The organism is Nocardia coubleae NBRC 108252 (genome assembly GCF_001612805.1).
Taxonomy (GTDB): domain Bacteria; phylum Actinomycetota; class Actinomycetes; order Mycobacteriales; family Mycobacteriaceae; genus Nocardia; species Nocardia coubleae.
On sequence record NZ_BDBD01000011.1, the window covers coordinates 342,076 to 396,510 of the forward strand.

General features: G+C 68.9%; 63 protein-coding genes (2 of these 63 cut by a window edge). 37 read left to right on the top strand and 26 right to left on the bottom strand.

Annotated elements, in window-relative coordinates:
- Positions 1–678: the 3' portion of an alpha/beta fold hydrolase gene (locus NCO8_RS10460; RefSeq protein ID WP_067638511.1), read on the top strand. 192 nt of this gene lie to the left of the window's left edge; the window shows 678 of its 870 coding nt (coding positions 193–870); its start codon lies off the left edge, out of view; the stop codon is at positions 676–678.
- Between the two features lie 13 nt (positions 679–691).
- Here NCO8_RS10460 and NCO8_RS10465 read toward each other — a convergent pair whose 3' ends face one another.
- Entirely contained in the window at positions 692–1,255 is a 564-nt protein-coding gene (locus tag NCO8_RS10465; RefSeq protein WP_067638513.1) for a hemerythrin domain-containing protein, read from the bottom strand.
- 174 nt (positions 1,256–1,429) lie between these two features.
- On the opposite strand from NCO8_RS10465, the gene NCO8_RS10470 reads away from it, so the two are divergent.
- From NCO8_RS10470 to NCO8_RS10480, 3 genes are read left to right on the top strand one after another with little or no spacing between them, the layout of a single operon-like run.
- Positions 1,430–2,095, top strand: a complete 666-nt coding sequence (locus NCO8_RS10470; RefSeq protein WP_067638515.1) for a hypothetical protein — start codon at positions 1,430–1,432, stop codon at positions 2,093–2,095.
- Position 2,096: 1 nt separating this feature from the next.
- Positions 2,097–3,071 (top strand): RNA-binding protein, encoded by a 975-nt coding sequence (locus tag NCO8_RS10475; protein WP_067638517.1) that lies wholly within the window; start codon positions 2,097–2,099, stop codon positions 3,069–3,071.
- 10 nt (positions 3,072–3,081) lie between these two features.
- The gene (locus NCO8_RS10480) at positions 3,082–3,663 is read left to right on the top strand and encodes a GNAT family N-acetyltransferase (RefSeq protein WP_084456889.1); all 582 of its coding nucleotides are present in this window, start codon (positions 3,082–3,084) and stop codon (positions 3,661–3,663) included.
- Positions 3,664–3,735: 72 nt separating this feature from the next.
- Here the strand turns inward: NCO8_RS10480 and NCO8_RS10485 are convergent, their stop codons facing one another.
- Positions 3,736–4,350 carry a transglutaminase-like domain-containing protein gene (locus NCO8_RS10485; RefSeq protein WP_067638518.1) on the bottom strand — a complete coding sequence of 205 codons (615 nt, stop codon included), beginning with the start codon at positions 4,348–4,350 and terminating at the stop codon, positions 3,736–3,738.
- A 71-nt stretch (positions 4,351–4,421) separates the two neighbouring features.
- On the bottom strand, positions 4,422–5,441 hold the full coding sequence (locus NCO8_RS10490; protein WP_067638520.1) for an aldo/keto reductase: 1,020 nt from the start codon (positions 5,439–5,441) through the stop codon (positions 4,422–4,424).
- 108 nt (positions 5,442–5,549) lie between these two features.
- On the opposite strand from NCO8_RS10490, the gene NCO8_RS10495 reads away from it, so the two are divergent.
- Entirely contained in the window at positions 5,550–6,134 is a 585-nt protein-coding gene (locus tag NCO8_RS10495) for a TetR/AcrR family transcriptional regulator (RefSeq protein WP_067638522.1), read from the top strand.
- Positions 6,135–6,216: 82 nt separating this feature from the next.
- Here NCO8_RS10495 and NCO8_RS10500 read toward each other — a convergent pair whose 3' ends face one another.
- Positions 6,217–6,948: an SCO6745 family protein gene (locus tag NCO8_RS10500; RefSeq protein WP_067638524.1), complete on the bottom strand. Its 732-nt coding sequence runs from the start codon at positions 6,946–6,948 to the stop codon at positions 6,217–6,219.
- Between the two features lie 141 nt (positions 6,949–7,089).
- On the opposite strand from NCO8_RS10500, the gene NCO8_RS10505 reads away from it, so the two are divergent.
- From NCO8_RS10505 to NCO8_RS10525, 5 genes are all read left to right on the top strand, one after another.
- The gene (locus tag NCO8_RS10505; protein WP_084456892.1) at positions 7,090–7,668 is read left to right on the top strand and encodes a dihydrofolate reductase family protein; all 579 of its coding nucleotides are present in this window, start codon (positions 7,090–7,092) and stop codon (positions 7,666–7,668) included.
- Between the two features lie 220 nt (positions 7,669–7,888).
- Positions 7,889–8,149 (top strand): hypothetical protein, encoded by a 261-nt coding sequence (locus NCO8_RS10510; protein ID WP_067639974.1) that lies wholly within the window; start codon positions 7,889–7,891, stop codon positions 8,147–8,149.
- Entirely contained in the window at positions 8,146–8,820 is a 675-nt protein-coding gene (locus NCO8_RS10515) for a HemK2/MTQ2 family protein methyltransferase (RefSeq protein ID WP_067489829.1), read from the top strand. The genes NCO8_RS10510 and NCO8_RS10515 overlap by 4 nt, the downstream gene beginning before the upstream one ends.
- Before the next feature lie 10 nt (positions 8,821–8,830).
- Complete coding sequence (locus NCO8_RS10520; RefSeq protein WP_067638528.1) at positions 8,831–9,016, top strand: CDGSH iron-sulfur domain-containing protein; 186 nt, start codon at positions 8,831–8,833, stop codon at positions 9,014–9,016.
- Positions 9,016–10,023 carry an iron-containing redox enzyme family protein gene (locus tag NCO8_RS10525; protein ID WP_067638530.1) on the top strand — a complete coding sequence of 336 codons (1,008 nt, stop codon included), beginning with the start codon at positions 9,016–9,018 and terminating at the stop codon, positions 10,021–10,023. Before NCO8_RS10520 ends, NCO8_RS10525 begins: the two co-directional genes overlap by 1 nt.
- Here NCO8_RS10525 and NCO8_RS10530 read toward each other — a convergent pair.
- The 6 genes from NCO8_RS10530 to NCO8_RS31240 all read right to left on the bottom strand — a co-directional run bounded on the left by NCO8_RS10530 (position 9,989) and on the right by NCO8_RS31240 (position 13,502).
- Complete coding sequence (locus tag NCO8_RS10530; RefSeq protein ID WP_067638532.1) at positions 9,989–10,426, bottom strand: ATP-binding protein; 438 nt, start codon at positions 10,424–10,426, stop codon at positions 9,989–9,991. The genes NCO8_RS10525 and NCO8_RS10530 overlap by 35 nt on opposite strands.
- A 74-nt stretch (positions 10,427–10,500) precedes the next feature.
- Positions 10,501–10,917 (bottom strand): STAS domain-containing protein, encoded by a 417-nt coding sequence (locus NCO8_RS10535; RefSeq protein ID WP_084456895.1) that lies wholly within the window; start codon positions 10,915–10,917, stop codon positions 10,501–10,503.
- Between the two features lie 136 nt (positions 10,918–11,053).
- Positions 11,054–11,890 (bottom strand): RNA polymerase sigma factor SigF, encoded by an 837-nt coding sequence (locus NCO8_RS10540; protein ID WP_067489813.1) that lies wholly within the window; start codon positions 11,888–11,890, stop codon positions 11,054–11,056.
- A 92-nt stretch (positions 11,891–11,982) separates the two neighbouring features.
- Positions 11,983–12,420, bottom strand: coding sequence for a hypothetical protein (locus NCO8_RS10545; protein ID WP_067489810.1), 438 nt, complete (start codon positions 12,418–12,420; stop codon positions 11,983–11,985).
- 54 nt (positions 12,421–12,474) lie between these two features.
- Entirely contained in the window at positions 12,475–13,173 is a 699-nt protein-coding gene (locus NCO8_RS10550; RefSeq protein WP_067638536.1) for a PAS and ANTAR domain-containing protein, read from the bottom strand.
- 74 nt (positions 13,174–13,247) lie between these two features.
- Positions 13,248–13,502 carry a hypothetical protein gene (locus NCO8_RS31240; protein WP_157104865.1) on the bottom strand — a complete coding sequence of 85 codons (255 nt, stop codon included), beginning with the start codon at positions 13,500–13,502 and terminating at the stop codon, positions 13,248–13,250.
- 107 nt (positions 13,503–13,609) lie between these two features.
- Between NCO8_RS31240 and NCO8_RS10555 the strand changes: the two genes are divergently transcribed.
- Positions 13,610–15,073, top strand: coding sequence for an aminotransferase class I/II-fold pyridoxal phosphate-dependent enzyme (locus NCO8_RS10555; protein WP_067638538.1), 1,464 nt, complete (start codon positions 13,610–13,612; stop codon positions 15,071–15,073).
- Between the two features lie 25 nt (positions 15,074–15,098).
- On the top strand, positions 15,099–15,716 hold the full coding sequence (locus tag NCO8_RS10560) for a flavodoxin family protein (protein ID WP_067489804.1): 618 nt from the start codon (positions 15,099–15,101) through the stop codon (positions 15,714–15,716).
- Positions 15,717–15,739: 23 nt separating this feature from the next.
- Here NCO8_RS10560 and NCO8_RS10565 read toward each other — a convergent pair whose 3' ends face one another.
- Positions 15,740–16,579: a glucose 1-dehydrogenase gene (locus NCO8_RS10565; RefSeq protein WP_067638540.1), complete on the bottom strand. Its 840-nt coding sequence runs from the start codon at positions 16,577–16,579 to the stop codon at positions 15,740–15,742.
- 69 nt (positions 16,580–16,648) lie between these two features.
- Positions 16,649–16,951, bottom strand: coding sequence for a hypothetical protein (locus NCO8_RS10570; protein ID WP_067638542.1), 303 nt, complete (start codon positions 16,949–16,951; stop codon positions 16,649–16,651).
- 155 nt (positions 16,952–17,106) lie between these two features.
- Between NCO8_RS10570 and NCO8_RS10575 the strand changes: the two genes are divergently transcribed.
- Complete coding sequence (locus NCO8_RS10575; protein WP_067638544.1) at positions 17,107–19,257, top strand: catalase; 2,151 nt, start codon at positions 17,107–17,109, stop codon at positions 19,255–19,257.
- Positions 19,258–19,300: 43 nt separating this feature from the next.
- On the opposite strand, the gene NCO8_RS10580 is transcribed toward NCO8_RS10575, so the two are convergent.
- Entirely contained in the window at positions 19,301–19,648 is a 348-nt protein-coding gene (locus NCO8_RS10580; RefSeq protein WP_067638546.1) for a DUF6766 family protein, read from the bottom strand.
- Between the two features lie 118 nt (positions 19,649–19,766).
- Here NCO8_RS10580 and NCO8_RS10585 point away from each other — a divergent pair, with 118 nt between their 5' ends.
- Positions 19,767–20,384, top strand: coding sequence for a LysE family translocator (locus NCO8_RS10585; RefSeq protein ID WP_067638548.1), 618 nt, complete (start codon positions 19,767–19,769; stop codon positions 20,382–20,384).
- Between the two features lie 9 nt (positions 20,385–20,393).
- On the opposite strand, the gene NCO8_RS10590 is transcribed toward NCO8_RS10585, so the two are convergent.
- Genes NCO8_RS10590 through NCO8_RS10605 form a run of 4 tightly spaced genes read right to left on the bottom strand, consistent with a single transcriptional unit; the run spans position 20,394 to position 24,839 of the window.
- Positions 20,394–20,927 (bottom strand): DUF4334 domain-containing protein, encoded by a 534-nt coding sequence (locus NCO8_RS10590; RefSeq protein ID WP_067638550.1) that lies wholly within the window; start codon positions 20,925–20,927, stop codon positions 20,394–20,396.
- Between the two features lie 11 nt (positions 20,928–20,938).
- Positions 20,939–22,603 carry a GMC oxidoreductase gene (locus NCO8_RS10595; RefSeq protein ID WP_067638552.1) on the bottom strand — a complete coding sequence of 555 codons (1,665 nt, stop codon included), beginning with the start codon at positions 22,601–22,603 and terminating at the stop codon, positions 20,939–20,941.
- On the bottom strand, positions 22,600–24,048 hold the full coding sequence (locus tag NCO8_RS10600) for a flavin-containing monooxygenase (protein ID WP_067638554.1): 1,449 nt from the start codon (positions 24,046–24,048) through the stop codon (positions 22,600–22,602). The genes NCO8_RS10595 and NCO8_RS10600 overlap by 4 nt, the downstream gene beginning before the upstream one ends.
- Complete coding sequence (locus NCO8_RS10605; protein WP_067638556.1) at positions 24,045–24,839, bottom strand: alpha/beta fold hydrolase; 795 nt, start codon at positions 24,837–24,839, stop codon at positions 24,045–24,047. Before NCO8_RS10605 ends, NCO8_RS10600 begins: the two co-directional genes overlap by 4 nt.
- A gap of 152 nt (positions 24,840–24,991) precedes the next feature.
- Between NCO8_RS10605 and NCO8_RS10610 the strand changes: the two genes are divergently transcribed.
- A complete protein-coding gene (locus NCO8_RS10610; protein ID WP_067489773.1) occupies positions 24,992–25,657 on the top strand; it encodes a TetR/AcrR family transcriptional regulator in 666 nt (221 codons plus the stop codon).
- On the opposite strand, the gene NCO8_RS10615 is transcribed toward NCO8_RS10610, so the two are convergent.
- From NCO8_RS10615 to NCO8_RS10625, 3 genes are read right to left on the bottom strand one after another with little or no spacing between them, the layout of a single operon-like run.
- Positions 25,646–26,299 (bottom strand): TetR/AcrR family transcriptional regulator, encoded by a 654-nt coding sequence (locus NCO8_RS10615; protein WP_067638558.1) that lies wholly within the window; start codon positions 26,297–26,299, stop codon positions 25,646–25,648. The two genes, NCO8_RS10610 and NCO8_RS10615, sit on opposite strands and share 12 nt — an antisense overlap.
- A 31-nt stretch (positions 26,300–26,330) precedes the next feature.
- Positions 26,331–27,419 carry an NAD(P)-dependent alcohol dehydrogenase gene (locus NCO8_RS10620; protein WP_067638560.1) on the bottom strand — a complete coding sequence of 363 codons (1,089 nt, stop codon included), beginning with the start codon at positions 27,417–27,419 and terminating at the stop codon, positions 26,331–26,333.
- Positions 27,419–27,886, bottom strand: a complete 468-nt coding sequence (locus tag NCO8_RS10625; RefSeq protein ID WP_067489764.1) for a DUF4334 domain-containing protein — start codon at positions 27,884–27,886, stop codon at positions 27,419–27,421. Before NCO8_RS10625 ends, NCO8_RS10620 begins: the two co-directional genes overlap by 1 nt.
- Before the next feature lie 93 nt (positions 27,887–27,979).
- Between NCO8_RS10625 and NCO8_RS10630 the strand changes: the two genes are divergently transcribed.
- Positions 27,980–28,531 (top strand): TetR family transcriptional regulator, encoded by a 552-nt coding sequence (locus NCO8_RS10630; protein ID WP_067489761.1) that lies wholly within the window; start codon positions 27,980–27,982, stop codon positions 28,529–28,531.
- Here NCO8_RS10630 and NCO8_RS10635 read toward each other — a convergent pair.
- Positions 28,528–29,169 carry a TetR family transcriptional regulator gene (locus tag NCO8_RS10635; RefSeq protein WP_067638562.1) on the bottom strand — a complete coding sequence of 214 codons (642 nt, stop codon included), beginning with the start codon at positions 29,167–29,169 and terminating at the stop codon, positions 28,528–28,530. The two genes, NCO8_RS10630 and NCO8_RS10635, sit on opposite strands and share 4 nt — an antisense overlap.
- Before the next feature lie 163 nt (positions 29,170–29,332).
- On the opposite strand from NCO8_RS10635, the gene NCO8_RS10640 reads away from it, so the two are divergent.
- Entirely contained in the window at positions 29,333–30,265 is a 933-nt protein-coding gene (locus NCO8_RS10640; RefSeq protein WP_245655306.1) for an oxygenase MpaB family protein, read from the top strand.
- On the opposite strand, the gene car is transcribed toward NCO8_RS10640, so the two are convergent.
- Both car and NCO8_RS10650 read right to left on the bottom strand, forming a co-directional pair.
- Positions 30,226–33,648, bottom strand: a complete 3,423-nt coding sequence (gene car / locus NCO8_RS10645) for a carboxylic acid reductase (protein ID WP_067638565.1) — start codon at positions 33,646–33,648, stop codon at positions 30,226–30,228. The two genes, NCO8_RS10640 and car, sit on opposite strands and share 40 nt — an antisense overlap.
- Complete coding sequence (locus NCO8_RS10650) at positions 33,645–35,177, bottom strand: carboxylesterase/lipase family protein (protein ID WP_067638567.1); 1,533 nt, start codon at positions 35,175–35,177, stop codon at positions 33,645–33,647. Before NCO8_RS10650 ends, car begins: the two co-directional genes overlap by 4 nt.
- A gap of 86 nt (positions 35,178–35,263) precedes the next feature.
- On the opposite strand from NCO8_RS10650, the gene NCO8_RS10655 reads away from it, so the two are divergent.
- Positions 35,264–36,013 carry a uracil-DNA glycosylase gene (locus NCO8_RS10655; RefSeq protein WP_067639978.1) on the top strand — a complete coding sequence of 250 codons (750 nt, stop codon included), beginning with the start codon at positions 35,264–35,266 and terminating at the stop codon, positions 36,011–36,013.
- A gap of 5 nt (positions 36,014–36,018) precedes the next feature.
- Here NCO8_RS10655 and NCO8_RS10660 read toward each other — a convergent pair whose 3' ends face one another.
- Positions 36,019–36,588 (bottom strand): TetR/AcrR family transcriptional regulator, encoded by a 570-nt coding sequence (locus NCO8_RS10660; protein WP_084456903.1) that lies wholly within the window; start codon positions 36,586–36,588, stop codon positions 36,019–36,021.
- Positions 36,589–36,683: 95 nt separating this feature from the next.
- Between NCO8_RS10660 and NCO8_RS10665 the strand changes: the two genes are divergently transcribed.
- The 5 genes from NCO8_RS10665 (at position 36,684) to NCO8_RS10685 (ending at position 40,132) form a co-directional block, all read left to right on the top strand.
- Positions 36,684–37,115 (top strand): tautomerase family protein, encoded by a 432-nt coding sequence (locus NCO8_RS10665; protein ID WP_067638569.1) that lies wholly within the window; start codon positions 36,684–36,686, stop codon positions 37,113–37,115.
- A 118-nt stretch (positions 37,116–37,233) separates the two neighbouring features.
- Positions 37,234–38,274, top strand: coding sequence for an Rv2629 family ribosome hibernation factor (locus tag NCO8_RS10670; protein WP_067638571.1), 1,041 nt, complete (start codon positions 37,234–37,236; stop codon positions 38,272–38,274).
- 18 nt (positions 38,275–38,292) lie between these two features.
- The gene (locus NCO8_RS10675) at positions 38,293–38,472 is read left to right on the top strand and encodes a hypothetical protein (RefSeq protein ID WP_067489744.1); all 180 of its coding nucleotides are present in this window, start codon (positions 38,293–38,295) and stop codon (positions 38,470–38,472) included.
- Positions 38,469–38,963, top strand: coding sequence for an SRPBCC family protein (locus NCO8_RS10680; protein WP_067638573.1), 495 nt, complete (start codon positions 38,469–38,471; stop codon positions 38,961–38,963). The genes NCO8_RS10675 and NCO8_RS10680 overlap by 4 nt, the downstream gene beginning before the upstream one ends.
- Positions 38,963–40,132, top strand: coding sequence for a zinc-dependent alcohol dehydrogenase (locus tag NCO8_RS10685; RefSeq protein WP_067638574.1), 1,170 nt, complete (start codon positions 38,963–38,965; stop codon positions 40,130–40,132). Before NCO8_RS10680 ends, NCO8_RS10685 begins: the two co-directional genes overlap by 1 nt.
- Positions 40,133–40,135: 3 nt before the next feature.
- Here the strand turns inward: NCO8_RS10685 and NCO8_RS10690 are convergent, their stop codons facing one another.
- Positions 40,136–41,218 carry an NAD-dependent epimerase/dehydratase family protein gene (locus NCO8_RS10690; protein ID WP_067638577.1) on the bottom strand — a complete coding sequence of 361 codons (1,083 nt, stop codon included), beginning with the start codon at positions 41,216–41,218 and terminating at the stop codon, positions 40,136–40,138.
- 137 nt (positions 41,219–41,355) lie between these two features.
- Between NCO8_RS10690 and rfaE2 the strand changes: the two genes are divergently transcribed.
- Positions 41,356–42,840 carry a D-glycero-beta-D-manno-heptose 1-phosphate adenylyltransferase gene (rfaE2, locus tag NCO8_RS10695; protein WP_067638579.1) on the top strand — a complete coding sequence of 495 codons (1,485 nt, stop codon included), beginning with the start codon at positions 41,356–41,358 and terminating at the stop codon, positions 42,838–42,840.
- Between the two features lie 45 nt (positions 42,841–42,885).
- On the opposite strand, the gene NCO8_RS10700 is transcribed toward rfaE2, so the two are convergent.
- Positions 42,886–44,046 (bottom strand): glycosyltransferase family 9 protein, encoded by a 1,161-nt coding sequence (locus NCO8_RS10700; RefSeq protein WP_084456906.1) that lies wholly within the window; start codon positions 44,044–44,046, stop codon positions 42,886–42,888.
- 202 nt (positions 44,047–44,248) lie between these two features.
- Here NCO8_RS10700 and NCO8_RS10705 point away from each other — a divergent pair, with 202 nt between their 5' ends.
- The 13 genes from NCO8_RS10705 to NCO8_RS10765 all read left to right on the top strand — a co-directional run.
- Positions 44,249–45,457, top strand: a complete 1,209-nt coding sequence (locus NCO8_RS10705) for a glycosyltransferase (protein WP_067638581.1) — start codon at positions 44,249–44,251, stop codon at positions 45,455–45,457.
- A 19-nt stretch (positions 45,458–45,476) separates the two neighbouring features.
- Positions 45,477–46,184, top strand: coding sequence for an SDR family oxidoreductase (locus tag NCO8_RS10710; protein WP_376739924.1), 708 nt, complete (start codon positions 45,477–45,479; stop codon positions 46,182–46,184).
- Entirely contained in the window at positions 46,181–47,158 is a 978-nt protein-coding gene (locus tag NCO8_RS10715) for a glycosyltransferase (protein WP_067639980.1), read from the top strand. Before NCO8_RS10710 ends, NCO8_RS10715 begins: the two co-directional genes overlap by 4 nt.
- The gene (locus NCO8_RS10720) at positions 47,155–48,171 is read left to right on the top strand and encodes a glycosyltransferase family 9 protein (protein WP_067638585.1); all 1,017 of its coding nucleotides are present in this window, start codon (positions 47,155–47,157) and stop codon (positions 48,169–48,171) included. Before NCO8_RS10715 ends, NCO8_RS10720 begins: the two co-directional genes overlap by 4 nt.
- A 77-nt stretch (positions 48,172–48,248) precedes the next feature.
- Positions 48,249–48,782, top strand: coding sequence for a D-glycero-alpha-D-manno-heptose-1,7-bisphosphate 7-phosphatase (locus NCO8_RS10725; protein ID WP_067638587.1), 534 nt, complete (start codon positions 48,249–48,251; stop codon positions 48,780–48,782).
- A complete protein-coding gene (locus tag NCO8_RS10730; RefSeq protein WP_067489721.1) occupies positions 48,779–49,390 on the top strand; it encodes a D-sedoheptulose-7-phosphate isomerase in 612 nt (203 codons plus the stop codon). The genes NCO8_RS10725 and NCO8_RS10730 overlap by 4 nt, the downstream gene beginning before the upstream one ends.
- Positions 49,387–50,352: a PfkB family carbohydrate kinase gene (locus tag NCO8_RS10735; protein ID WP_067638589.1), complete on the top strand. Its 966-nt coding sequence runs from the start codon at positions 49,387–49,389 to the stop codon at positions 50,350–50,352. Before NCO8_RS10730 ends, NCO8_RS10735 begins: the two co-directional genes overlap by 4 nt.
- A 109-nt stretch (positions 50,353–50,461) precedes the next feature.
- Positions 50,462–50,923, top strand: coding sequence for a DUF4383 domain-containing protein (locus NCO8_RS10740; RefSeq protein ID WP_067638591.1), 462 nt, complete (start codon positions 50,462–50,464; stop codon positions 50,921–50,923).
- Positions 50,920–51,633 (top strand): phosphodiesterase, encoded by a 714-nt coding sequence (locus NCO8_RS10745; RefSeq protein WP_067638593.1) that lies wholly within the window; start codon positions 50,920–50,922, stop codon positions 51,631–51,633. Before NCO8_RS10740 ends, NCO8_RS10745 begins: the two co-directional genes overlap by 4 nt.
- A gap of 38 nt (positions 51,634–51,671) precedes the next feature.
- Positions 51,672–53,003 (top strand): aldehyde dehydrogenase family protein, encoded by a 1,332-nt coding sequence (locus NCO8_RS10750; protein ID WP_067638595.1) that lies wholly within the window; start codon positions 51,672–51,674, stop codon positions 53,001–53,003.
- Positions 52,985–53,539 (top strand): type 1 glutamine amidotransferase domain-containing protein, encoded by a 555-nt coding sequence (locus tag NCO8_RS10755; RefSeq protein ID WP_067638597.1) that lies wholly within the window; start codon positions 52,985–52,987, stop codon positions 53,537–53,539. The genes NCO8_RS10750 and NCO8_RS10755 overlap by 19 nt, the downstream gene beginning before the upstream one ends.
- 74 nt (positions 53,540–53,613) lie before the next feature.
- Positions 53,614–54,366, top strand: a complete 753-nt coding sequence (locus NCO8_RS10760) for a GAF and ANTAR domain-containing protein (protein ID WP_067638599.1) — start codon at positions 53,614–53,616, stop codon at positions 54,364–54,366.
- Positions 54,363–54,435, top strand: partial view of a GAF and ANTAR domain-containing protein gene (locus tag NCO8_RS10765; RefSeq protein WP_067638601.1) — the 5' portion only. It continues 707 nt past the right edge of the window; the window shows 73 of its 780 coding nt (coding positions 1–73); it begins with the start codon at positions 54,363–54,365; the stop codon falls past the right edge of the window. Before NCO8_RS10760 ends, NCO8_RS10765 begins: the two co-directional genes overlap by 4 nt.

The following is a 54,435-nucleotide window of genomic DNA, read 5'->3' on the forward strand; positions in this document are numbered from 1 at the left end:
AGCGTCCGTTCCGACGGTGAGGTCGACAATGTCCCCGCCGTGCACGCCGAGGACGTCCATGCCGTCATCGAGGCTCTCGGCGCGGGCCCGGTCGAGCTCTTCGCCAGCAGTGGCGGCGCGATCGTCGCGTTGGCGCTGGTGACCGCGCATCCCGAGGACGTGACCACTTTGGTCGCGCACGAACCGCCGCTGCTGACCGTTCTTCCCGATGCCGCGGCTGCCGCGCGTGCGGCCGACGGCTATCGCGCCGCGTATGCGGCCAAGGGATTCGGTGCGGGCATGGCGACCTTCATCGCGATGACCTCCTGGGAGGGCGAATTCACCGACGACTATTTCGCCGCACCCGCAGCCGATCCCGCGATGTTCGGCCTGCCGGTCGAGGACGACGGTGCCCGCGACCATCCGCTGCTGTCTGAGCGCTCCCGCCCGGTCCTGGCCTACCAGCCGGATATCGCCGCACTCACCGCGGCACCGACCCGCATCGTCGTCGGCTACGGCGAGGAATCTCGTGGCACGGTCACCGAACGCACCTCGTCGGCGCTGGCCGACCGACTCGGTGTGCAACCGGTTGTCTTCCCCAGCCATCACGGTGGTTTCGCCGGTCCCGAGTCCGGTTATCCGGGCCAGCCGGAGGCTTTCGCCCGTATTCTCCGGGACGTCGTCGAGCCGCTCGGCTGAGCGACGACCTCACTCACCGCATCGGGCCGATACCCAACGACCCCTTCGACCAGGTCGCCGACTGTTCCTCCACCGCCTCCACATATCCTTCGGGATCCTTGTCGACGGGGCGCACGCCCGCGTAGTGGCGCGCCTCGTACGCGGCGAATTCGACGGCGAGCCGGTGACGTTCGCCGAGGCCGGCGAGGCGGCGGAAATCGGTGAGTCCCTCGCGTTCCTCCTCGGCCATGTGGTCGCCGTTCGCGGTGTTCGCGGCCGCCACGGCGGCGAACCACTCAGGCGATCCGACCTTGTGACGTGCCACCTCTCCTACCGCATCGCGGATGTCGTTGTGGTCACCGATCGCGTCGAGCGTTTCGTCCTCCACCCGGCGGGTGCGGCGAGCGGAAATTCCGACGCGAAGCAGTTCCGGGTAGAAGATCTCCTCCTCGGCCTGGGCATGTAGTTCGAGAAAGGCCGCGAGCCGTTCCCAGATCGCCGCGAGAACATCGACGTTCTTCGGGTCTATCTGCTCGAGAATCGCGAACAACCGCCGTTGTTCACGATGGTCGTCGAGGATCAATTCGGTGATATCCACGCATTCCTCCTGGCTCGAATCAGGCAGTCATCGCAGGTCACTGGGCTATCGAACGCGGAGGCGGTCACTGACCGCCGCTGTCGCCAACAATAGCCAGGTTGCCTGCGTTCGGTGTCGGATAGCGTGGCAGCGACCGTCCGGCGCGGACGTGCGCGATTTCTGGAGAGCTGTGCTGTGGTGTCCTTTTCCTTGCTCGTGGTCGCGGGTATCGAATTGCTGTGTGTCGGGCTGCTGTGGATGCGTGCTGCGCGACGGCTACGCGTGCTCGTGCTGGGCGCGGTCGGCCTCGGAATCGCTTACGATTCAGCCGTTTTCGGGCTCGGTGCGCTGATCGGTGAAGGAGCGGTGCTGCACGGGCTGAGTATCGGCCGGTTCATCGGTCACGCGCTGCTCACGCCGCTGCTGGTGTTGTGGGCCGTCGACCGGGTGGATGCCGGGCTGTGGTGGCGACGTGCCGCGTTTGTTCTCACCGGATTGCTGGTGGTGTGGGGTGTATTCGGTGAGTTGGCCCATGTGCGGCTCGTGCCACGAACATTCGCCGACACCCTGCGCTACGGCTCGCAACATCCGGCGATACCGATCCCCGCGCTCGCGGTCTCCGCCGTGCTGTTCGCCGCGACGGTGTCGTTGTGGCGCAACGAGCGGTTGCGTTTCCCCTTGATCGGCATCGTCTTGCTGGTCGTGGCTTCCGGCGCGGCCACGGCATGTCCCCCGCTGGGCAACGTCGGTGAGGCGATCATGATCGCGGCACTGACCGGAGCCGAGTTGGTCCTGGTGGGCAGGGCGGCTGCCGACAGCCGGGCCACCGGCGGGTCCGCGCCGATTCGAGCTGGGCGGTGACGTGCTCTACACCTACCGGGTCAGCAAGTACGACCCCGACGATCGAGACGAGCACGGCCGCTATCTCGGCGCCGAGGACACCGACAGCGACCACGGCGCGGTCGAATCCGCCTACCTGCGGGCAGTGGCCGCCTTCGCCGACGATGCAGGCGTCGACCGGCTGGCGATCCGGGAACCGCAGATCGCCGCTGTCGATGCCCCTGGTCTGGCCGGGCTCTTTCCACCCGACCTCGCCGGATTCCATGACGGAGCGGAGATACCGATAGCAGTCGGCCTGGAGTTGGTTCGCGCGATGCTTCGCGACAACGGCGCCTGGTGCCGCTTGGAAGTAGAAGACGTGTTCACGGTCCACGTCGGGTGGGACCAGTACGTATATATCGGAGCCGATCACGCGTGTGAACGGGCGTTGTCACGCACTCACGCACTCGGGTTGTTCGCCGAGCGGCTCTCGGCGTCCCCCTACGATGCGGTTCTCGACGACGAACCAGGCGAGCAGCGACCGGCCGACGACATTTTCTGGACCCAGCTTCGTCGGCACCTCGCTACGCATAAGGCTGTCATCCTCGAAGAGGGATACGTGGTCGGCGCGTCCCGTTGGCACCGCCTCACCGATGACACGATCGATGCGGTGCGCGCCGACCTCACCCCGCGTTCTCGACTCACCGTCTGGCCGGACCTGTCCGGCAATGTCGAGGAAGTTCTCGCCCGCCTCCCTGTCGAAGGTCTGATCGAACTGATCTGGGAGGACGAACACGGACGAATCAGCAGCACGATCGCGGACGACACCGAGTTCGACGAGCTCGCAGCCATGGTCGCCCGTGCACGGGCGGCGACCGCACTGTCCGTGGACATGGACGAGCGGTGCCCCTTGTTCACCGCCGTCCTGCCCGACAGCGACGGCGTCCTGCGCGCACGGTGGCGAACCGACGCCACACCCGGCGATTGCGGGGAAGGCGACTGTCAGGACGACGCCTAGGCTCGTCAGCATGGCGGCGGAACGCGCTGACGAGCCGAAATTCCTCGGACGAGAGCACTACCGCGCAGGCCGAGGTGGGTGGACCGTCGGAACCGCCGAACCGCGATCACCCGAAGCGGCTGCAGTGCTTCGCCTGTTTCTGGCCGAAATGATCACGCGGTACTACCGGCGTCCCACCGACGACGCGGAGATCGACAGGCACCTCGCGCAGGGTCACGACAGCGACGACCTGCGACCACCGACCGGATTGCTGCTACTCGCACGCCGACGTGGTGAGCCCGTCGGTTGTGTCGGTCTGCGGCGGCTCGATACCCGCACGATGGAACTCACGCGAATGTTCGTGCGGCCGGACGCGCGCGGAGAGGGCGGTGCCGCGGTGCTGCTCGACGCCGCCGAGGACACCGCTCGCCGTCTCGGCGCGCACAGGATCCGGCTCAACACTCGTAGAGATCTGGTCGAGGCCCGCAGGCTGTATGCCCGGCGCGGATACGCCGAAATCGCGGCATATGGCGACGATCCCCTGGCGGACCACTGGTTCGAGAAGCGCATCCGAATAGATCCGCCAGGGCTGACGAACACCGACATTGTCTGAGAGCGACCCGGGACGGTGGCGGCTTTCTTGCACTGGATGCATCGATGCACACAGTGCGAGCCGCCACCGGGGTCAGCGAATGAGCTGGTCCTCCAAGGAGGTCGGCAGGGTGACGTCGAGGATCGACTCCTGCTTCGCCTCGCCGAGGGTTTTCACCACGGATGCCGCGGGACTGACGAACACCTGCGGGTAGTCAATCTCGCCGAGGGCGGGATCGACGGCCCAGGCCAGTCGTTCCTCGGTGAGGGAGAACTCGGCGGTGATGCCCTCCTTGTTGCCCCGTGGGTCCTGACGGTGCCAACCACCCTCGAGGTAGACGGCGACCAGGCCGTGGAGAACGTGGCCGTCGTCGTCCGCGAGTTTCTGGTAGCACAGCCCGGTGGGGATGCCCGCGCTGCGCAGGAGGGCGGTGAGGAGGTGGGATTTCGCGTAGCAGAGGCCGACTCGTTCACGGGCGACCTCTCCGGCGGTCAGGGTGACCCGGGGGTCCTGGACGTCGTAGGAGTGGTCGACTTCGTCGCGGACCCAGTCGAAGGCCGCGCGGGCGAAGTCCACGTCGTCGGGGGCGGTTCGTCGCAGGTCACGCGCGATGGCGGTCACCGCGTCGTCGTCGAGTTGGATGACGGAGTCGCCCTCGAGGTACGCCTGCGGGTTCTGCGCCTCAGGAACCCAGGATTGTTGTGTCACAGCGGAAATCTACTGCCCGCCGCTGTCTGTCGGCACCTCCATTTCGCGGCCGGGCGATGGCGAGCGGGTAGTCATCGACGCCGCAGAGTGGCGTCGATGATCGACGGTGGCGTGTCGTACTTCTCCTCGGCCGCGAGATCGACCCCCGGAGCAACGATTTCGTCGATCTCGTCGAGGACTTCGGCCGACAGGACGGTATCGGCGGCAGCGAGCTGCGAATGCAGATGCTCCATGGTTCGCGGGCCGATGATCGCGCTGGTCACGGCACGGTGGGCGGTGACGAATCCGAGCGCCAGTTGAATCATCGTCAACCCGGCCTCGTCGGCGACCTTCGCCAGCCGCTCGACAGCCTCGAGTTTGGCCCGGTTGGCGGGCACATCGAGATCGAAACGATGGGGCATGAATCCGGAACGGCTGGTGGTGATCTCGCGGCCCGCCCGGATGGCGCCCGACAACCAGCCCGAGGCCAGCGGGCTCCAGGCGAGCACACCGAGGCCGTACTCCTCGGTCACCGGAAGCACATGGGATTCGATGCCACGTTGCAGGATCGAATAGCAGGGTTGTTCGGTGACGTAGCGGCTCAGGTGATGCTCGCGGGCCGACCATTGCGCCTGCACGATGCGGTAGGCGGGGAAGGTCGAGGAACCGAAATAGCGGATCTTCCCGGCCCGCTGCAGGTCGGTGAGCGCCGAGAGCGTCTCCTCGTCACTGGTGTTCGGATCCCAGCGGTGGATCTGATAGAGGTCGACGTGATCGACGTCGAGGCGGCGCAGGCTGTCTTCCAGCGCGGTCACCAGCCAGCGACGTGAGCTTCCGCGCCGGTTGGGGTCCTCGCCCATCGGCAGGTAGGCCTTGGTCGCGATGACCAGGTCGTCGCGGCGACCGGCGATGGCCTTACCGACCATTTCCTCGGATTGGCCGTCGCTGTAGGCGTCGGCGGTGTCGATCAGATTGATCCCGGCCTCGATAGCGGCATCGACGATCGCGGTGGCCTCGTCCTGGCCGGTATTGCCGATCCGGCCGAAGTTCATTGCGCCGAGCGCCAGGGTGCTGACCTGCACGCCGGTGCGGCCCAAGGTGCGGTACTGCATGGGTTTTCCTCTCCCGGAGGTATCCTGCAAGAAACGGAACGTTGTTCCGATAACCAACATACGGAACACTGTTCCGTTTTTCAAGCGATCCGATGGAGGGAACGCCACGTGGCAGGCAGGGACACCGGTACGGCGAAGACTCCGCGCAAGCGCGCCGATGCCGAGCGGAACGAAAGAACCCTCCTCGACGCGGCCGCCGCGACTTTCGTCGCCTCCGGAGTCGATGCCCCCGTGCGCGAGATCGCCGCGGCGGCCGGGGTCGGCGTCGGCACGATCTATCGGCACTTCCCGACCCGAGCCGACCTCATCGTCGCGGTCTATCGACACCAGGTCGAGGCCTGCGCACAGGCCGCACCGCAACTGCTGGCCAGCACCGAACCCTATGAGGCGCTGACCAGGTGGATCGACCTGTTCACCGACTTCCTGGTCACCAAGCACGGTCTCGCCGCGGCATTGCAGTCCGACGACCCGACCTTCCAGGCCCTGCACGCCAATTTCCTCGAACGGCTGCTGCCCGCGTGCGGCGAGTTGCTCGATGCCGCCGCGGCGGCCGGTGAGATCCGCACCGACATCGATCCCTACCTGTTGCTGCGTGGCATCGGCAATGTGTGCATCGGTGCGGAAAGCGACCAGCGCTATGACGCGCGGCGCGTCGTCGAACTCCTCGTCGCCGGATTACGCCTGCACCGGTGAACCCCGATTACGGGCGGCCGCCAGACACGACAAATCCCGTGTGGGTCGCCGGATTCGGCGCCCCACACGGGATTCGACAAAACTAGCGCGACAACGCGACTCGGTGCGCCTCGCCCATCAGGGTGGCCAGCTCGGCACTCTCGGCCTCGGTGAGGACCGCGAAGAACGGGGAAACCAGTTCGTCGGTGAGTTTCTCGGCCGCCGCCCAGCGCTGCCGCATGTCGTCGGTGATCGGTTCGAAGGGTTCGGACCAGCCGAGCCGCTGCGCGTGGGTGGGACCGTCGGCGATCGGGGAACCGGCGATGAGGACGGCTTGCAGCGGGGTGAGGCCCTGGGCGAGGACGGCGACCAGGTGCAGGCCGCCCCGCAGTTCACGCAGGACGTGGGTGAGCTGCAGGACCGCCGCTCGACCGTCGTCGGGCAGTGGCATGGCCCGCCAGCCCGCGAACAGGGGAACGGCGGTGGGCTCGGCCGCGTCGGCAACCTTGCCGAGCAGCTCGGCGAGGCGTTCGGATCGGTCGAAGCCGGCGAGCCTGCGGCGGCCGAATTCGTGGCAGGCGGCGAGATAGCCGGTGGCCGCTTCGGCGGCGGGCAGGGGAACGGATTTCCATGCGGCACGGATACATTCGGGTTCGAAGAAGCCGAACGCGCCGACCACGACATCGGCGTCGACCTCCCCGAGCACCCCGCCGCGGCCACGTGTGTAGGGGCCGTGGAATCCGGGCACCCCGACGTCGGTCCCGAACTGCCGCGCCTCGCGCGACATCATGAACGCCCCACCGAGTTCGAGGACCTGTTGTTTGACTGCCGACATGATCTGACACCTTCCGCTGTTTCTGCGATCGCAGCAGACTTTAGTTGACAATAGTCAGCGAGGGAAGGGGTTTCGCGCGATGAGTTCGGCGTCCGGCTGCCGTCTGCACTGATAAAGCCGACGCGACCCGAGGAGCCCACCGTGAGCGCCACCTACACCTTCGACGTCTTCTCCACCCTGGACGGCTTCGCCTCCACCAGCGGCGACTGGGGCGGATACTGGGGCAAACAGGGCCCCGAACTGCTCGATCACCGCCTCGACCTCTACCGCGACGAGCAGCGGATGATCTTCGGCGCCAACACCTATCGCGAATTCACCGAACTGGTGGCCGGGGCCTCGGAAAACCCGGAGATCTTCGACCCGTGGGTCGTCCGGATGATGAACATGCCGCTGACCGTGGTGTCGAGCACGCTGCGCGAACCTCTCGACTGGCACGACGCGCACGTCGTCGCGGGCGACGCGGTGGACGTCGTCGCCCGGCTCAAAGCCGAATCCGACATCCCACTGCGTTCGCACGGCAGCCTCTCGCTGAACCGGACGCTGATGGCAGCGGGCTTGGTCGATCGGGTGCAGGTGACGGTGTTCCCGGTGATCACCGGCAAGACCGGGCAGCAACCCATCTTCCAGGACGCCGCCGACTTCGACCTCGAACTGCTCGAGAGCCGCACCCTCGACGGCAACACCCAGGAACTCGTCTACGCCCCGACGCTGCACCCCTGAGCGGCTCACAACACAGCTTCCGGCGCCGTCGACGAGCATTATCGTCCGGTCACGAGTTGGCCAGAATTGCGGTGCGAAACGGGCGCGCGCTTCATGATCGACATCATCACCGCGTAGTTCGGCAGGGTGTGAGCAGGCCCTCACTGGTTGCTGATTGGTTCCCTGTCGACGGGGCATTCCGCCCTCAGGACTGTGTTGTCCCTGCGAAAGGATGCGCTCGATGAACCAGCCAGACCGCGATTTCCCCGATGAATCACGCACGATCAGGCCGCACGCGGGCGAATCTATCGAGGACACGAGGAACTGGCCCGGCCTGATCTTGATCGGGGTCGGGTTGGCGTTGCTCGGCATCACCCTCACCGCCGCAGGCTACGGCTTCGGCGGTTGGGCGGTCATCGGCGGCGTGGCCTGCGTGGCGTGCCTGCTCGCGGGAACTGCGCTGGTCGTGGCCGAGCACCGGCGGGTGAAGGCGCAGAAATGATGATTCTCCGGGCGCCGGGTGTGTACCGACCCCAGGCCGATACATGGATGCTTGCCGATGCGCTGCGCGCGGTCCCCCACCTGCGCAACGGTCGGGTTCTCGAACTGTGCGCCGGCACCGGCGTCGTCACGCTGGCCGCGGCGAAAGCGGGGGCCGCGAGTGTGACGGCCGTCGACCTGTCGCGACGGGCGCTGGCCTCCACTTGGCTGAACTGCCGTTTGCGTGGTGTGGCCGTGCAGTTGCTGCACGGTGACTTCTCCGCCGCGGCGCGGTTGCCGCGCTTCGACGTGGTGCTGGCGAACCCGCCGTACGTGCCCGCCGAACGCGAGGTGGGACGCGGCCGGGCGCTGGCCTGGGACGCGGGCCCCACCGGACGCAGCGTGCTCGACCGGTTGTGTGCGACCCTGCCCGATCTGCTCACCGACAACGGGGTCGGGCTGATCGTGCACTCGGCGATCAGCGACCCCGATCGCAGCCTGGACCAGTTGCGGGCGGGCGGTGCCGAGGCGCAGGTGGTAGCGGTGGACAAGGTGCCGTTCGGACCGGTGCTGCGGTCGCGGGCGCGGCGGTTGGCGGCACGTGGGCTGATCACGAAGGACCAGCGTGACGAGGAATTGGTGGTGATCCGTGTCGAACGAAACTGCTGCCCCGCCGTCGGGGAACCCGCCTGATCGCAGGCGGGTGGTCCTCACCGACGGGCCGGCCCTGATCGAAGGCCCCGTCGACCTGGTGACCCGTGAGGGAACGGTGCTGCACTGTGACCGTTTCCAGGTCGCGCTGTGCCTGTGCAAGCGCTCGGCCACCTACCCGCTGTGCGATACCAGCCACCGGCGCCGACGCCGGCGTACCAACGAAAGCAGCACCTGATGACCAGCACTGTCACCCTCGGGCGCGCCCTGCCTGTCCCCCGGGGCGAACTGTCGGCCGCCCTGATCGAAACCCTCACGCGCGCACCGGGTTCGGCTGTTCCGGCCGACCCCGGCACCGATCCCTACGGTGAGGACGCCGCACTGGCGTTGCACACGTGCTACGAACTGCACTACCAGGGCTTCGCCGGGGTAGACGAGGACTGGGAGTGGGATCCGGGGCTGTTGGGCCTGCGCCGAGGTCTCGAACAGCGCTTCCTCGCCGCCATGCGGGCCGATGTGCCCGGCGGTGACGACGTGGACGCCGAGCTCGACCGGTTGCTCGAGCCGTCGGCGCCCGGCGGGATCGCGGCCTACCTCGCCGAACAGGGCACTCCCGGGCAGTTGCGGGAGTACTTCGTGCACCGCTCGATCTACCACCACATCGAGGCCGACCCCTACGCCTGGGTGATCCCCCGCCTGCGTGGGCAGGCGAAAGCCGCGCTGGTCGCTGTCGAATTCGACGAATACGGCAGCGGCCACGGCGACCGTGTGCACGCGCGCCTCTACGCGGATCTGCTCGCGGGCGCCGGTCTGGAGCCCGGCTATCTGCACTATCTCGACGAGGTGCCCGCTCCCATGCTGGTGCTGGTGAACATGATGTCGCTGTTCGGTCTGCACCGTGGTCTGCGTGCCGCGTCGGTCGGCCATTTCGCGGCCAACGAGATCACCTCCTCACCGGCGTCGGCTCGCCTGGCGGAGCTGGCCCGCACCCTGCTCCCCCACCCCGCCTGTATCGGCTTCTACACCGAGCACGTCGAAGCCGATGCCGTGCACGAACAGGTGATGCGGCGCGACGTCATCGCCGAATTGCTGCGCACCGAACCTGATTCGGCCGCGAGCATCGTTTTCGGGATCCAGGCCACCGACCTGCTCGAGGACCGGTTCGCCGATCAGGTGCTCGAGTGCTGGCGCGCCGGGCGCAGTTCACTGCTCAGTGAACTGCAGGCACCCGCCGTACCCGGGTGAAGGTGATCGTCACCGGGAAGCCGTCGAGCTCACCGCGATCACGGTCCGAACCGGTGCTCAGATGATCGGTGATGCTGTGTAGCACGTTCCAGCCGAAGGCGTTCTCGTCGACCGGGTCGGGCTCGACGCACAGTGCCTGCACGGCGATCCGCAGGCGGAAACCGTCGGCATTGACATCGCAGTGCAGGCGGGTGCCGGGTACGGCGGCGAGGATCAGGCTGGTCGCCGCCTCGTCGACCGCGACCCGGATATCGGCGATTTCGTCGGGCGTGAACCCGGCCAGGTGGGCGGCCGTTTCGGCGACCGCCCGCACCATGACCAGTTGTCCGAGGTCGGCGTCGATCCGCAGGTGGGTCGAGGTCGCGTGGGCCGAATCCGCGACGGTCCGCTCGCTCGAAGCCACGACGTAGCCTCCTCACCGATATCGGGTGGTTCCGGGTGGGTCGATCCCACTGCGCCTACCCGCCGGTCGGCCGGTCAAACATCTACGGGGTGTTCGGAGGCGTCGTCGACGCAGCTGTAGTGACGAAACAGCGGGCGCACGCCCGCCAGCTCCAAGGCGCGTTCCACCTCCAGGCTGCCGATGAGTAACCGCAGCTCGACCCCGTGCTGCCACGCGTTGGCTTTGGCGGGCCCGAGCAATGCGGCCAGCCGGATACTGAGGAAATCGGTGCCACGCAGGTCGAGCACCACCACTTGGGCGCCCGAGCGCACCGCACGGTCGAGCAGAGCACAGAATTGCGGCTGCCTTGCCGCGTCCAGTTCACTTCCCGCCCGCAACACCCAGCAGCCTTGTCTGCCGGGATCGACGCGGAGCAGGGCTTCGTCGTGCGCCGCGGAGCCGCGGTACCAACGCAACCTGCTCGAGCGTCGCGGGTCCGTGACGACAGACATAGAACCTCCTGGACGACAGGGGATTCCGGATTTTCATGCCACCACGCAACCGACGTTCCGGATGTGGATAGCACGAATACCGGGGTCGGCTGGAAGTCTCAACCTAAGGCAATTCTGGCACGCGCGGCCGCTGCTGTCACGGCACGGCAGTCGGCTCCGTGAGTGCCTGCTCGCGCAGTGAGGTCAAGGTGCGCGACAGGATGCGCGAGACCTGCATCTGGGAGACACCGAGGTGTTCGGCGATCTGGTTCTGGGTCTTGCACTCGAAGAACCGCATGATCAGAACGTCGCGCTCTTCTTCGGGCAGGGCCGCGATCAGCGGGCGCACCGCCATCGCGTCCTCGGTGAGCTCGTAGCAGTGTTCCTCGGCGCCGAGGGTCTCGGTGATCGGCTGCGAGGAGTTGTCGCGGTCGTCCTGGGTGACTCCGTCGATGGAGTTGGTCTGGTAGCCGTTGCCCGCGACCAGCGCGCGGGTGACCTCGACCAGGTCGACCTCGAGTTCGTCGGCGAGTTCGCGGGCGTTGGGCACGCGCCCGAGTCGCTGCGAGAGTTCTTCGGTGGCCGGACCGATCCGCAGCTGGATCTCCTTGAGCCTGCGCGGGACGCGCACAGCCCAGGTGTGGTCGCGGAAATGCCTGCGAACCTCGCCCATGATGGTGGGGATCGCGAAGGAGAGGAACGAGGAGCCGCGGCTGACGTCATAGCGGTCGACGGCGAGCACGAGCCCTACGCGGGCGGTCTGCTCGAGGTCGTCGAAGAGTTCACCGCGCCCGGCGAATTTGCGGGCGATGTGGTCGGCAAGGGGAAGGCACAGCCTGATCACCTCTTCGCGGAGGGGTTCACGCTGGGGGTCGTTCGGGGAAAGTGCCTGCAGCTTCTCGAACCACGGTTCGATGTTGTCGTAGCTGTCACCTTTTGAGTGGGAGCGTCGGACAGTCGAGTCGTTGGCTGTTGTCGCTTGAGCAGTCGTCATCACATGTGCCTCCGATTCCGTGGGGTCGGATGCTTCTGGATTACCCGATCTGTATGCGGATTAAGCCTACGCTTTCGGTCCCTGTCTCCGCATCACCCACCGTTCGGCCCGTGCGAACGGCGGATCCAGCCGAATTCGACGGTGGTCGGATAGCCGTTGCGGACCGCGTCGAACGGGCCGTATTCGGTGCGCAGCGCGTCGGTGAGGGTCGCGACGACATGCCAGCCGAAGGCGTCCTCGTCGATCGCTTCGTCGCTGCGCGCCACGGTCGAGACCCGTGCTCCGAGTGCCCCGCCGCCCCCGGTGAACGCGCAATCGATCAGGGCCTCCGGTGCGGCGGCTAGGACGAGGGCGGTCACCACCTCGTCGAGCGCCAGCAGCAGATCAGTGACCTCGTCGAGCGCGAAACCGCCTACCAGCAGGACTGTTTCGGCCAGTGCGTGGACCATGGTGAGCTGCTCGAGCTCCGCCGGTACCTGAAACCCGACCGTTGTCGACCGGGGCGCGGTCTCGCGATCCTCCGCTCGCATGCCGCCTCCCTGTGTTGCCTGTCGTGGTCGCAGGTTACCCGACCGTGACGTCGTCTAGTCCGCGCCCTTCTCGTGCTGTTCGGCCCGTTCGTGGACGGTGAGCAGCAGATGATCGAAGCGGGTGCGCAGAACGCCGGACACATCGGTGAGCGAACCGAGTTCGGCGACCAGGCGCCCGGCCAGCGCACGGAGCTTGGTGTTGGTTTCCTGTGAGCGCCAGGTGAGTACGTCGAACGCCTTCTCGGCGCTGATTCCGTAGACGAGCATCACCGCGCCCTTGGCCTGCTCGATCACGGCGCGCGACGCGTAGAGGCTCGGTAGTTCGTCGTCGAGGGTTTCCTTGCGGCGCCGCTCGAGGGTGTCGGTGACATCGATGTAGTAGCCGGTGGTGCCGATGACGGTTCCGTGGTCGTCGACCATCTGATCGGCCACGACGATCACGTCGTGTACGACGCCGGTGGTGTCGATGATGCGGTGGGTACTGCAGAACGGTTCGCCCTCGGTGACCGACTTCTCGATCATGGTGGCGACGTGGGCACGGTCCTCGGGGTGCTTGTGCGACAACAACAGTGCGGTCGTGGGGTGGACGGTGCCCGGCTCGTATCCGTGGATGCGGGCAACCTCGTCGGACCATTCCCAGCGCTGGTCGGCGAACCAGAACTTGAATCCGCCCGCGTCCTGCGCCCTGCCCTCGCCGAGCACGCGCCGCAGTGACTGCGCGCCGCCGGTCGGAAGACCCTCACTGTTCTTCATTCCTGAAGTATCTCGCGACCGGGACACGTGTACGCGCTCAGTGCCCGATCGCGTCCGCCCACCCGGCGCGGCGCTCAGCACGATGCCGCCGCGCCCGGTTCGGGAAGTGGTTCGCCCGGTGTGGGAATCGGGGGAAACGGGTCGGGGACATCCGGGGGTGGTGGTTGTCCTGGACCCGGTCCGGGTGGTGGGTCGCCGGGCAGCGGATGACCCGGCTCCGGTGGCGGTGGTGGCCGTCCGGGATCCGGCGGGGGCGCCGGATCGGGGGTGGGCGGAATCGGGTCTCGCGGTTCGGGAATGGGTGGGCTGGTCGACATCGGGGTCGTCATCGCAGCCTCCTCACTTGGTCGGAAACGCGGGTCGTCGGGCGGATACCCCCCGCCGGGGCAGCTACACACCGTCGTTTCGGGTGCGACCGATCGGCTATTACCTGGGCATGGACCACAGCACAGCCCCGCTCGTCGCCGCGGTCGCCGACTACCGCAACAAACACCGGTACGGGTTCACCCCGCCCGGGCATCGGCAGGGCCGAGGGGTGGACGACCGGGTTCTCGCGGCGCTCGGCGCCGATGCCTTCGCCGCCGATCTGCTGGCCAACGGCGGGCTCGATGACCGGCTCGCACGCAACGGCTACCTCACCGAGGCCGAGGACCTGATGGCCGACGCCGTCGGCGCCGAGACGGCGTTCTTCTCCACCTGCGGCAGCTCGCTGTCGGTCAAGGCCGCGATGATGGCGGTGGCAGGCGGAAACGACGGCGGACTGCTGGTGGCGCGCGACAGCCACAAGTCGATCGTCGCCGGCCTGATCTTCTCCGGCGTCCAGCCGCATTGGATCAGCCCGCGCTGGGACGCCGAACGCCACTTCTCCCATCCGCCGTCACCGGAGGAGGTGGAACAGGCGTGGCAGGAGCATCCGGACGCGGCGGGCGCGGTGATCGTGTGCCCGAGCCCGTATGGCACCTGCGCGGATCTGCGTGGCATCACCGAGGTGTGCCATGCACGCGGCAAACCCGTCATCGTCGACGAGGCGTGGGGCGCGCACCTGCCGTTCCATCCCGAATTACCCACGTGGGCAATGGATGTGGGCGCCGATGTGTGCGTGGTGAGCGTGCACAAGATGGGCATGGGTTTCGAACAGGGTTCGGTGTTCCACCTGCAGGGCGATCTCGTGGATCCGGGCCGGTTGCGCCGTTGCGCGGATCTGCTGATGACCACCAGCCCGAACGTGCTGATCTACGCCGCGCTCGACGGATGGCGAAGGCAGATGGTCGAATTCGGGCACGACCTGCTGGGGCAGGCACTCGATCTGGCCAAACGCACCCGCGCCGAGATCGATCGGATCAGCGGCCTGACGGTGATGCACGACGAGCTGCTCGGGGTGGAGGCCTCCCACGACCTGGATCTGCTGCAAATCCTCGTCGATGTCTCCGAGACGGGTGCCACCGGGTACGAGGTGGCCGACTGGCTGCGCGAACACCACCATCTCGATGTGGGCCTCAGCGATCACCGGCGGGTCCTGGCGACGATGTCGACGGCCGACGACGATACCTCCGCAGAGGCCCTCATCGACGCGCTCGCGCTGTGGCGCCGGGCCGGTCTGGACCCCGCACCGCACCACATCACGCTGCCGTCCCCGCAGGATCTGCAACTCGACTCGGTGATGCTGCCGCGGGACGCCTTCTTCGCCCCCACCGAGATGGTGCCCATCGACAAGTCGCCGGGCCGGATCGCCGCCGAACAGCTCACGCCCTACCCGCCCGGCATTCCCGCGATCGTGCCGGGTGAACGGATCGGTGACACGGTCGTGGAGTACCTGCGTTCCGGTGTCGAGGCGGGAATGAATGTGCCCGATGCCAGCGACCCGCAGTTGCACAACATCCGGGTTGTCCGCCAGTCCTGATCATCGAGCGAGAGGAAGTGTTGTCGTGGCCGCCGAACAGTTGCGCGCAGTGGCGCTGGTCTGCACATTGAAGCCGTCGCCCGCCGAATCCAGCAGTCAGCTCATGGCCGATCAGGTGCTGGCCGAGCTGGCCGCCAACGATGTGGCCGGGTCGACGGTGCGTATCGCCGATTTCGAGGTGCGGCCGGGGGTGAGTGCCGACGAGGGCGAGGGCGACGAGTGGCCGCAGATCCGGCGTCGCATCATCGACGCCGATATCGTCCTGCTCGCGACGCCCACCTGGTTGGGTCATCTGTCCTCGGTGGCGCAGCGCGCGCTGGAACGTCTGGATGCTGAACTGTCCGATACCGACGACGCGGGTAGGCCCGTCATGCTGGGCAAGGTCGGGATCGCGGCCGTTGTCGGGAACGAGGACGGTGCGCACAAGATCGTGGCCGACACCTTCCAGGCCCTCGACGACATCGGATTCACCATTCCGGCCCAGGGCTGCACCTACTGGAACGGGGAAGCGATGGGCGGCACCGACTTCAAGGATCTGCCCGACACCCCGGAGGCGGTACGCAAGACCACGGCGGCGATGGCGCGTAATGCCGCGCATCTGGCCCGGTTGTTGCGGGCGAACCAGTACCCGGCCTACCAGTGAGCCACCGGTAGGCCGGGTCGGGGTCAGAGGATCGGGCGTCCACCGGTGACGGCGATACGGGCACCGGAGATGTAGCTGCCGTCGTCGGCGGCGAGCAGCACATAGGCCGGGGCCAGTTCGGCGGGCTGACCGGCCCGCCCGAGCGGGGTGTCGTCACCGAACTTGCTCACCTTCTCCGTCGGGAACGTCGACGGGATCAGCGGTGTCCAGATCGGGCCGGGGGCCACGCTGTTGACCCGGATTCCCTTCTCCCCCAGCATCTGTGCGAGGCTGGCCGAGAAATTGGCGATGGCGGCCTTGGTGGCGGCATACGGGGCCAGCGTCGGGGAGGGCATGTCGGAGTTCACCGACGAGCTGCCGATGATCGACGAACCGGGACGCATATGGGGCAGCGCAGCTTTCACCAGGTGGAAGTAGGCACCGACATTGAGGGCGAAGGTGTAGGCGAATTCCTCGTCGCTGATCTCGGTGATGTCGTCGTGCGACATCTGGAAGGCGGCATTGCTCACCAGCACGTCGACTCGACCGAATTCCTCGACGGCCTTGTCGATCACCGCACGGCAGTGCGCGGCGTCGGAGAGGTCGCCGGCCATCAGCACGGCACGGCGGCCGGCCTGGGTGACCAGGTCGGCTACTTCTTTCGCGTCGTCGTGTTCGTCGAGATAGGAAATGAGGACATCGGCGCCTTCACGGGCGTAGGCGATGGCGACGGCACGTCCGATTCCGCTGTCGGCACCGGTGACGACAGCGGCTTTGCCCGTCAATTTGCCCGATCCCTGGTAACTGTTCTCCCCGCAATCGGGCACGGGGTCCATTTTCGATTGGATGCCGGGAACCTGCTGCTGCTGTTCGGGAAATCCCATGATCGAAGTCCTCCTCGCCGGGAACGGGGTCTCCGATCGGACTACCTCCCATCAGCAACGGCAAACAGGTCAGTGCCCGCAGGGGTCGCGTAATCGCAGCCCTTCGCGGGCTTTGATCCGGCGGTGTTCGGCGAGCACGATACCCACGCCGCCGAGCAGACACACCACGCACAGAATTCCGGCGATCACCGCCCACCCTTCGAATCCGTATCCGGCCGCGGTGAGGGTGAGTGCCAGCAACACGACGCCGAGGCCGATCAAGATCAGCCCTGGCCAGTTCCAAGCGTCTTCGATGGATTCGCCGACATGCGAGCGGGTAGTGCGTTCGGTGTCGGGAAATTTGTGATGATGAGGGAGAGCGGCATCGTTCATGGCCGGGCCGTCCTTTCGATGGGATCCGCTGGTCTGCGCGTACCCCTGATCCGACAGCCCAATCGTGTGGTTTGCCGACTCCTCGAGGCGGTATCCGCCAGAAGGTGTTCTCCCGATGCGAGCACGTCGATCCAGGACAGAAGGGTTGCGCATAGATGACAGAGCAGCAGCACATTCCCCCGGAGTTCACGCGCCCGCCGGTGCCGCCGGACGAAGACGGCGGGCAGTGCGAGCCGCCCGGCCCGAATCCGGACCAACAGGGCCCGGAGCTGCGCAGTCCCACCGGCGCACCCGTTCCGGGTGAGGCGAATGTCCGGGCCCAGCAGGGTGACGCGCTCACCACTCCGCAGGGCCTGCGCCAAGCCGACACCGACCACCAACTCAAAGCCGGACCCCGTGGGCCGGTGCTGCTGCAAGACTTCCACCTGCGCGAGAAGATCACCCATTTCGACCACGAACGCATTCCGGAGCGGGCCGTGCACGCGCGTGGTGTCGGTGCGCACGGTGTCTTCGTGTCCAACGGTGCCGCCGCCTCGTTGACTCGCGCCAAATTCCTCGCCGCCGATGCCCGCACACCGGTGTTCGTACGATTCTCCACGGTGCTCGGTTCGCGTGGTTCGGCCGACACCGTGCGCGATACTCGCGGTTTCGCGACGAAGTTCTACACCGAGGAAGGCGTGTACGACCTCGTCGGCAACAACATTCCGGTGTTCTTCATCCAGGAGGCGATCAAGTTTCCCGATGTGGTGCACGCGGCCAAACCGCATCCGGACCGGGAGATCCCGCAGGCGCAGTCCGCGCACGACACGTTCTGGGATTTCGTCTCCCTGCATACCGAGGCCACCGCGCACACCTTCTGGAATATGTCCGACCGTGGGTTGCCGCGGTCGCTGCGGATGATGGAGGGATTCGGTGTCCACACCTTCCGGTTGGTCGCCGCCGACGGTGCCACGAGCCTGGTGAAGTTCCATTGGAAGCCGCGCCTGGGTGTGCATTCGATGCTGTGGGAGGAAACGCAGCTCACCGCGGGATTCGATCCCGATTTCCATCGCCGCGATCTGGCGGATGCGATCGAGGCGGGTTATTTCCCGGAGTGGGATCTGGGTGTTCAGGTCTTTCCCGACACCCCGGAGCAGGTGTTCGAAGATATCGACCTGCTGGATCCGACGAAGATCGTGCCGGAGGAATTGGTGCCGGTGCAGGTGATCGGCACCCTGCGGCTGACGGCGAATCCGGTGAATTTCTTCGCCGAGACCGAACAGGTGGCGTTCTGCCCGAGTCATCTGGTGCCCGGTATCGAGGTCACCGACGACCCGCTGTTGCAGGGCCGGTTGTTCTCCTATCTCGACACTCAGCTCAGCCGGCTCGGCGGGCCGAATTTCGCGCAGCTGCCGATCAATACGCCCCACACCGCTGTCAACGACATGTTCCGCGACGGCATGCACCAGACCGCGGTGCACACGGGCATTGCGCCGTACAAACCGAATTCGCTCGACGGCGGGTGCCCGTACGCGGCGAGTTTCGCCGGTGAGGCCTATGTCGAATCGCCGACCCCGATTCCGCCGCCGCAGGCGAAGCTGCGCACCTCGGCGAACACCGACAAGGCGCAGGTGGCGTTCGCCGATCACTTCTCGCAGCCGCGCATGTTCTATCGCAGCCTCACCCACGGTGAGCAGCACCGCCTGGCCGATGCCTTCTCGTTCGAACTGGGCAAGTGCACGTCGGTGACGGTTCGCGAGCGTGCGGTGCAGATGCTGGTCAATGTCGACGAACAGCTGGCCGGGTATGTGGCCAATCAGCTCGGTGTCGATGTGCCCGCGCCGACGGCGAACACCGTCGAGCTGGCGCCGAGTCCGGCGCTGTCGCAGAAGCGCGGTGCGTTCCCGGTCGACGGACGGACCGTGGCGGTGCTGGTGGACGAGACCAGTTCCGGTGGGGCCGTGCAGCAGGTGTGCGCCGATCTGGAACAGGCCAAGGTGCGGCCGTTGCTGGTCGCCGCGCACGGTGGTGAAGTGGAGGGCCGCAAGGTCGACCGCACGTTCGCCACGATGCGCTCGATCGAGTTCGACGCGTTGATCGCCTTGGGCGCGCCGATCGATCCGAGGGTGGATGTGCTGGTCAACGAGATGTGGCGGCACGGGAAGGCGATCGCGGCGGTCGGTGCGGCGGCGAGTCTGCTGCAGCGTAACGGTGTCGATGCCGACGCGCCGGGTGTCACCGTGGCCGAGGCGCCGCAGACCGTGACACAGGTGGTCACCGACCTGGCTGAGCACCGCGCGTGGGATCGGATCGAACCGCGCGGATGAGCCTGTCGCGCCCGGTCCGCACCGCGGGCCGGGCGCGCCGGTGTCAGTCTCCTGGCACCTCGGTCTGCCGCTCGGGCGGGACCAGATAGGCGCGCAGATCGTCGATCTTGGATTCGATGCGTTCGGCGTTCTCGGCATCGACCCGGAAAATCCAGTGCTTGGCCCCGAGCAACAGCACGGCCTGGAAGACCAGCTGGAACCATTCGCTCTGCCAGTTCTCGAAGGTGCTGGCCAAGAACTCCGGCCAATACCCCGACCACTGGAATGGTTGTCCCTGCTGTTGCTGAGTGTTGCGATACTCGATGAGCTGGAACACGAACTGCGCGCCCCACGAGCCGATGAACAGCAACATCAGCAGGTAGACAGCTCCCCAGCGACGAAAATGTGCCATGAACGGCAGATACCCGGCAAACCGGTGGCGACACAACCGGGCCGTCCGACCCCCCGGCGTGGTTCCCGATGCACGCCGATCTGTGCCGTCGCGGAGGGCGCGCTGTTAAGTTCGGTTGATGGTGCCGATCCCCCATGTGATCGCCTTCGCCGGTGCGGCGTTGCTCATCATCGTGATCCCCGGCCCGAATGTGCTGTTCGCGATCGGGCGCGCGCTGACGCTGGGGCGCAGGCAGGCACTGCTGTCGGTCCTCGGCTCGGTCGCCGGTTCCGTCATACCCCTGGCCGTGGTCGCTCTCGGACTCGGCGCCGTGCTGATGACCTCGACGATCCTGTTCACGGCGGTCAAGGTGATCGGCGCGCTCTATCTGATCTACCTGGGTATCACAGCGATCCGTGACCGCAAGAAGCTGGTGCTCACCGCGAGCACCGACGGCGGTGGCCGGTCGATGCGGCAGGGTTTCATCGTCGGCGCCACCAACCCGAAGACGGCGGTGTTCTTCGGCGCGGTCCTGCCGCAGTTCACCGCCACCGACGCCGGACCGCTGCCGGTACAGATGCTGATTCTCGGCGCGATCTTCCTCCTCATCCAGCTGACCTGCGACGGTGTGTGGGCCGTCGTCGCGGCGACCGCGCGGGGATGGTTCGCGCGGTCACCGCGCCGGCTCGAGGCTGTGGGCGGTGTCGGTGGGGCGATGGTCGTCGGTGTGGGGGCCGGTGTCGCGTTCGCGCGATGACCTGCGCGGTCAGTCGCGGGTGAGGATGAAGAAGTACGGGTCCGGGAGGCGGCGGTAGTCCATGATGCCCAGGACCGTGGTGGGGTCGACGCGGCGGAAGGTGTCGATGATGGGCAGATGGTCGTAGATCATCGCGGTGGTGACGGTGCCCCGGTGGTTGATTTCCCGCAGGCGGGCGCGGTGCCGGGCGGTGCGCAGCGTGGGTGCCAGCAGGTCGAGGCGTCGGCGGGTCTGCTCGACGACGGCGGTGGGGATCTTGTCGACCAGTCCCAGGGGGATGCGTTTCGGGTCGACCGGGAAGATGTCGCCCTTGGGGGTCGCGAACAGCAGCGGGTGAACGTTGTCGGGGCCGTCGAATTGTTTGCCGTACCAACCGGAGGCCGCGAGCAGGCCGTCGAGCCGGTGGCCGGTGGCCAGCTCGCGGCCGTGCCAACGGCCGGTGAGGTCGGTGGGCGCGACGGGTGGGAGGCTGTCGAACAGGGCGAGCGCGTCGTCGCGGCGGCAGGCGGGTTCGAGTGCTGCCAGACGGTCGGCGGCGGACATGCGGGTTCCTCTCAGACGGGCAGGCGCAGGGCGCCGGGGGCGTCCGCGGGGACGGCCGGGCGGCGTGGCGCGACGGGAGTGATGCGCCGGTAGGCGGCCCCGAGCTCGGGGCGTGGGTCGGGCTCACCCTTGTTGGGCCAGAACGCCATGGCGCGTTCGGCCTGGGCGGTGATGGTCAGTGACGGGTTCACGCCGAGGTTGGCGGTGATGGCGCTGCCGTCGGCGATGTGCAGCCCCGGATACCCGTACACACGCTGGTAGGGGTCGATGACACCGGTGTCGCGGGAATCGCCGATGGTGCAGCCGCCGATGTAGTGGGCGGTGGCGGGGATGTTGAAGATGTCGGTGGCGATATTGCCCGTGATGGCGTCGGATTTGTCGGCGTAACGGCGGGCGATGTCGTGGGCGAGCGGGATCCACTCCGGATTGGGTTCTCCCGCACCCTGTTTGGTGACGAGCCGTCGCCCCTTCAGGTACGAGGTGAGCGAATTGTCCAGCGACTGCATCACCAGCAGGATCACCGATCGCTCCGACGCGCCGCGCGCGTTCTGCGAGCGCAGGAACTGCACCGGATGCAGCAGCATGGTCAGCAGCAGTCGCAGGAACCGGAACGCCCCGCCGTCGACCATCGGCACCGTCTGTACGAACAGCGCGTTCTGCCCCTTGCCGTAGGTGCAGACCTCCACGTGGGTCTGTGGTTCGGGGTGGATCGAGGACGTGATGGCCACGCCCTGGGCGAAGTCGCGGCGGGTCTTGCTGGTGACGCCGATGATCGCCTCGGAATTGCTGCGCGTCAATTCGCCGACGCGCGAAGACAATTCGGGCAAGGTGCCGTTGCGGCGCAGGGTGTGCAGCAGCTTCTGGGTGCCGAGCGCGGCGGCCGCGAACACCACCTGTTCGGCGGTGAAGGTGCGGCGGTCCTTGCGCAGCAGGCCGTTGGAGCGCACGGTCTCCACCCGGTATCCGCCTGCGCCGTCGGGGGTCACCGAGGTGACCGTCGTCAGCGGATGCACCTGCGCGCCCTGGCTTTCGGCCAGGTGCAGGTAGTTCAGGGTGGTGGTGTTCTTGGCGTTGTGTTTGCAGCCGGTGAAGCATTCCGAGCAGTGGATGCAGCCCGCGCGGCGCGGTCCGGCGCCACCGAAGTAGGGGTCCTCCACCTCGACCCCTTCAGCGCCTTCGTTGAAGAACACGCCCACGTGGGTGCGGTGGAAGGTGTCGGCCACACCGAGATCGGTGGCGACCTGCAGCAGCACGTCGTCCTTGGGCCCCAGCTTCGGGTTCTCGACCACGCCGAGCATTCGTTTGGCCTGGTCGTAGTAGGGGGCGAGTTCGGACTTCCAGTCGGTGATGTGCGACCAGGCGCGGTCGCGGTAGAACTCGGGCAGCGGCTCGTAGAGGGTGTTGCCGTAGATGAGCGAACCACCGCCCACACCGGAACCGCTGAACACCAGGCACTTGCCGAGCGCGCTGATGCGCTGCGGCCCGGTCAGCCCGAGCCGCGGTGCCCAGATCGCTTTGGGCACATTCCAGTTCGTCTTCGGGTAGTCCTCGGCGTTCCAGCGGCGACCGGATTCGAGCACACCTACCCGGTAGCCCTTCTCGGTCAGGCGCAGGGCGGTCACGCTGCCGCCGAATCCGGAGCCGACGACGATCACGTCGTAGTCGTAGCTGGTCATGGAACCATCACCTCGTAATCGGCGGGATCGAACCGCGCCTGTTTGCGGTATTGGACTCCCAGCAGGGGCCAGTTGGTGGTGATGCGGCCGTCGGCCTGGCGGTACCAGGACGAACACCGGCTCCACACACTGTCTGCCAGGAGTTCCTGAATGCGGGCGTCGTAGGCCTTCTCCACCTCGGGACGCACGGCGAGGGGTCGACCGGTCGCCGCGAGATGGGCGACGTAGCGGCCGAGGTATTTCGCCTGTGCCTCGAGGAAGTAGATGATCGAGCCGCCACCGGTGTTGGTGTTGGGCCCGTACATGATGAACAGATTCGGGAACCGGGGCACGGTGACGCCGTAGTAGGCGCGCGCTCCCGCCTGCCATTCCTGGCCGAGCGTGCGGCCGCCCGCTCCGGTGATCGTCATGGGTGCCAGGAACTCGGTGGTCTTGAAACCGGTCCCCCAGATGATGACGTCCACCCCGTGCTCACGTCCGTCGACGGTGCGTACACCGGTGGGCGTGATCTCGCTGATCGTCTCGGTGCACAGTTCCACGTTCGGCTCGGTGAGCGCGGGAAGGTAGTTGTCGGAGAACAGGATTCGTTTACAGCCGACGTCGTAGTCGGGCCATACCTTCTCGAACAGTCCCGGCACCGCCTTGGTCTGGCGGCGCATGTGCCACTTCGACCAGGCCCGGACGGCACGGGCCAGGGGCCTGGCGTAGACCCAGGCCACGCTGAGCCCTTCGACGACGCCGTACCAGGTGCCGCGTTCGGCCAGCTCGGTGGCGGGCACCTTCTCGAACATCCGGTGGTGCAGGCGCCCGAATTCACGGTCCGGTCGCGGGATGATGTAAGGCGCGGTGCGCTGGAAGACGGTCAGATTGCCCACCCGCGGCTGGATCTCGGGGACGAATTGGATCGCACTGGCCCCGGTACCGATCACCGCGACGCGTTTGCCGGTGAGGTCCACGTCGTGGTTCCACTGCGCGGAGTGGAAACTGCTGCCTCCGAAGGTTTCGCGTCCCGGAATGTCGGGCAGGGCCGGGCGCGAGAGCTGCCCGACAGCGGAGACCACGACGTCGACGACCACGGTCTCGCCGCCGGCGAGCGACACCGTCCACTTGCCGGTCGCGTCGTCGTAGGCGGCGCCGAGCACCTCGGTGCCCAGGCGCAGGTGGCGGCGCACGTCGTAGGTGTCCACGATCCCGCGGATGTAGTCGAGGATCGCTGGTTGCCGCGAGAACCGGTGCGGCCAGCGCGGATTGGGTGCGAAGGAGAACGAGTAGAACGGCGAGGGCACGTCACAGGCGGCACCGGGATAGGTGTTGTCGCGCCAGACCCCACCCACCTCGTCGGCCTTCTCGAAGACGACGATGTCGTCGAAGCCCCGCTTCTTCAGTTCGATGACGGCGGCCAAGCCGCCGAAACCGCTGCCGATGACCGCGATGGACGGTGTCATGCGTTCCTCTCGAGGATCAGACGCGCGCAGTCGCGCGGCGCGTCGCTGAACGGCAGGTGCCCGCAGCCGGGCAGGTCGATGTGCCGGGCGAACGGCAGCACGGCGCGGGCGCGGGCGCTCTGGGTGCGGTGCACGAGGACGACGTCGCGGGTACCCCAGGCGATCGTCACCGGGATGTCGGTGAGCGCGCCGAAGTCCTGGTCCGGTGTCAGCACGTAGTTGTCGAAGTCGTCGCGGGCGGCGGTGAACGCGCTCGCCCCCGCGATTCCGGCCAGGTCGAGGCGCGCGGCGGCCGGGGTGACCAGGGCCGGGCGGCCGAACATGGCCGAGAGCAGCAGCACCCGTCCCGCCCGGTGGTCCATCGATCGAGCCAGGACCGGGCCCGCCGCCCGCGCGGCGCCGCGCATGCCGGTGAGCAGCGTCTTGGTCCATCGCAGTCCGGCTCGGTCGTAGAAACCGATCGGGGAGAACGCGGTGACCGCCGAGGCGATACCGGTGCGACCCAGTTCCAGCGCGATCCCGCCGCCCATCGAACTGCCCACCAGGTGGGGGCGCTCGATCTCGTTGTCGGACAGCCACTGCGCGAGCCAGGTCGCGTACCCGCGTGGTCCGGGTTCCACGCCGGGAACGAGCGGGGACTCGCCGAAGCCGGGCAGGTCGAGCGCGATCACCTCGTGTTCGGCGGCCAGCGCGTCGATGATCGGGGCGAATACCTGCCATCGGCTGCCGAGACCGTGGACCAGCACGATCGGTGCGCCGGTTCCGCGGCGGTGGTGGGAGATCTGCGTCATCGCAGCCCTTCGTGCAGGAAACAGTTACTGCGTACGGTTTCTTGATTTCACCAGCCCGGGACTTCCCCGTCAATAGCGAGTTACGGCCGGGTGTGTCGGAGACCGCGCTCACAGTATCGCGCAACTATTCGGCAGGGCGTACGATTTCTTTCGTGACCGAGCAACGCCCCCGCCGCACCCAGGCGCAGCGCCGCGCCTCGACCCGGGCCCGCATTCTGGCCTGTACCGCCGAGTGCCTGCTCGAAAGCGGCTACGCGGCAACGACGGTGAGCGCCGTGCAGGAACGCGCCGGATTGGCGCGCGGCACCGTGCAGCACCACTTCCCCACGCGCGCCGAGCTGCTCGTCGCGGCCACCACCCAGGTGGTCGACCAGCGGCTCGAGCAGTTCCGTCGCGAGGCCGAACTGCTCCCGCCGGGCCGCGACCGGTTGCAGTCGGTGGTCGACCTGGCCTGGCGCGACCTGAACAGCCCGGCCTTCTTCACCGCCCTTGACCTGTGGGTGGCCGCGCGCACCGACGCCGAACTGCGCGACCGGCTCGTGCACGAGGAACAGCGGGTGTTCACCGAGATGCGCAGGCTCTACCTGGAGGTGCTCGGGGAGCCCTATGCCGCCGACCCGCGCGCGGAGCTGCTGGTGGAGTTCACCATCGACCTGCTCACCGGCCTGTCGATGACGGCCATGCTCACCGGCACCCTCGGCGAGCGCGAGGCCGTGGTCCGTCGCTGGAAACGCGCACTCGCGGTGCTGGTCGGTCAGCTGCCCAGCGACGAACTGCTCGACGGCAGCCCGTTGCCGCTCACCGCGTCAGCGGGCTGAGCCCTTGGTGTCGCGGTTGACGACACCCACCGACGACAGCCCGTGCCAGCACAGCGTCACGGTCATCTCGACGGCCTCGTGCTTGGGGATCGGGCGGCCCGCGTCGAGCCAGTGCCGTGCGGTGGAGTGGCTGGCGCCCACGAGGCTGAACGCGCAGGCGAAGGCGCGCACGTCGTCCATGCCCGCGGCGCGCAGCTCGGCGCTGACCAGGACCGCGCAGGTGTTCATGGCATCACGCACCCGCCACTGCACGCACGGTTCGCTCGGCACCGGTGATTCGAAGACCAGCGTGTGCCCACCCGCGTCCTCGTCGACGAAATCGAAGTAGGCGCCGACCGCACGGCGCACCTTCTGTTCACCCTTGGTTCCCGCCAGCGCGTTGCGCACACCGTCCACCATGCGGTCGAGGTAGCGCTGCAGGACCGCCAGGTAGAGGTCGAGTTTGCTCGCGTAGTGGGTGTAGAGGACCGGTTTGCTCATGCCCGCGCGGCTGCCGATGTCCTCCATGCTCGTGCCGTGGTAACCGTAGGCGACGAACACGTCACGGGCGGCGTCGAGCACCACCTGGCGCCGTTGGGCACGGGCGGCGTCCACACTCGCTGCGGGTTCGGTCGCGAGGTCTTCGCTGTGGAGAATCGTCATGCGTTGTCCTCGGTCTCGCGGGTCGGGCCGTTCACCATGTCAGCACCGGCTTGATGACCTTACCGGTGCGCTGATCGTGCAGAGCGGCGGCAATGTCGGAAGCGGGGTAGCGGCTGACGAGTCGATCGACCGGGAAGCGGCCCTGCGCGTGCAGGTCCAGCAGGTGGGGAATGAAGGTGGCGGCGACGCTGTCGCCTTCGAGGCAGCCACGAATCGTCTTGCCCTGCAAGACGATGTCGCCGACATCGATGGGCGGGGCACCGCGGCCGAGACCGACGGCGACCACGGTGGCGCCGATGCCGAGGGCGGCGACCGCGTCGCCGAGCACGGCCGGTATTCCCGTGGTGTCCACCGCGTGGGTCGCGCCGCCGCCGGTGAGCTCACGCACCCGTGCCGCCGTCGCTTCCCCGGCCGGGTCGACGGCGGCGCGGGCACCGAGCTCGAGGGCGAGTTCCCTGCGCGAGGAGGATGTTTCGACGACGACCACCTCGACGTCGGGCACCGTGCGTGCGGCGAGCAGGGCGGCCATGCCGACCGCGCCCGCGCCGTAGACGACGAGGCGGGCGCCGGGTTCGGGGCGAAGCACGTTGAGGACCGCGCCGGCACCGGTCTGGAATCCACATCCGAACGGTGCGGCCAGGGCCGGGTCGATCGCCGGGTCGACGACCACGGTGTTGTCCTCGCTGCTCAGCGCGTAGCCGGCCAGACTGGACTGTCCGAAGAATCCGGACAGCACCGGCGCTCCGTCGACCAATACCCGAGGGGTGTCGTCGGCGCGGCGGCCGAAGTTGTTCAGCGTGGTCGCGTGCAGGCAGTAGGCGGGTCGGCCCGCACCACAGTTGGCGCAGTCGCCGCAGTGGCGGAAGGTGAGCACGACGTGGTCTCCCGGGCCGACGGCGCGCACTCCCGGACCGACGGCCTCGACCACCCCGGCGCCTTCGTGCCCGAGCAGGATCGGCCGGTCGACCGCACCGGCGCGGCGGGTGGCCAGGTCGGTGTGGCAGATGCCGGTGGCGGCCATCCGGACCAGGATCTCCCCGGCGCGCGGCTCGTCGATCTCGACCGTCTCGACGGAGAAGTCCGCCGCCGGATCGCGCGACAGCACGGCCGTGGTGCGCATCAGCTGTCCCGTTCCAGCAGGAAGTAGAAGTACTGCCCGCCCGCCAGGACCAATTCGGGGCGGCCGTTCATGATGCCCATCAGGGTGTTGTCGTCGAGCCATTTGAAGTGGTCGAACACCGGGCGCCCGTCGTAGACCATCGTGGCGGTGACCTCACCGCGGAACTCGATGTTCCACAGCGTCGCCTCGCCCTGCCCCATCTCGACGTTGGAGAACAGGGTGCCGTCCTCGGCTCGGCAGATCAGTGGTTTGGCGTCGTCGAGGGCCAGGAAGGTCTTGCCGTACCAGCGGCTGGCGGGCAGCGCTTTGCACAGCCGGTGACCGGTCTGGAAGGCGTCGCCGCGCCACTGCCCGAGGATGTCCTCGGCGCGCGCCGGGCGTAGCCGCGTCCAGATCTCGTCGAGTTCGGCGGTGGACACACCTTCGTTCTGTGCCCGGAGTTGTTGCCAGCGTGGCTGTTCGGCCATGGGTGTCCTCGTCTCGCCGTTACCCGAACCAGGTGGTTCGGGATTGACCATAGTTCCGAACCAGATGGTTCGGCAAGGGGTAACATCCAGCGCATGCGAGCGGCAGGTGAGGCAACCAGGGAGCGAATTCTCGCCGCGGCCAAGGCGGAATTCGCCGAGTTCGGCATCGCGGGCGCGCGGATCAACCGGATCGCCGAGGCCGCGCATGCCAGCAAGGACCGCCTCTACGCCTATTTCCCCGGGAAGAAGGATCTCTACGCCGCCGTCACCGAACGCTGGGCCAGCGAAGCCTCCGCCCGCACGGCCATGCGCGCCGAGGATCTGCCCGGGTACGTCGGACGTCTCTTCGATCATTTCCTCGCCAATCCCGACGATGCCCGTTTGCAGGCCTGGGCCGATCTGGAACCGGCCGAGGAGGAGGTGGCGCGCGCGTTGCGCGAGATGGTGGCGAGCAAGCTGGCCGAGTTGCGGCGCGGGCAGCGCGAGGGGCTGGTGACCCCCGACATCCCGGCGGCGTTGCTGCTGCGCATGCTCACCGACCTGGCCCGCACCACCGCCGTCCATGCCGCTCAGGCCGGTGGTGAGCATGTGGCGACCCAGCGCGCGGCGACCGTGCTCGCGGCCGCGCGCATGGTCGCCCCCTAGCCGCCGGGGACGGTTTCGACCTGCAGCAATTGCCGGGCGATCAGGTCGGTGAGATGAGCTCGGGTGGTGTCGAATTCCCCGCGCATCCAGGCCGCGACGAGCTCGAGCGTGCCGCTGACCACCGTGTAGGCGGCCATGTCGGTGTCCAGCGGCGTCGACATCGGTGACGGGTGCAGCTCGCGGCTGACCGCGGCCATGGCCCGTGCGATGGCGTGCTGGGTGGCGAGCCGGGCCCGCTGGAGGGCTTCGGTGCTGTGAGCGTTGAGCAGCAGCGCGTGGCGGCGTGGGTCGTCGAGCAGGAAGCCGAGCGCGGCATCGGCGGCGGCATGGACCTGGCTGTGGATGTCGGGTTCGGCCGCGTGGGTGGCCGCGACGACGGCGGCGATGCCCTCGGCGGTGAGCTCTTCGACGAGGGTGGTGAGCACGGCGTCGCGATCGGCGAACTGTTCGTAGAAGTAGCGGTCGTTGAGCTTGGCCCGAGCACAGACCGCGCGTTTGGTGACGGCGGCGGCGCCGTCGGCGGCGAGCAGGTCGAGGGCGGCGTCGAGCAGGGCCGCGCGCCGGCGGGCGCGGCGTTCGTCGGCCGCCACTCCCCTGTAGGCGCGGGGGGACGTCGCGGTGTCCTCGGTCTTGACCATGGCCCCATTGTGGTGCACGCTGACACCACACGAGTTTCTGGTGTCGCATGGCACCAGAATTGCGGAGGGTGCCGACCGGACCCATGCGGTCGCGGCGCCGGAACAAAGGAGTTCACCGATGACCTGTCCCGTGTCTCATCAGCCAGCCTCTACCGATGATGGTGTGCCGCACGATGTTTCGGCTGCCGTCGAGAGATTCGAGCGGGTCGGCGGTTCGGTGCTGTTCGGGCTTTTCGCCGTCGGGCTGTTCGACCAGCCGATGCTGCCGCCGGTGTCGGCGGCGCTCGAGGCGACGGGGCGGTCCAGATATGAGCCGTGGGCGCGCGCGGTGCGCACCGCCGCCGCCGACCAGCTCATCTACCACGGCACCGAGGCCGACGCGGCCGCCGAGGCCGAGCGCCTGATGCTGCTGCACCGTGCGGTCAAGGGCGTCGGCCCCGACGGGCAACGCTATTCGGCGCTCGAGCCGCAGGCCTGGAACTGGATTCTGTACTCGACGTTCTTCGTTCAGCGCGGCGCCTATATCGCGTTGACCGGCACCGAGCCGACGGCCGCGCAGAACCAGGCCGTCTGGGATCACTACCGGCGCAAGACAATCGGACTGCACCTGCGCGGCCGCAACGCCCCGATCGAGGACTATCGCGAACTGGTCGCCCACTACGAACGGATGGCGGCCGAGGAACTACGGGTGACCCCGGCACTCGAGGCGGCCACCGCGTCGGTGCGCCAAGCACCGCGCCCGGATTTCCTGCCCGCGGCCACCGGTCCGCTGTGGCGGGTGGGTTCACCGGTGCTGAGCCATGTGGTGATGCTGCTCGGGTGCGGCATCATGCACCCGCAGGTGCGGGCCCGCATGCCGATCACCTGGACAGCCCGCCACGACACCGAGTTCCGGGTACTCACCGCGCTGCTGCGGACCGCGTTCGACCGGCTGCCCGCCACCGTCACCGATTCACCGATGGCTCGCAACCGCCGCCGCTACGAACGGCTGGCCGGCAAGTACCGCCGGGTCGGGCTCACCTCGTTCGCCCCCGACCCGGCGTTGCGGCCCGTCGGCTACGCCGAGACCGAGTCGGTGTCGAACAGTCCGAGCTGAGCAAGGTCGCGCACGTACTTGTCGATCAGGTCGCGGCCCAGCTGCGGAATGTCCGGGGCGCCACCGATGCCGGCGGCCCGCACGGCGGCGCGGAAGCCGTCGGCGGGCAGCGCCGAGCCGGCCAGCGGGCGGGCCGGATGCCGGTAGGCGTGCAGCAACGGCAGCAGGGTGTGTTTGCGTCGCGGTTCGGGTAGGGCGCTCAGGGCGGTGGTGAAGCGGTCGAACCATTCGTCGTAGTCGTCGATGCGGTCGATGTGGTGACCGGCCTCGATCAGCCAGTCGACGAAGTCGTCGAGGCAGATGCCGTCGTCGTGGGGGTTCACGACATCGTAGGTGCGGTATCCGGCGGTCGGAGCCAGTGCGGTGATCGCGGCGGCGACGAAGTCGGCGGGCAGCCCGTCGTAGTGCGCACGACGGCGCCTGCCCTCGGAGTCGGTGCGGTAGAACGACTTCGGTGCCGATCCGGTGACGAGCACACTGAGCAGCAACCTGGTGAAGACGTCGGGCACGTTGAGCTGACCACGGTAGCGGCGGTGGGCCAGGATCATGTCCGACCGGAACACCGCGACAGCCAGCCCGAACCGGTCGGCGGCTTCGCGCAGCAGTACCTCACCGGCCCATTTGCTGTTGCCGTAACCGTTGGCGTAGCCGGTGTCGAGGCGGCGCACGGGGCTCATGGTCCGTACGTCGCCGTCCTCGGTGAAGTCGGCGATCTGGGCGGCGACGGCCACCGTCGACAGGTAGCTGACCGGCTTGCGGGTGCTGGTCGCGGCCAACCGGATGATCTCGGCGGTGCCGACCACATTGGGCCCGAACAACTGGTGGTAGGGCAGCATGTGGTTGACCAGCGCCGCCGAGTGCACGATCAGGTCCACATCGCGGGCCAGCCGCTGCCATATCTGCTGGGGCAGACCGAGTTCCGGTGCGCCGATGTCGCCGGGCAGTACCTCGAGGGCGCGGTCGGCGAGGGCCCGGAAGTGCTCGGTCAGGGCGGGGTCGCTGTCGTAGGCCGCGTCGAGGCGGGTGCGAGCCGAATCGGCGTCGGCGCCGCGCACCACACAGATCACGGTGCCACCGAGCGGGGCGAGGCGTTCGAGCAGTTCCAGCAGCAGGAATCGGCCGAGGTAGCCGTTGGCGCCGGTGAGCAGCACGGTCCGCGCGGGCGTCGCGGCCCTCGGCAGATCGGGGGCGGCGGTGATGGTGCCGGTGTCGAGGAATTTGTCCAGGGTGAGGTCTGCTGCCCGGATCTCGGTGGCGCCGCGACCGTGGATCGTCTCGGCGTCGAGGGTCGCGGGGCACGCGGTGATGTAGCCGGTGAGGGCGGCCAGCGTGCTGTCGGGGCCGAGCAGGACGTTGACGGGGACCTCGACGTCGAGGAGTTCGCGCAGCAGTGTCGAATACGACAGCGCCGCAAGCGAATCACCGCCCAGGTCGGAGAATCGGCTGTCGGCGCGCAGGGCGGCGGGATCGCAGCCGAGTATCGCGCCCGCGGCCCGGGCGACGACCTCGGACACGGCGAGACCGGGGGCGTCGGCACGTAGCCGGCGCAGTTCGTCGTCCTGGCGTCCGGCCAGCTCGTCGTAGAGCTGTTCCAGGCGCTGTCCGTAGCGCTCTTTCAGCTTGGGGCGCAACAGCTTTCCCACTCCGGAGAGCAGGCCGTTGTCGACGGTGAACGGTTCGGGTTCGACGAGGAAGGCGCGTGGGATCTCGTACGGTTCGAGTTGTGCCCGCACGGCGGCCCGGTGCAGCGCGTCGCTGATCGCGGCATGGGCCTGTTCGGCGGGCAGCGGGCGGGCCGGGACGACGACGGCGAGCAGGAACGCGCGATCACTGCTGCCGTAGACATAGATCTGATGGATCGGGTCCTCGCCGGCGAACACCGCTTCCAGACGCGAGACCGTCACGAACTCACCCTGCGACAGCTTGATGACGTTGTTGCGCCGGTCGACATAGGCCAGCCGGTCGGGTGCGAGTTCGGCGACGATGTCGCCGGTGCGGCAGAAACCGTCGGCGTCGAACACTTCGGCGGTGACCTCGGGGCGCCGGTAGTAACCGGCGATCATGGTGGTGGTCTTGAGCAGCAGTTCGCCACGCGGGTACGGCTTGTCGGTGCCGAAGTAGCCCAGTTCGGGGACGTCGACGAGCTTGTAGTCCAGCACCGGCGGGCGCATGACACGGGTGTCGAAGATGACGCCACCACCGGTCTCGGTCGACCCGTAGCCGTCGTGCAGCCGCAGCTCGAGCACCGATTCGACGAACGCGCGCAGCTCCGGTGCGATGGGGGCGCTGCCACACGACACCGTCAGCAGGCGACCACCCAGGAGTTGTTCGCGCAGTGACGTTTTCACCTGGTCGTCGGTGAGTTCGGGGTGGTGTTCGCGGGTGCGGCGGTAGTGCTGCTGGATCATCTCGCACACGCGCGGGACGAGGAAGATCTCGGTGGGCCGCACCAGGGCGATGTCGTCGAAGAGTGTCGACGTGTCCGGTGCGGCGGTGAAGTAGGCGGTGCCGCCCCGGGCGAGGGCGGCGTTGAGGGTGAGTCTGGCCGCGATGTGGCTCATCGGCAGGAAGTTCAGGTTGATGACCGCGTACGGACGCACCGGCTGCCACCCCGCGGCGACGAGGCGGCGGGTGTACATCGCACCCTTGGGTGTTCCGGTGCTGCCGGAGGTGTAGATCAGCAGGGCCAGCGCGTCGTCGTCGGGTTCCACGCGGGGGGCGGGCTCGGCTGTCAGTCCTTGTTCGACAGTGTCGGCGAGAGTGCGTATTCCGGGGAAGTCGTGGCGCGCTTCGTCGAGCAGCTCGCGATGCCGGTGGTCGTCGGCGAAGAAGTCGAACACCACGAGCGTCGTGGCACCCGAGGAAACCACCTCGACAGCTGTCCCGAGATACGCGATGTCGACCGCGAGGACCTTCGGTGTGGTCTCGTCGAGAATCGAACGCAGCTGGGTCGAGCTCGCGCCCGACTGCAGCGGCACGGCCACCGCTCCGAGGTGGATCACGGCCAGGTCGAGCACCGTGTAATCGACCCCGGTGAATCCGAGCATCGCCACGAAGTCCCCGGCGCGCACCCCGTCGGCGTACCAGGCCGCCGCCACCGCCCGCGCCCGGTCCCACAGTGTGCGATAGGTGATCGTCTCGAAGTCGGGGACGATCCGCCGCACCGCTCCCCCGGGTTCGGGCACGAGTTCGGTGCGCCGGAACCCGAGCGCGGGCCGGTCGGCGTACCCGGTCATCGCCGCCTCGACGATCTCACCGAGCGGCAATCCGGGTGTGGTGACGGTGGCGTGCACCTCGTCCGAGGGGCGCGCGGCCCTGACCTGTGGGTCCTCGGTGAGCAGTGCGGTGAGGCGCCGCGCACCGGTGTCCTGGTCGAGGGTCATCCGGCGTTCTCCGTCCTGGTCTGCCCGTCGGTCGGACCGGCGATGCGTACGCCTTGCCACGCACGGCGGATGGCCGGGTCGGGATCGATGAGGACGCGGGTCGGGTGGTCGAAGATCTGGGTGGCGCGGTGGTCGGCGGTGTAGGCGGGCCAGGCGGGCAGGGGGCTGCCGGTGCGGGCGAAGCTGAGCCAGTTGTCCTGCATGGCGCGCTGGACGGCGAGGAACGCCCGGTACCCGCCCGCCGCGGTCATCATGCGCCCGACCGGGGTGTTCACCCAGCCGAAGACGGGGATCAGGTCGAGGGCGTGGGTGGCACCGAAACCGGCCAATCGCAGTGCGCGCGGGGCGAAGTCGAAACGGTAGGCGTAGGTGGGCGCGTGCGGGCTGTGTCCTTCGAGGACCTCGAGGGTGGGGCGCAGGAACATGAAGTCGCCGCCGATGCGCACGGCGGTCGCCGGGCTCGGGTAGCCGGGGTAGCAGGCGGCGACACGTTCGAGGGCACCGGCTTCGCAGCGGGCGAAGGTCGTGGTGAGCTGGTCCTCGGTGTGCGGTACCGCTTTCACGAAACGCTGGAACAGGGTCGCCTCGTCGCGGTTGGTGCCGACGATCAGCGGCACCCGGTGGGCGCGGCCCGCGACGATCGCGTCCAGCGGCGCCTCGGGCAGGAACTCGCCGTCGGCGACGGGGGCGTAGGCGAAGCTGCCGGGTTCCTCGCGCATGGCGCGGCCGAGGGCGCGGTCGGTGGCCCGGCACAGCGCGCTCGCCGAGGTGGTGGTGAGGGCGGTGACGGCGTCGGCCGGGTCGGCACCCAGTCGCTCGAGGCAGCGGCGGGCGAAACGGTGCGCGTCCTCGCGGGTCATCGTCCAGTCGGCGGGGGCACTCTGGGCGATCGCGCGGTGGAACAGGCCGCGCGCGGCGGGGGTGGCCATCAAGCTCACCACGGCGTGCGCGCCCGCCGATTCGCCGAAGATCGTCACATTGCCGGGGTCGCCACCGAAGGCGGCGATATTGCGCTGCACCCACTCCAGCGCGGCCACCTGGTCGCGGAGCCCGAGGTTCGCGTCGAAAGGGCGCTCCGGCGTGGAGAACTCGCTGAAGTCGACATAGCCGAGACCGCCGAGCCGGTAGTTCACCGACACCACGATCACGTCGCCACGGACCGCGAGCCGGGCGCCGGAGTACATGCTCGAGGTGCCGATGACATATCCGCCGCCGTGGATGAACACCATCACCGGACGCGGTGTATCCGACGATGCCGCGGGGGCGGTGACATTCAAGGTGAGGCAGTCCTCGCCCACCGGTTGCCAGGTGCGCGGGCCGATCCGGGCACCGCTGGGGTGCTGGGTCGCCGCGAAACGGAAGCGGTCGGCCGCACGCACGCCGGTCCAGGGACGCACCGGCTGGGGTGCGCGCAGGCGCAGGTCGCCGACAGGAGGGGCCGCGTACGGTAGGGCGCGCCAGCGCACGACACTGCGGCCCGCTCGACCGCGCACGACTCCGTCGGCGGTCACGATCTCGATGGGCATCATCCCTTCACAGTACGTGGTACCGCCGGTACCACGTGGGTGGTTCGGTACGACGGGTTACCGGATTTCCCACGACCTAGGATGGGATGATGGCCGCCGAACCGAGCGACCCGGAGCAGGCGCCGCTCGCGGCGGGCAATGCGGGCACCCTCGCCGAACTCGATGCGCTGGTGTCCTCGTGCCGGGCTTGCCCCCGTCTGGTCGCCTGGCGCGAGCAGGTGGCGCGGGAGAAACGGGCCGCGTTCCGCGACGAGGACTACTGGGGCAGGCCGGTGCCCGGTTTCGGCCCCGCCGATGCCCGGATCCTGGTGGTCGGGCTGGCACCGGCCGCGCACGGCGGCAACCGCACCGGGCGCATGTTCACCGGCGACGAGAGCGGCAATGTCCTGTTCGCGGCCCTGCACGCGGTCGGCCTGTCGACCGGTTCGCACCCGGTCCGCGCCGACGACGGCATCGAACTGATCGACCTGCGCGTCACCGCTCCCGTGCACTGCGCACCGCCACAGAACAAACCCACCCGCGACGAAACCCTGCGCTGCGCACCGTATCTGAGCCGGGAGATGGAACTGCTCGCCACCACCTTGAAGGTGATCGTCGTCCTCGGCGCCTTCGGCTGGCAGGCGCTGTTCACCGTCCTCGCCGAAGGCGGCTGGACCATCCCCCGCCCCCGCCCCCGTTTCGGCCACGGCGCCCAGGTGGTCCTCACCCACCCGGACGGGCGAACGGTGACAGTACTCGGCTGCTACCACGTCAGCCAGCGCAACACCTTCACCGGCATGCTGACCCCCGCCATGGTGCGCGAGGTGCTGCGGCAGGCCAAGGCGATCGCGGACTCCTGAGCGGGTCAGCCCGCGCCGAGCACTTGTTCGAGGTGTTCGCCGATGCGATCGAGTGCCCGCGTGCTGCGCTCGGCCCGGCACATGGCCACGCTTCCCTCCACGGCGGCGACGACCATAGTCGCGGTGCGGTCGGCGTCGGCCCGCTCGGCCCCCTGCGCCTGTAGGGCGCCGCTCAGTAGGTCGGTCCACCGGGCGAACGCGGCGGCCGCGGCGATGCGTGGCGCACTGTCGTCGTCGGGCAGATCTTCGACCGCCACCGCCAGGACCGGACATCCGGCCCGGAAGTCCGTGTCGACCAAGATTTTTCGCCACAGACCGAGAAAAGCGCGCACTCCTTCGACCGGCCCGTCGGTGAGTTCGCGCGCGAGCAGGGCCGCGGTGCGGTCGCCGGCGTAGGTGACCGCCTCGGTGACCAGCTGGTTCTTCCCCCCGGGAAAGTAGTGGTAGGTGGAGCCGAGGGGCGCCTGGGTGTGCTTGGCCAGTTCGCGCACGCTGGTGGCGTGCAGGCCACGGCGACGGATCATATCGGCGGCACCGGCCACCAGCTTCTGTCGCGATTCGGGGGAATCAGCCACCTCGACCTCCTTTCTATAGCAGTCGTCATAGAGTAGCCTTCTCGACTTATAACGACTGTTATAGACACGGTCGGCCGACGAACCAGGAGTGCACCATGCCGATGATTCACCTGACCGCCCCCGCGGGCGCCCTGACCGGACAAGCCCGCGCCGGCCTCATGACCTCACTGCCCACGGCCCTGCTGACGTGGGAAGGAGCACCCGACACCGCGTTCTTCCGCGCCCAGGCGTGGTGCCGTATCGAGGAGGTCGCCGAGGGCGCTTTCGCCGCCCTCGGCGACGATCGACCGAGATTCCGTGTCGACGTGACCGTCCCCGAGGGTGGCCTGTCGGACCGCCGCAAGGCCGGACTCGTCACCGAGGTCACCGACCAGATCCTCGCCGCCGCCGGGCTCACCGAGGCCGACGCGCTGCGCGTATGGGTACTCGTCCACGAGCAGGCCGAGGGCACCTGGGGCGCGGGCGGGCACATCGTGAAGTTCCAGGAGCTCGCCGCCCTGGCGAAGGGGCAGCGCGACCAGGCCTGAACTGGTCACGCCACGAAATCCGGTCGGGGTGGTTCGGGTGGGGAAGGTCGGGTATGCGCGCGGTGTGAACAGCATTCGAGAGATCGCGGAAAGGCGCGGGCCCTTCGCTGTCGTGTATATGGATGCCTCACACGACACCGAGGACGCCGCGCATCAACTGGAGCTGCGACGACGGTCCATCAGCGGTCGCCTGCGGGAAGCGGGAGCGAGCGCGGAGATGATCGCGCTGTTCGACCGGGCCGTCGCCGAGGGTCCGCCCGGGCGTGGGCGGGCCGGACGGGTGTTGATCATCGACGATCACACCGTCCATGCCGACGAGCTGCTGCCCGAACCACCGGCTCAGGAGGTGGTGCGGGTCTCGCCGCTGCCCTATCTGCTGCCGTTGCTGCGCCACCACGAGGAACTGATCCCGCATGTGGTCGCCGTGGTCGACAAGGTCGGCTGCGACTTGACCGTCGTGGACGAGAACGGGTCGGTCACCGAACGCAGCGTCGACCAGGACCCGTATCCGGTGCACAAAACCGGCGGCGGGGCATGGGCGCACCGTTCCATGCAGCAACGCGTCGAGGAAACGACCCGGCGGACCATCGACGACCTCGCCGAGCAGGTGCGCACCGAGGCCGAGCAGGTGCATGCCGAGGTGATCGTGGTCGCCGGTGAAGTCAGCGCCCGCAACGCCCTGCACCACGCACTGCCCGAACACGGGCCGACGGTGGTCGAGGTCGAAGCGGGAGCGCGCGCCGCGGGCGGCGACCCGGGTGAGCTCGACGCCGCCGTCCACCGGGTGGTCGCCGAACAGGCCCGCCACGACATCGAGGAGGTCCTCGACACTGTCGCCGCCGAGATCGCCCGCCCCGAAGGCCTGGCGGTGTCCGGTCTCGACGCGACCGCCGAGGCGTTGCGGATGGCGCGCGTGGACCGGTTGCTCATCGACCCGGACCGGCTCGGTGACCGCACCGTGCTGGTCGGCGCCGACCGGGCACAGGTGAGCGTCGACCTGCACGCCCCGGCCGGCTGGACCGGCAGCACCGCCCCACGACAGTCCTGCCGCGCCGACGAGGCACTGCCCGTCGCGGCGATCCTGACCGGTGCCGAGGTCATCGTCACCGGCGGTGTGCCGTCCGAGGACGGCGTCGCCGCCCTGGTCCGGCACCGCTGAAATCCACAAGGAGGCACGATGGTCATCGAACGAGGCAACACCAAGCACGGTCCGGCCCACGACGAGGAACTCGCGCACGAGCTGGACGGCACCATCAAGGGCAACCGGTCGAGCCGGGCCGAGGAGTGGCACGACCCCGAGCCACCCGCCGACGACGACCCCGAAACCGGCATCCGCCCCGACACCCGAAACCGGTGACCTGGGTCGAGGACCGGATCGGGCAGCTGCTGCACAAGGTCGCGCCAACGGCGGGGGCCAGCGTGCACGCGGTGACGATCGCGCGCCCCCGCGCGGACGTCGAACAGTTCTGGCTCGATCCGGCGAACCTGTCCGCGGCGCTGGACGGCATCGCCCACGTGGAATCGACCGCCCCGGACCGGTTGACGTGGTCATTCGTCGAAAACACCGCCGCCGCCGCGCAGTGGGTGAGCCGCACCGTGCGCGCCCCCGGCGAGATCCGCTTCGTCGGCGGCCGCGACCCGGCCGGCCGGTCCCAGATCCGGCTGACGTTCGCCGACGCCCCGGGCGACCTGGGTACGGAGGTGACCATCCGGGTCACCAGCCCGCTGCCCGAACAGCTCACCGGGCATGCCGCGTTCACCGCCCTCTACCGGGCGCGCGCGATTTTGCAGACCGGGGAGGCGCCGACACTGACCCACAATCCGAGCGGACGCGAGCAGGAGGACTGATGCGAGCACTGTGCTGGAACGGCGTGAACGATCTGGCCGTGGAGACGGTGCCCGATCCCCGCCTGGTCAACCCGCACGATGTGATCGTCGCGGTCCGGTTGAGCACCACCTGCGGTTCGGATCTGCATTTCATCGACGGCTACCTGCCCGGTATGCGCGAAGGTGACGTGATCGGACACGAATTCATGGGTGAGGTACTCGAGGTCGGCGGCGCGGTGGAGCGGATCGCCGTCGGTGACCGGGTGGTCGTGCCGTCGTTCATCGGGTGCGGCGCGTGCTGGTACTGCGGCGCGCAACGGTATTCGGCCTGTGACACCACCAACCCGAATGCCGCGGTGCAACAACCGATCCTGGGTTTCCCGTCCGGCGGGATCTACGGCTACACGCATCCCTTCGGCGGCTATCAGGGCTCGCACGCCGAGTACATCCGGGTGCCTTTCGGCGATGTGAACTGTTTCCCGATTCCGGAGTCGATCACCGACGAGCAGGCCCTGTTCTGTTCCGACGCGCTGCCGACCGGGCTGATGGGCGCCGACTTCTGCGACATCTCCCCCGGCGACACCGTCGCGGTCTGGGGCAGCGGCGGCGTCGGATTGATGGCCGCCCACACCAGCCGCCTGCTCGGCGCGGGTCGGGTGATCGTGATCGACCGCGTCCCCGAACGCCTCGAGCTGGCGCGGCGGCACGCGGGCGCCGACACCATCGACTACACCAGTGTCGACAGCGTGCCCGCGACCCTGCGCGAGATGACCGGCGGGCGCGGGCCCGACGCGTGCATCGACGCGGTCGGGATGGAAGCGCACGGCACCGGCGTGCAGCACCTCTACGACCGGGCCAAACAGTTGTTGCGACTGGAAACCGACCGGGCCACCGCGTTGCGCGAGGCGATCATGTCGTGCCGCAAGACCGGGGTGGTTTCGGTGCTCGGCGTGTACGGCGTGACCGACAAATTCCCGATGGGTGTGCTCACCAACAAAGGGCTGACCCTGCGCACCGCCCAGCAGTCCGGTCAGCGCGACGTCTCACGCATGTTCGAGTTCATCACCAGCGGTCAGCTCGACCCGTCGTATCTGATCACCCATGATCTGCCGCTGTCGGACGCGGTCGCCGGCTACGACATCTTCAAGAACGACAAGAGCGAATGCGTGCGCGCGGTCTTCCGGCCGTGACGTTCACCGGTGGGCGTGGCGGGTGAGCTGGTCGACCGGGTCGTGTCCGCCGACGCCGGAGGCGAATTCGCGGTAGCGGAGCGTGCCACCGGCGTCGGCGGCCAGCGGTGGGGTGTCACCGCCGGCGCCGTCGCCGAATCCGTGCAGCACCTCGGTGAGCGCGTCGGCGGCGCTGATCCTCGGTGTCCAGCCGAGTTCGGTGCGGGCGCGGGTGGTGTCGAGCAGCGGTAGATGCATCATCGCGTCGAACAGTTCCGAAGTGGCCGGGACCAGCCGCAACCACCAGCCCACCGTGAGCGCGGCTTTCACCGCGCGGGGCGGGACGAGAAACGTCCTGGTGCGCAGGATGCGGGTGATGGCGTCGCGGTCGATGACGTCGTCGGCGGCCAGATTGAACGCACCGCGCACCTGTTTCGTCACCGCCAGCGCGTAGGCGCGTCCCACATCGCTGCTGTGCAACGCCTGGAACCGCATTCCCCACGGATACGGCAGCACGGGCAGCACCCCGGGCCGGATCAACCGGTTGGGCAGCAGCGGTCCGGCGAACAGGCGGCGTTGTTCGCTGGCCGAGTCGTACTGGAAGGTGAACGCCGGACGCATCCGCACCACCCGGATGTCGGGGTTGTCGCGTTCGAAGATGTCGAGAAGCCGCTCCACATAGGATTTTTCGGCCATGTAGGCGGCGGCTGGCCACCCTTCGGTCGGCCAGCTCTCGGTGACGGGTTGGTCGTCCTCGCGCGGTGCGTACGCTCCGACCGAGGACGCGTAGATCAGCGCGGGCACCTCCGCCTCGGCGACAGCGGCCAGCACCCGTTCGGTGCCGTCGACATTGGTGTGCCAGGTGTCGAGCGGTCGGTGCGTCGGCTGGAACACCCAGGCCAGGTGCACCACCGCGTCCGCGCCACGGAACAACGAGACCAGATCGGCGTCGCGCACGTCGGCGCCGACCCAGTCGACCCCGGCGAGCCCACGGTCGGGTTTGCGCCGCGCCACTCCCAGCACCGACGTCACCGCCGGTCTGGTGGTCAGAGCGTCGACCACCGCCGTGCCGACATTGCCTGTCGCTCCCGTCACGACCACACGCATCGCACACCTCCTCGGCTCGGTTCGCATCCTCGCCATACCCGCGCCGGTGCCGCCGACACCGATCCGCCCGGATCTGTTTGACCCGCCGCGCACGTGGAATCGCTTCGACGACGACCACCGCCCGAGGGAGGACGCCCATGCCGTTCGACCAGACCGATCCAGGCTTTCGCTCACCAGGTCCCGAATCCGTCGATCACGTCGCCGCGCGCCGCCCGCGTGTCGTCGTCCTGGGTGATGCCGTGCTCGACGTGTGGAAATGGGGACGCTGCCACCGGCTGTGTCGGGAGGGCCCGGTGCCGGTGGTCGATGTCGCACGCACCGCGAAAGTGCCTGGGGCGGCGGCGAATACAGCGGTCAACCTCGCCGCGCTCGGCGCGCAGGTGCAGATGGTCGCCACGGTCGGCGACGACGATGCCGGCCACGACCTTCGCGACGCGTTGCGCCGCGCAGGAGTGGGGACCGATACCGTGGTCGCCGATCCGGCCCGGCCCACCGAGGTGAAGGTGCGAGTGATGGCCGACGAGCAGATTCTGCTGCGCTACGACGAGGACTGTGCCCCGGTCCCCACCGACACCACTGCCCTGCTCGCCGCGCTCGACACCGCCCTCGCCGATGCCGACGCGCTGCTGATCTGCGATTACGGCGTCACCCTCGACGACACGATCCGCGACGCGCTGTGCGCGCGCCGCGACAACCTCCCGCTGCTGGTGCTCGACGCGCACGCACCGGCCCGCTGGCAGGCGCTACGGCCCGACCTGGTGACGCCCAACGCCGAGGAGGCCGCGGCCCTGCTCGACACGACGGAGCACACCGACCACGCCCAACTGTTCATCGACCACCGCGACGAACTGATGGCCCGCACCGGAGCGGCCGCGGTGGTGGTCACCCTCGACAAGGACGGCACCGTCCTGCTCGTGGACGGCAAGCCCGCGCACCGGACCTGGGCGGTGGCAGTGCCGGAGAACCGGTCGGCCGGTGCCGGTGACACCTTCGTCGCCGCCCTCACCGCCGCCGTGCTCGACGCGATGCCGCTGACCGGCGCCGTCGAATTCGCCCAGGCGGCTGCCGATGTGGTGTTGCGCAGTCCCGGGACCTCGGTGTGCCGGTGTCCCGATCTGCGTGCCCGCCTCGGCGGCGAGGGCTCCGGGGTCCTCTCGCGCGACCAGTTCATCGCGACCGTGCGCCGCGAGCGCGCCGAGGGCGCGCGGGTGGTGTTCACCAACGGCTGCTTCGACGTGCTGCACGCCGGTCACATCGCCTGCCTCAACGAGGCCAAGAGCCTCGGCGACATCCTGGTGGTCGCCGTGAACTCCGACAGCAGTGTGCGCCGCCTCAAGGGCCCCGAGCGGCCCGTGAACACCGCGGGTGACCGGTGCGCGGTGCTGGCTGCCCTGAGCTGTGTGGACCATGTGACCGTTTTCGACGAGGACACCCCCGCCGAGCTGCTGCGCGCCACCGAGCCCCAGTTGTATGTCAAAGGCGGCGACTACAGCCCGGACATGCTGCCCGAGACCGCGGTCGTCACCGGATACGGCGGCCAGGTCCGGGTCCTGAACTACCTCGCCGACCACTCCACGACGACGATGATCGACCGCATCCGCGGCCGCGTGGGAGAACGATGAGCGACGCCGGTACGGATCCACACCCGGCGTGCGGTACACTTGGCCTCATCGACGACGGTCCCCGACCGTGGCGTCGAGGCCTACGACGTCGTGCCACCGCGGCTCCGGCCGCAGGGCGGTGACAACGCCTGCGGGGCCGAGGAATTCGTCGATCTCACGGCACACCTCCTCGACGGTGACCGAGGCGACGATCGAGTTGTCGTGTTCGCAGCGTGGGGTGCCCTCGTCGGTGAGGGTGGCACCGCAGAGCTGGCAGCGCGTGGTCCACGCGGTCAGCACCCGGTCGTTGGCGCGGTTGAGTGGTCCGGCGTTGACGAGGTTGCCGATCCAGAAGATCCCGACCGTCGGGATGCCGAGCGCTTTGGCCAGATGCCGTGGCCCGCTGTCGTTGCCGACGAAAACCGTTGTCCGCGTGAGCAACCCACACAGCTCGGTCATGTCGGCATCGACGAGGCAGTGCACGTGGCGGGTGTCGCAGCCGCCGACCCGGTCGAGGATTTCGCGCAGCAGCGGACGGTCGTCGTGGGTGCCGATCACATGAACGGTGGCCCCGCCGCGCACACAATGCTCGATGACCTCCGCGAATTTGCGCACGGGCCACCGCCTTCGGGGATCGGTCGCCGAGGGGTGAACCGTGACAACGGGGCCCGTCGCCTGCCCGACGAGCCGTTCGGCGGCCGCCTCGTCGTCGGGGGTGACCCTGATCCTCGGTTCGAGAGTGACCGGTGCGGCCCCGGCCAACCCGACCACCTCGAGCGCACGGATCATCTCGTGCTGGTAGTACCGGAACGGGGTGGTCCTGGTCAGTTCGATGGCACCGTCGGCGCGCGAACCGACCGTCCACCGAGCTCCCGTGCGGCGCAGGAACCGGTTCGACCAGGCACCGCCGCCGTGCAGCTGAACACCCAGATCGACGCGCTCCCTTGCCGTTTCGTAGAGCAGCGCGCCCTCGGCGGGTGAGCCCTGCGGTGGGAGCACCCGCACGTCGTGCACCGGTCCCGGCCGTGATCGCAGCAGCGCGGCATGCAGGGCCGAACCGAACAGGGTGATCCGCGCCGACGGGTAAGTCGCGGCCAGCGCCTCGATCGCGGGCAGGGCGAGCAACACGTCGCCCAGACCACCACCGCGCAACACCACGATGCGTTCGACATCCGGGAGCGGCCGCGAGATGGGCCCGAGAACGCTGTCGCCGGACGCGGTCGTCATCTCGGCACTCCTTACCCGATTTTGTGGTGGCGGTGATCGGCACCGGCCGCAGTACCCCACCGGCGCGCACCGAAACAGTCGGGCGAAACCGGCACGCCGCTGTTTGACCCACTTCTCCCCGGGCATAGCGCCCAGCGAGAACCGGTCACCCCGCAAGCGGTGCGTTCCCCGGCCGCCGCTCGCCCGACGAACGGAGTCCGCGTTGAAGATCGCCATGGTTTCCGAACACGCGAGTCCGCTGGCGCCGCTCGGCGGCACCGATGCCGGGGGTCAGAACGTCCACGTCGCCGCCCTCTCAGCCACCCTCGCCCAGCGCGGACACGACGTGATCGTCTACACCAGACACGACGGAACCCACTCCGAACGCACGATCCACACCGACGACGGCTACCGCGTCGTGCACGTCCCCGCCGGCCCGCCGCGCCCCATCCCCAAGGACGAAATCCTCCCTCACCTGGGTGAATTCGCCGCGTTTCTGCGCGACGACTGGGCCCGCGAGCATCCCGACGTGGTACACGCGCACTTCTGGATGTCGGGTATGGCCGCCGAGCTGGCCGCCCACGGCACCGGTATCCCCGTCCTGGTCACTTTCCACGCGCTCGGCACTGTCAAACACCGGTACCAGGGTCGCGCCGACACCAGTCCACCCGCGCGTATCCGCATCGAACGTCTTGTCGCGTCGCGCTCGGCGCGGGTCATTGCCACCTGTTCCGACGAGGTCGGCGAACTCACCAAGATGGGTGTGCCACCGCATCACGTGTCGGTGGTTCCGTGCGGTGTGGACCTCGACCTGTTCACCCCCGACGGCCCGGTCGCCGAACGCGGCGCACCGCACCGCATCCTGTCGGTCGGGCGGATGGTGCCACGCAAAGGCTACGACCTGGCCATCGCCGCACTGCGCGAGTTACCCGACACCGAACTCGTCATCGCGGGCGGCGCCGACGACAAGGGCAAAACCCACGCCGAGGCGCGACGGCTGCGCGGTTGTGCGCACCGCATCGGCGTCGGGGACCGGGTGCACCTGCTCGGGTCGGTCGAGCACACCGCCATGCCGGAATTGATCCGCTCCGCCGATGTCGTGGCCTGCACACCCTGGTACGAGCCGTTCGGCATCGTGCCGCTCGAGGCGATGGGCTGCGCGCGACCCGTGGTCGCCACCGCTGTCGGCGGCATGCTCGACACCGTCGTCGACGGTGTCACCGGCGCCCTGGTGGCACCGAACTCCCCCGAGGCCCTGGCCGCCGCGATCCGCCCGCTGCTCGACAACCCGCACCTGGCCGCCTCCCGAGGCGCGGCCGGGCGACGTCGAGCCGAGAACTCCTACTCCTGGGAGCGGGTCGGTACCCGAACCCTCACCGCCTACCGCAAAGTATGCGCGCGCCGCGTCGACCGGGCCGCGATGTCGGCATGACCCCGCTGAAAGGAGTTCCATCCTCGTGAACCCGTCAACACGCCCGCTCGGCACCGTCCTCGTCACCGGCGGATCCTCAGGTCTCGGCGCCGCGACCGTCGCCGCGATCCGCGCCGCGGGCGGCACACCCGTGGTGCTCGACCGCAACGCTCCCGCCGACGGAATCGACTGGGAGCAAACAGATCTCGCCGACACCGCCGCCGCGACGGCCGCGGTCGAACGGTTGCTCGACCGCACCGGTGGTCACCTCGACGCGGTGTTCACCGCCGCGGGCACCGACGCCTGCGGCCCGCTCGACAGCGTGTCGGCGCAGAAGTGGGAAAACGTGGTCAAGGTGAATCTGTTCGGCACCGCCGCCGTCGTCCGCGCGGCGCTGCCCGCCCTGCGCGCGAGCAAGGGCACCGTCGTCACCTGCGCCTCCACCCTCGGCATGCGCGCGCTGCCCGACGCCACCGCCTACTGCGCGTCGAAATTCGGCGTCGTCGGCTTCACCCGCGCCCTGGCCGCCGAGACCGCGGGCGAGGTCGGCGTGACCCTGCTGGTGCCCGGCGGCATGGACACCGCGTTCTTCGACGACCGGACCCCGCAGTACCAGCCACCGGCCGACGCGAAACTCAACCGGCCCGAAGACGTCGCCGCCGCGGTCGTTTTCGCGCTCTCCCAACCACCGGGCTGTCAGGTGCGCGAACTGATGGTGTGCCCGTCGACGGAGCCGTCGTGGCCATGACGACGATCCTCGCCTGGCATGTGCACGGGTCCTGGATGAGTTCGTTCGTCCAGGGACCGCACCGCTACCTGATCCCGCACGACCCACGCTGGGGCGGGTGGGCGCTCGGCCGGTGCGGGCGACCGTGGCCGGCCGGCGCCGAGGAGATCGCCCCCGAGGCGCTCGCCGACGAACACGTGGATGTCGTTGTGGCACAACGCCCCCGCGAGCTGGAACTGGCCCAACGCTGGCTCGGCCGCACTCCCGGTGTCGATGTTCCCCTGATCTACGTCGAACACAACACCCCGTCCGGGCACGCCGCGACCACCCGGCACCCCATGGCCGACCGCGACGACCTCACCCTGGTCCACGTCACCGAGTTCAACCGGTTGATGTGGGACAACGGGCACACCAGGGTGCGCGTCGTTCCCCACGGGGTCCTCGATCCCGGCCCCCTCTACACCGGCGAACTCGAGCGGGCCGCCACCATCGTCAACGAACCGGTGCGCCGCTGGCGCGTGACCGGCACCGATCTGCTCGCCGAACTCTCCGATACCACCCCGATCGATGTGTTCGGGATGGAAACCGACCACGTCCACACCGCCGTCGACCGGCCGAAAGATCGTGTGTGCGGGCACGGCGACCTGCGCCAGAACCACCTGCACGCCGAAGTCGCGCGCCGCCGCGTGTTCGTGCACACCCCACGCTGGACCTCGCTGGGCCTGTCGGTGCTCGAGGCCATGCATATCGGGATGCCGGTCGTCGCCGTCGCCACCACGGAGGCGGCGGCCGCGGTCCCGCCCGAGGCCGGAGTGGTGTCCACCGATGTGTCGGTTCTGGGCCGAGCACTGCAGCGGTTCGTGGCCGAACCCGATCTGGCCCAGCTCGCCGGCAAAGCCGCACGGCAGTGGGCGCAGACCAATTTCGGCATCGACCAGTTCGTCGAACGCTGGGACGAACTGCTCGCCGACACCGTGGAGGGTGGGCGGCGATGAGGCATGTGCTGGTGGCCCGGCTCGACAGTGCGGGCGACGTGCTGCTCACCGGGCCCGCCGTCCGGGCGGTCGCGGCGGGGTCCGACAAGGTCACCTTCCTCGCCGGGCCACGCGGTGCGGCAGCGGCCCGCCTGCTGCCGGGGGTGGACGAAGTCGTCGAATTCCACGCCGGGTGGGTCGATTTCGACGCGCCACCGGTCACCGGAGACGTCATCGACGCACTGCTCGACACCCTGCGCGCCGTCGCACCGACCGAGGCCGTCATCTTCACCTCGTTCCACCAGTCACCCCTGCCGTTGGCGCTGGTGCTGCGCATGGCCGGGGTCGGTCGTATCGCGGGCATCAGCGTCGACTACCCGGGCTCACTGCTCGATCTACGCGACACCCGCGACGAGGACCGGCCCGAACAGATCCGCAATCTGGCCCTGGCCGAAGCCGCCGGGTTCCCCGGCGACTCCGATCAGCTCCGGATCCGCGAGGACCTGCTGCCCGATGTCGGTACCCGCACCGGCGGGCCCGGCTACATCGTCGTCCATCCCGGCGCCGCCGTACCGGCCCGCCGACCTACCCCGGAACGGATGAGAACCCATGTGGCAGCCCTGGTCCGGGCCGGGTACCGGGTACTGGTCACCGGTGGTCCCGACGAGCACACCGCCTTCGTCGCCGACGGGCTGGCCACTGACCTCGGCGGCCGCACCGACCTCGCAACGCTGGCAGCGATACTGCGCGACGCCGATGTCGTCGTCGCCCCCAACACCGGGCCCGCCCACCTGGCCGCCGCGGTCGGCACACCCGTGGTCTCCCTGTTCGCACCGGTCGTCCCGGCCGCGCGGTGGGCGCCCTACGGTGTGCCGGTCGTGGTGCTCGGCCGGTCCGCAGCGTGCGAGGGCACCAGAGCCCGCACCTGCCCGGTACCGGGACACCCGTGCCTCGACACCATCACCTCCGCGGAGATCGTCGACGCGGTGGACACCCTGTGCGCCCGACCCGCCGACACGAGGCGGCCCGCATGAACACTCGCTCACTGCCCACCACACGAACGAACGGATCCGGCCGACACGGTCGATCGCGTTGCGCCCCTCCTGCTGCCGTGCTCTTCGATCGCGATGCGACGCTCATCGAGGACGTCCCCTACCTCGGCGACCCGGCACTGGTGCGTCCCGTGCCCGGTGCCGCCGACGCACTGGCCCGGCTACGCGCCGACGGGATCCCGATCGGTGTGGTGAGCAATCAGTCCGGCATCGCCCGTGGCCTCATCACCCACGCCCAGGTCCGTGCGGTCAACGCCGCCGTCGACCAACTACTCGGCCCGTTCGACACGTGGCAGTTCTGCCCGCACGGTCCCGCCGACGGCTGCGCATGCCGCAAACCCGCCCCGGGCATGGTGTTTCGCGCCACCGAAGAACTCGGCGTCGCGCCCGCCGACTGTGTCCTGATCGGTGACATCGGCGCCGATATCGAGGCCGCTCAGGCCGCCGGATGCGCCGCGATCCTGGTGCCGACCCCCATCACCCGGCGTGCGGAGATCGACCACGCGCGCGCCACCGCCCTCGTCGCCCTGGACCTGCCGACCGCCGTCGCCCTCGCCATGACGGGCGCCGCACGAAAGGAATTCGCGCCATGAACAATCCACCCGGCACCCGCCACCTGGTCGCCGAGACCGGTGCGAACCTCGAACACCACTTCGGTGCGCTCGGCGCCGCCCTGGAACGCAACCGGACCGCCTCGATCCGCCGCATCTGGTCCTGGGGCGAACAACTCGCCGACATCTACCAACGCAACGGGCGACTGTTCACCTGCGGAAACGGTGGCAGCGCCGCCGAAGCCCAGCACCTCAGCGCCGAACTCACCGGCCGGTTCCGCACCGAACGCCGGCCGTTGGCCGCGATCGCCCTGCACTGCGACACCTCCGCGACCACCGCCATCGTCAACGACTACGGCATCGAGGAGATGTTCGCCCGCCAGCTACGCGCCCACGGCCGCCCCGGCGACGCCCTCGTCGTGCTCTCCACCAGCGGCAGCAGCCCCAACGTCGTCGCCACCGCCAAAGCCGCCCACGAAATGGGCATCACCACCTGGGCGCTGACCGGCCCACCACCGAACACCCTCGCCTCGGTCTGCGACGACGCGATCGCCGTCGAAGCCGACAGCGTCGCCACCGTGCAGGAAATGCACCTCGTGCTCGTCCACGCCCTGTGCACCGCCCTCGATGCCGCATTGGAGGCACTGTGACCGCCCATCCAGGACCGATCGTCGTGCTCGGTGACGTCTTCCTCGACATCGACGTCGACGGTCACTGCGAACGCTACAGCCAGGACGACGCCCCGATCGTCGATGTCACCACCACCCGCTACCGCCCCGGCGGGGCGGGTCTGGCCGCCCGCCTCGCCGCGGGCGACGCCGACGAGGTGGTCCTCGTCGGCGGTTTCGCCAACGACCACGCCGGACACCAGTTGCGCGCACTGCTCGAACCGTACGTGCAGGTCATCGGTGTGCCGTTGCACGGTTCGACGGTGTGCAAGCAGCGGGTGCGCGCCGACGGGCGCTGCACCGACGGTGAGGATCCCGTGGTGATCGCCCGCTGCGATTCGGGCACCGGCAAGGTGGCACCGGGGCCGATCCCCACCGATATCGACAGCGTCCTGGCCCGTGCCTCGGGTGTGCTGGTGTCCGACTACGGCCGCGGCATGACCTCGCACCCGCAGATCCGTGGTCTGCTGCGCACCCTCGCCCCACGCATCCCGGTGGTGTGGGACCCGCACCCACTGGGCTCGCTACCGATTCCCGACACCGCCATTGTCACCCCCAACCGCAGCGAGGCATTGCGGTTGCTCGATTCGGCCTCCTCGATCCGCGACACGAGCACCCTGGCCCGCCTGTGGTCGGCGCGCGCGGTCGCGGTCACCCTCGGGGCCGAGGGCGCCTATCTGTGCGGTGCGGAATTCCCGGCCGGGATGCGTATCCAGGTGCCACCGGGGCGCCGTGCCCCCGAGGGCGTCGATATCTGCGGGGCCGGTGACCGATTCGCCGCGGCCGTCACCGTGGTGCTGGCCGAAGGCGAGTCGACCGAACCCGCCGTCCGCCACGCCGTGAGCGCGGCCGCCGAATTCGTGTGTAACGGTGCGGCGTCCTCGCTCGCCGAGCCCGAACCGGCCGTGACCGACGCGATGGCGGAGGTGGTCGGGTGGCGGTGACCCTGCCGCGCGCAATCGAACGCGGGTTTACCACCCACCTCAGCGGGCATGCGCCCGTCGTCCAGGCAAGCGGGTCGGGCACACCCGGCCCATCCGAAAGGAGCACGCCGTGTCCACACGTGTAGGCAGAACGGGTTCGGCCCGCTCACCGATCCAGCTGGCCTCGCTGGCCGTAGGCGCGGTCTTCCTGCTGGTCGGTGTCCTCGGATTCATCCCCGGCATCACCACCGACTACGACCACCTGCAGTGGGCAGGACACGAATCACACGCAAAGCTGTTCGGCGTGTTCGCCGTGTCGGTGCTGCACAACATCGTGCACCTCGTCTTCGGCATCCTCGGCCTGCTCGCTGCCGCGAGCGCCGCGACCGCGCGAACGTTCCTGATCGGCGGCGGTGTCGTCTACCTGGTCCTGTGGCTCTACGGATTGCTGGTCGACGAGCACAGCGACGCCAACTTCGTCCCGCTCAACGACGCCGACAACTGGCTGCACCTGGGCCTCGGGCTCGGCATGATCGCCCTGGGTGCCCTGCTGCCCCGCACCGTCGCGACCACCGTGGACCGCCGCCGATGATCGACAAAGCGACCCTCACCGACCTCCCGAACACCGTGGTACGCACCGCTTTCCAGGCCGGTGCCAAGGTCAGGCACGCGCGGGTGTTCCATCCGCGCGGCCTGCGCCTGGCCGGACGCTTCCACGCCGCCGCCGACTTCGTGCCCTGGTTCGGACCGGGCGAACGCGCCGTCATCGGCAGACTGTCCAAAGGTATCGGCACCCCGACCGGCATCCCCGACGTACTCGGCCTGGCCTTCCGTGTCCTCGACCGCGACGACCACCCCTGGGACTTCGCCCTCGCCACCACCGGACGCGGCACACTCGGCAGATTCGTCATCACCGCCGCACGCGGCTGGGACCGCGCCTGCTTCGGTTCGCTGATGCCCTACCGCTTCGGCGACGACTCACCGGTCTGGTTGTTCGCCGAACCCCTCGACGACCTGCCCGGCACCGCCTCCCTGCAAGCACTGCGCGACCACCTCGACAACGATCACCTCCTGCGGTTCTCCCTCACCGCCGAACCCCTCGGCGGAGAACCGATCCCCGTCGGCGAACTCGACCTGCGCCGCGCCGAACCCGGCGAATACCGCACCGACTTCTTCGACCCGATCCTCAACCGCCCGGCCGGTGTCGCCCTGGTCCCGCACGCGCTCGACCGATTCCGCGAAAGCGCCTACACCGGAAGCAGGCGCGGACGGACAGACGAAACCGACCATCCCCCAACATGATTCCTGTTTCCCCGCCGCCTACCGGGTATGCCGACCACATGACCACAACCACCGCACCCCCCACCACCTCCCCCGAGGAGATCGCCGACGCGGTGCGCTGCGCGCGCGCCGCCCAACTCGGCTGGGCAAGCGTCCCACCCGCCGACCGCGCCGGGATGCTCCGCGCCGCAGCAGCGGCCGTGCGCGCCCACGCCGACGACCTCGCCACCACCCTCGAATCCGAAACCGGGCGCCCCGCGGCCTCCGGACGCGAGGGAGTCCTCGCGGGTGTGTCCACCCTCGACCAGTACGCCGAACTCGGCCCCCTGCATCGCGGCAAATCGCTGCAAGGCTCCCCCGAGGCCACCGACTTCATGATCCCGGAACCACGCGGTGTGGTCGTCGCTCTCACCCCGTGGAACGACCCGGTCGCCATCGCCTGCGGGCTGCTCGGCGCCGCCGTCGTCACCGGAAACACGGTGCTGCACAAGCCGAGCGAACGGTGTCCCCGCACCGGCGAACTCCTCGGACAGATCATGTCGCCCCACTTCCCCGACGCGGTCCTCGCCACCGTCACCGGCGGTGGCGACATCGGCGCCCTGCTCGCGTCCTCCCCCGAGGTCGACGTGATCGCCCATGTCGGCAGCAGCGAGACCGGGCAGCGCATCGCCGCCGCGGCCGCCCGCACCGGCGCCAAGGTGCTGCTCGAGAACGGCGGCAACGACCCACTGCTCATCGACGCCGACGTCGACCCCGAATGGGCCGCCGAACAGGCCGCGCTCGGCGCGTTCGCCAACGCGGGCCAGATCTGCACCTCGGTCGAACGCATCTACGTCCACACCGCCGTCGCCCCCCGCTTCCTCGAGGCACTGTGCGCCCGCGCCGCCGCATGGAACGAACACCCGCAACCACTCGTCGACGCCCGCCAACGCGCCCACGTCCACGATCACGTCGCCGACGCCGTCGACCACGGCGCCCGCGTCCTCGTCGGCGGCCACATCCCCGACGGGCCCGGCGCGACCTACCCGGCCACCGTCCTCACCGACTGCCTCCCCCAGATGCGGGTGCTGCGCGAGGAAACCTTCGGCCCGGTCGCCCCGGTCCGGGTGGTCCCCGACTTCGACACCGGGCTCGACGAAGCCGCCACCGGTGAATACGGCCTCGCGGCCACCGTCCTGACAGGTTCCATGGACCACGCCCAAAGAGCTTGGCGCACTTTGCCTGTCGCGACCGTGAAGATCAACGCCGTCTTCGGTGGCGCCCCCGGCGGAGCCGCCCAACCCCGCGGCCGTTCCGGCAACGGCTTCGGCTACGGCCCCGAACTGCTCGACGAAATGACCACCGTGAAAGTCGTCCACGTGAGGAGTGCACCATGCCCCAGCAGCCACTGACCGGTAAGCGCGTCGCCATCCTGGCCACCGACGGCGTCGAACAGGTCGAACTCGTGCAACCCCGCGCCGCCGTCGAAGACGCGGGCGCGACCACCACCCTGCTCTCCCTGGAATCGGGCAGCATCCAGGCCATGAACCACGACGTCGAGAAGGGCGACACCTTCACCGTGGACCAGGTCGTCAGCCAGGCCAGTCCCGACGACTACGACGCCCTCATCCTGCCCGGCGGCACCACCAACCCCGACAAACTCCGCCAGGACTCCTCGGCCGTCGGCTTCGTGAAACAGTTCGCCGCGACCGGCAAACCGATCGGCGTCATCTGCCACGGCCCCTGGACTCTCGTCGAGGCCGACGCGGTCCGCGGCCGCACCCTCACCGGCTACCCCAGTGTGCGCACCGACATCCGCAACGCAGGCGGCACCGTCGTCGACGAGGAGGTCGTCACCGACAACGGGCTCGTCTCGAGCCGCAACCCCGACGATCTGCCCGCCTTCTGCGCCAAGATCGTCGAGGAATTCGCCGAAGGCCGACACTGACCCAGGCCGCCGGGCCGATCCCCACCCGACCGGTCACCGCGCGGTAGCGTGGACATCGGAGATCGGAGGGCTCGGTGGAGGACGCGTTCCGGGACCGGCCCGGAGAATCACCCGACCGGCGACCCGCCGGCGGCGAAGGTTCGCTGTTCGGCGGCATCGGCGCGCTCTGCACCGCCGCGGTCCGGCTCACCGGCGTCGACGGGGCCGCCGTCGCCCTGCTCAGCCGCACCTCGCAAGCGCGAGAACTCGTCTACGCCACCGATGCCACCGCCCAGCACCTCGACGAACTCCAATTCGTCGTCGGCGAGGGTCCCTGCATCGACACCTATCGCGGCGGCGGACGCCAGCTGTGGCCGGACCTGACCGCCACCCCGGCGACCACCCGCTGGCCCGTGTTCACCACCGAGCTCCTCTCGCTCGGCGTGCGGGCCCTGTTCGCCTTCCCGATCCCGAGCGACGGCACCACCGTCGGCGTGCTGGAACTGTATCGGGCGAACAGCGGCCGCCTCACCGCCGTCGAACAGGAATCGGGCACCGCGTGCGCGGCCGCCATCGGCCACATGCTCGGCACCGATCTGGACCGGCTCGCCAACACCGATCCCCTCACGGTCGACCCCGCGGGCGAGGAATTCTCGCGCGCGGTGATCTTCAACGCCGCGGGCATGGTCGCGGTGCAGCTGGCCGTGTCGGCGGACGAAGCCCTGGCCCGGCTGCGTGCGTACTGTTATGCCAACGGCCGCTCGATCAGCGCGGTCGCCGCCGATATCGTGGCTCGCAGACTGTCGCTGCGCGACGAGCGTGACTCCAGTGAAGGGCAGGGACGATGAACACCGCGCAGACCCGCCTCGCCGTCGCGGATCTGACCGCGACACTGGCCACCGACTTCGACGTACCCG

Bases quoted from the DNA above. Each gene is read 5' to 3' on its own strand.
- NCO8_RS10480 (WP_084456889.1), top strand. From the start codon at position 3,082: ATGGCGGCGGAACGCGCTGACGAGCCGAAATTCCTCGGACGAGAGCAC.
- NCO8_RS10490 (WP_067638520.1), bottom strand. From the start codon at position 5,441: ATGCAGTACCGCACCTTGGGCCGCACCGGCGTGCAGGTCAGCACCCTG.
- NCO8_RS10500 (WP_067638524.1), bottom strand. From the start codon at position 6,948: ATGTCGGCAGTCAAACAACAGGTCCTCGAACTCGGTGGGGCGTTCATG.
- NCO8_RS10510 (WP_067639974.1), top strand. From the start codon at position 7,889: ATGAACCAGCCAGACCGCGATTTCCCCGATGAATCACGCACGATCAGG.
- NCO8_RS10515 (WP_067489829.1), top strand. From the start codon at position 8,146: ATGATGATTCTCCGGGCGCCGGGTGTGTACCGACCCCAGGCCGATACA.
- NCO8_RS10525 (WP_067638530.1), top strand. From the start codon at position 9,016: ATGACCAGCACTGTCACCCTCGGGCGCGCCCTGCCTGTCCCCCGGGGC.
- NCO8_RS10535 (WP_084456895.1), bottom strand. From the start codon at position 10,917: ATGTCTGTCGTCACGGACCCGCGACGCTCGAGCAGGTTGCGTTGGTAC.
- NCO8_RS10540 (WP_067489813.1), bottom strand. From the start codon at position 11,890: ATGACGACTGCTCAAGCGACAACAGCCAACGACTCGACTGTCCGACGC.
- NCO8_RS10545 (WP_067489810.1), bottom strand. From the start codon at position 12,420: ATGCGAGCGGAGGATCGCGAGACCGCGCCCCGGTCGACAACGGTCGGG.
- NCO8_RS10550 (WP_067638536.1), bottom strand. From the start codon at position 13,173: ATGAAGAACAGTGAGGGTCTTCCGACCGGCGGCGCGCAGTCACTGCGG.
- NCO8_RS31240 (WP_157104865.1), bottom strand. From the start codon at position 13,502: ATGACGACCCCGATGTCGACCAGCCCACCCATTCCCGAACCGCGAGAC.
- NCO8_RS10555 (WP_067638538.1), top strand. From the start codon at position 13,610: ATGGACCACAGCACAGCCCCGCTCGTCGCCGCGGTCGCCGACTACCGC.
- NCO8_RS10565 (WP_067638540.1), bottom strand. From the start codon at position 16,579: ATGGGATTTCCCGAACAGCAGCAGCAGGTTCCCGGCATCCAATCGAAA.
- NCO8_RS10570 (WP_067638542.1), bottom strand. From the start codon at position 16,951: ATGAACGATGCCGCTCTCCCTCATCATCACAAATTTCCCGACACCGAA.
- NCO8_RS10575 (WP_067638544.1), top strand. From the start codon at position 17,107: ATGACAGAGCAGCAGCACATTCCCCCGGAGTTCACGCGCCCGCCGGTG.
- NCO8_RS10580 (WP_067638546.1), bottom strand. From the start codon at position 19,648: ATGGCACATTTTCGTCGCTGGGGAGCTGTCTACCTGCTGATGTTGCTG.
- NCO8_RS10585 (WP_067638548.1), top strand. From the start codon at position 19,767: ATGGTGCCGATCCCCCATGTGATCGCCTTCGCCGGTGCGGCGTTGCTC.
- NCO8_RS10590 (WP_067638550.1), bottom strand. From the start codon at position 20,927: ATGTCCGCCGCCGACCGTCTGGCAGCACTCGAACCCGCCTGCCGCCGC.
- NCO8_RS10595 (WP_067638552.1), bottom strand. From the start codon at position 22,603: ATGACCAGCTACGACTACGACGTGATCGTCGTCGGCTCCGGATTCGGC.
- NCO8_RS10600 (WP_067638554.1), bottom strand. From the start codon at position 24,048: ATGACACCGTCCATCGCGGTCATCGGCAGCGGTTTCGGCGGCTTGGCC.
- NCO8_RS10605 (WP_067638556.1), bottom strand. From the start codon at position 24,839: ATGACGCAGATCTCCCACCACCGCCGCGGAACCGGCGCACCGATCGTG.
- NCO8_RS10615 (WP_067638558.1), bottom strand. From the start codon at position 26,299: ATGACGATTCTCCACAGCGAAGACCTCGCGACCGAACCCGCAGCGAGT.
- NCO8_RS10620 (WP_067638560.1), bottom strand. From the start codon at position 27,419: ATGCGCACCACGGCCGTGCTGTCGCGCGATCCGGCGGCGGACTTCTCC.
- NCO8_RS10625 (WP_067489764.1), bottom strand. From the start codon at position 27,886: ATGGCCGAACAGCCACGCTGGCAACAACTCCGGGCACAGAACGAAGGT.
- NCO8_RS10630 (WP_067489761.1), top strand. From the start codon at position 27,980: ATGCGAGCGGCAGGTGAGGCAACCAGGGAGCGAATTCTCGCCGCGGCC.
- NCO8_RS10635 (WP_067638562.1), bottom strand. From the start codon at position 29,169: ATGGTCAAGACCGAGGACACCGCGACGTCCCCCCGCGCCTACAGGGGA.
- car (WP_067638565.1), bottom strand. From the start codon at position 33,648: ATGACCCTCGACCAGGACACCGGTGCGCGGCGCCTCACCGCACTGCTC.
- NCO8_RS10650 (WP_067638567.1), bottom strand. From the start codon at position 35,177: ATGATGCCCATCGAGATCGTGACCGCCGACGGAGTCGTGCGCGGTCGA.
- NCO8_RS10655 (WP_067639978.1), top strand. From the start codon at position 35,264: ATGGCCGCCGAACCGAGCGACCCGGAGCAGGCGCCGCTCGCGGCGGGC.
- NCO8_RS10665 (WP_067638569.1), top strand. From the start codon at position 36,684: ATGCCGATGATTCACCTGACCGCCCCCGCGGGCGCCCTGACCGGACAA.
- NCO8_RS10670 (WP_067638571.1), top strand. From the start codon at position 37,234: ATGGATGCCTCACACGACACCGAGGACGCCGCGCATCAACTGGAGCTG.
- NCO8_RS10675 (WP_067489744.1), top strand. From the start codon at position 38,293: ATGGTCATCGAACGAGGCAACACCAAGCACGGTCCGGCCCACGACGAG.
- NCO8_RS10685 (WP_067638574.1), top strand. From the start codon at position 38,963: ATGCGAGCACTGTGCTGGAACGGCGTGAACGATCTGGCCGTGGAGACG.
- NCO8_RS10690 (WP_067638577.1), bottom strand. From the start codon at position 41,218: ATGCGTGTGGTCGTGACGGGAGCGACAGGCAATGTCGGCACGGCGGTG.
- rfaE2 (WP_067638579.1), top strand. From the start codon at position 41,356: ATGCCGTTCGACCAGACCGATCCAGGCTTTCGCTCACCAGGTCCCGAA.
- NCO8_RS10700 (WP_084456906.1), bottom strand. From the start codon at position 44,046: ATGACGACCGCGTCCGGCGACAGCGTTCTCGGGCCCATCTCGCGGCCG.
- NCO8_RS10715 (WP_067639980.1), top strand. From the start codon at position 46,181: ATGACGACGATCCTCGCCTGGCATGTGCACGGGTCCTGGATGAGTTCG.
- NCO8_RS10720 (WP_067638585.1), top strand. From the start codon at position 47,155: ATGAGGCATGTGCTGGTGGCCCGGCTCGACAGTGCGGGCGACGTGCTG.
- NCO8_RS10730 (WP_067489721.1), top strand. From the start codon at position 48,779: ATGAACAATCCACCCGGCACCCGCCACCTGGTCGCCGAGACCGGTGCG.
- NCO8_RS10745 (WP_067638593.1), top strand. From the start codon at position 50,920: ATGATCGACAAAGCGACCCTCACCGACCTCCCGAACACCGTGGTACGC.
- NCO8_RS10750 (WP_067638595.1), top strand. From the start codon at position 51,672: ATGACCACAACCACCGCACCCCCCACCACCTCCCCCGAGGAGATCGCC.
- NCO8_RS10755 (WP_067638597.1), top strand. From the start codon at position 52,985: ATGCCCCAGCAGCCACTGACCGGTAAGCGCGTCGCCATCCTGGCCACC.